This window comes from Vibrio cincinnatiensis (genome assembly GCF_022113815.1).
Lineage (GTDB): Bacteria > Pseudomonadota > Gammaproteobacteria > Enterobacterales > Vibrionaceae > Vibrio > Vibrio cincinnatiensis_A.
This window is the reverse complement of sequence record NZ_SGOM01000011.1, coordinates 1-57,671: the sequence shown is the minus strand read 5'-3', so window position 1 is coordinate 57,671 and position 57,671 is coordinate 1. Positions and strand designations below refer to the sequence as shown.

The following is a 57,671-nucleotide window of genomic DNA, read 5'->3' as shown; positions in this document are numbered from 1 at the left end:
ACGGCACAAATCCACCCAACCTCGGTGGTGGAAGATGGCGCGATTATTGGCGCTAAGGTAAAAATTGGCCCATTTTGCTATGTTGACAGTAAGGTGGAAATTGGCGAAGGAACGGAGCTGCTGTCTCATGTTGTGGTTAAAGGCCCAACTAAAATTGGTCAAGATAACCGTATCTTTCAGTTCGCTTCGATCGGTGAAGCATGTCAGGACTTGAAATATGCAGGTGAAGACACGCAATTAGTGATTGGTGATCGTAATACCATTCGTGAAAGTGTCACCATGCACCGTGGAACCATACAAGATCAGGGTATTACTACTGTGGGTAGTGATAACTTGTTTATGATCAATGCGCACGTTGCCCATGACTGTGTAGTGGGAGATCGCTGTATTTTTGCTAACAACGCCACACTCGCAGGACATGTTAAGGTGGGCAATCAAGCCATCATCGGGGGCATGTCGGCAATTCATCAGTTTTGCCAAGTCGGGGATCATTGCATGTTGGGGGGGGGGTCTATCGTTGTGCAAGACGTACCTCCTTATGTCATGGCACAAGGTAACCACTGCGCACCATTTGGCATTAATGTTGAAGGGTTGAAACGCCGAGGTTTTGAAAAAGCGGAGATCCATGCGATTCGCCGAGCGTATAAAGCGCTGTATCGTAGTGGGTTGACTTTGGAAGAAGCCAAGGTGGAAATTGGCAAAGAAATCGATGATTTCCCTGCGGTGAAGCTGTTTCTTCATTTCTTGGAAAACTCCACTCGTGGGATCATTCGCTAGTTTGTACTGACGAGTTTTTGCTAATCAGTTAGCTGAAAAGGTCGCCTCTATTCGGCGATCTTTTGTATTTTAAGGCACAGCAAATCTTGCAAGAGGAGTGAGGTGTGAAACAACAGCCATTACGTATCGGTATTGTCGCAGGTGAGCTCTCTGGGGATACCTTGGGGGAAGGCTTCATTAAAGCTATTAAAGCTCGTTATCCTGAGGCTGAGTTTGTTGGTATCGGTGGCCCCAAAATGATCGCACAGGGCTGTCAATCACTGTTTGACATGGAAGAATTAGCGGTGATGGGGCTAGTGGAAGTATTAGGTCGGTTACCTCGGCTATTGAAAGTTAAAGCTGAGTTGGTCCGTTTTTTTATCGACAATCCTCCCGACGTTTTCGTGGGTATTGATGCACCAGATTTTAATTTACGCCTTGAATTGGATTTAAAAAAATCAGGGATAAAAACAGTCCATTACGTGAGCCCTTCTGTGTGGGCTTGGCGGCAAAAGCGTATTTTTAATATTGAGGCTGCAACCCATTTAGTGTTGGCATTTCTTCCTTTTGAAAAAGCGTTTTACGATAAATTTAATGTGCCGTGTGAGTTTATCGGCCATACATTGGCAGATAGCCTCCCTATGCAGCCGGATAAGCAGGCCGCGCAACAATTATTAGGATTAAGCCAAGATAAACGCTGGTTGGCTGTGTTACCGGGCAGCCGTGGCGGTGAAATGAAGTTATTAGCAGAACCCTTCATTAGAACGTGCCAGCGTTTACAACAAGATGATCCTGAGCTTGGATTTGTTGTTGCTCTCGTTAATTCACATCGCCGTGAACAGTTTGAAGCTGTGTGGCAGAAAGTCGCTCCTGAACTGAACTTTGTTTTAGTGGATGATACGGCTCGAAATGTCATTACTGCCGCTGATGTTGTCCTACTTGCTTCTGGAACCGTTGCATTAGAATGCATGCTGCTCAAGCGCCCGATGGTCGTGGGTTATAAAGTTAATGCCATTACGGCATTTCTAGCCAGACGCTTATTAAAAACACCTTATGTCTCATTGCCAAATATTTTAGCCGGAGAAGAACTGGTTAAAGAGTTATTACAAGAAGAGTGTACGGTTGATAACTTATACCAAGCCGTTCATCGATTATTAACTAGTGACAATCAAGCGTTAATTGATAAGTTTACCGAGATGCATCACTGGATTCGAAAAGGAGCGGATGAACAGGCTGCTCAGGCGGTGCTTTCACTGATAGGTAAATAAAAAATTATGACAGAGAAAAAAGATAAGGTGCTGGAGTCTTTTGAGATACCAGCCGGATATTCCTTGATTGCCGGAGTGGATGAAGTTGGACGTGGGCCTTTGGTTGGGGATGTCGTGACCGCGGCAGTTATCCTTGACCCGAATCAACCTATCGCGGGCTTAACGGACTCTAAAAAACTCTCAGAGAAAAAGCGTTTAGCTCTGTTCCCAGAAATCCAGCAAAAAGCGCTGGCTTGGTCTATCGGACGGTGTTCGGCACAAGAAATTGATCAACTGAACATTTTCCAAGCCACCATGCTTGCCATGCAAAGAGCGGTAGCGGGGTTAGCTATTCAGCCTGATTTGGTTTTGATTGATGGTAATAAAACCCCCACATTACCTATGAATGCTCAAGCTGTGGTCAAAGGCGATTTGCGTGTTGCACAAATCAGTGCGGCATCAATTCTTGCTAAAGTGGTGCGTGACCAAGAAATGGAAATGCTCGATAAAATTTATCCCCAATTTGGTTTTGCACAACACAAAGGCTATCCCACCAAAGCACATTTTGCTGCCATTGAACAATATGGGGTGATAGATCAACATCGCCGCAGCTTTGCACCCGTGAAACGGGCATTAGGCTTACAGTAACCCTAATGCCGTCTATGATGGTTTAACGTCGATCCGCTTTAACGTAGAATAGCGCCATTGCACGACCTAACCCTAGCATCTAGGATTCAATTGAATGTCTGACCCAAAGTTTATCCACTTACGTATTCATAGTGATTTTTCCATGATGGATGGTTTATCCAAGGTTCCACCTTTGGTTAAACAAGTGGCAGCAATGGGAATGCCAGCCATGGCACTGACTGATTTCACTAACCTCTGTGGTTTAGTCAAATATTACGGTACAGCGCACAGTTGTGGCGTAAAGCCGATAGTCGGAGCGGACTTTACCTTACGCTCCGACGAGTTTGGTGATGAGCTAACCAAACTCACTATTCTTGCTAAAGATAATCTTGGCTATAAAAATTTAACCCTGCTTATATCAGAAGCTTATCTTCGGGGGCATATTCAGCATCAGCCCGTTATTGATAAAGCGTGGTTAGTGAAATATGGTCAAGGGCTTATCATCCTTTCAGGCGGGAAAAACGGAGAAATAGGCCGAGCTTTATTGAAAGGTAACCAAGCTTTAGTGGATAAATGCGTTGAATTTTATCAGACGCATTTTGCCGATAACTTTTATTTAGAGCTGATCCGAACGGGGCGTTCTGATGAAGAAAGTTATCTTCATTTCGCTTTAGAATTAGCCGAACAAACTCAGTTGCCCGTTGTGGCCACCAATGAAGTGGTTTTTTTAAAGCCAGAACAATTTGATGCCCATGAAATTCGTGTTGCGATACATGATGGCTATACCCTTGAAGATCCTCGACGGCCTAAAAACTACAGCCCACAGCAATACTTGCGAACAGAGCAAGAGATGTGTGAGCTATTTAGTGATATTCCTGAAGCCCTAGACAATACCGTAGAAATTGCCAAGCGCTGCAATGTTACTGTGCGTTTGGGGGAATATTTTCTGCCGAATTTCCCAACCGATGGCTTACCTATTGAAGAGTTTTTGGTTAAAAAGTCCAAAGAAGGGTTAGAAGATCGTCTTGAATTTCTCTTTCCCGATCCTATGGAACGAGCGAAACGACGGCCTGAATACGATGAACGGCTGGATATTGAACTTCAGGTTATCAACCAGATGGGGTTTCCTGGCTATTTCTTGATCGTCATGGAGTTTATTCAGTGGTCGAAGGATAACGATATTCCAGTTGGTCCGGGGCGAGGATCGGGTGCTGGCTCGTTAGTGGCTTATGCATTAAAAATCACTGATCTTGATCCATTAGAATATGATCTGCTTTTTGAACGTTTCTTAAACCCCGAACGTGTTTCGATGCCCGACTTTGACGTTGACTTCTGTATGGATAAACGAGATCGAGTCATTGACCATGTGGCAGATATGTATGGCCGTGATGCGGTTTCTCAGATCATTACATTCGGTACGATGGCGGCAAAAGCGGTGATTCGGGATGTTGGTCGAGTACTGGGCCATCCTTTTGGTTTTGTTGATCGTATCTCTAAGCTGGTGCCACCGGATCCGGGAATGACACTGGAAAAAGCCTTTAAAGCTGAGCCCGCACTGCAAGAGCTCTATGATGCGGATGAAGAGGTTAAAGAGCTGATTGATATGTGCCGCATTTTAGAGGGATGTACCCGAAATGCAGGTAAACATGCGGGTGGGGTCGTCATTTCTCCTACCTCCATTACTGATTTTGCTCCGCTCTACTGTGATGCTGAAGGGCTACATCCGGTTACTCAATTTGATAAAAATGACGTGGAGTATGCTGGGCTCGTCAAGTTTGATTTTTTGGGGCTACGAACCTTAACCATTATTGATTGGGCTTTAGGGTTGATTAATCCTCGTCGTGAGAAAAAAGGTGAGCCACCCGTTCGAATAGAAGCAATTCCGCTGGCGGATCCTGCTTCTTTTCGTATCTTACAAAACTCCGAAACCACGGCTGTGTTCCAGCTTGAATCTCGTGGGATGAAAGATCTGATTAAACGTCTGCAACCTGACTGTTTTGAAGATATCATCGCATTGGTGGCGCTTTTCCGCCCAGGACCTCTACAGTCGGGGATGGTGGATAACTTTATTGACCGTAAACATGGTCGAGAAGCCATTTCCTACCCAGATGAGAAGTGGCAACACGAGTCATTAAAAGAGATATTAGAGCCAACTTACGGCATCATTCTCTATCAAGAACAAGTGATGCAGATTGCTCAGGTGTTGGCAGGTTATACTCTGGGTGGTGCAGATATGCTTCGCCGAGCCATGGGTAAGAAAAAGCCAGAAGAAATGGCCAAGCAACGCGCCGTATTTAAAGAAGGTGCGGAAAAAAATGGCGTTGATGGCGAACTGGCAATGAAAATCTTTGACTTGGTAGAGAAATTTGCCGGGTATGGATTTAACAAATCGCACTCAGCGGCTTATGCTTTAGTTTCCTATCAGACCTTATGGCTAAAAACGCACTATCCGGCTGAATTCATGGCTGCGGTCATGACTGCAGATATGGATAATACCGAAAAAGTGGTGGGTCTGGTGGATGAATGCCATCGAATGGGGTTAAAAGTGCTTCCTCCAGATATTAACTCAGGGCTATACCGTTTTAATGTGGATGATTCTGGGGCGATAGTTTATGGCATCGGTGCCATAAAAGGTGTGGGTGAAGGTCCGATTGAAGCCATTTTAGAATCACGGAATCAAGACGGATATTTTAAAGACTTATTTGATTTTTGTGCGCGAATTGATTTAAAAAAGGTCAATAAGCGAGTCATTGAAAAGTTGATTTTAGCGGGCGCTTTGGATCATTTAGGGCCGCACCGCGCCGCCTTAATGGCTTCAGTGGATGATGCAGTGAAAGCCGCTAGCCAGCATCATCAAGCAGAAGCCTTTGGCCAAGCCGATATGTTTGGTGTATTAACGGATGCACCGGAAGAAGTCGAAAGGAAATATATCCAAGTGCCGCCTTGGCCAGAGAAAGTCTGGCTGGAGGGAGAAAGGGAAACCCTTGGTCTATACTTAACCGGTCACCCTATTAATCAATGCCTTAAAGAACTGAATAAGTACACAAGCTGCCGATTAAATGATGCGACGCCAACGCGACGCGATCAATCGTTGACAGTTGCAGGCCTTGTGATTGCAGCGCGGGTGATGACGACCAAACGCGGTAGTCGGATAGGGCTTATGACTTTAGATGACCGTTCTGGACGAATGGAGGTCATGCTCTACTCTGATGCATTAGATCGGTATGCAGAATTGCTAGAAAAAGATAAAATTCTGGTGGTTTCTGGACAGGTCAGCTTTGATGACTTCAATGGTGGCCTTAAAATGTCGGCGCGCGAAGTCATGGACTTGGGGAGCGCGCGTGAAAAATATGCCCGTGGCTTATCGATTGTGATTGAACAATCTCAAATCGATGAGCGATTTTTTGAGCGCTTTAGTCAAATCTTAGAGCCTCACCGAGCAGGTACGGTGCCGGTCAAGGTATACTACCAGCGGCCAGATGCTAGGGTGTGTTTGACGTTAGGTACAGAGTGGCGAGTAACGCCCAGCGATGCATTACTAGATGAATTACAACAGTTGCTTGGCAAAGACCAAGTAGAACTCGAATTTAACTAAAATTCAGCTGCGCAATTGACGAGCTGAGTAAAAAAGGATCGGTAGATGAGCCTAAATTTTCTAGATTTTGAAAAACCTATTGTAGAACTTGAAGCAAAAATTCAGGCACTACGTGATGTCTCTCGTCACGGTGGCAGTTCGTCCGTAGATCTTGAAAAAGAGATTGAACAGCTAGAAAAGAAAAGCTTGGAGCTGAAAAAGAAAATTTTTAGTGATCTTGGTGCATGGCAAGTGGCGCAGATGGCCCGTCACCCACAGCGTCCTTATACTCTGGATTACATTAATAATATGTTTACCGAGTTTGATGAACTAGCCGGAGATCGCGCCTATGCGGATGATAAAGCAATAGTCGGTGGTATTGCCCGCTTAGATGATCGCCCTGTTATGGTTATTGGTCATCAAAAAGGTCGTGAAACGAGAGAAAAAGTGAGACGCAATTTCGGTATGCCTAAACCTGAAGGCTACCGTAAAGCATTGCGTTTAATGCAAATGGCTGAACGTTTTAATATGCCTATCATCACTTTTATTGATACGGCAGGGGCTTATCCTGGTGTGGGTGCTGAAGAGCGTGGACAATCAGAAGCCATCGCCAAAAACCTAAAAGTGATGTCGGGCTTAACCGTTCCCGTGATCTGTAATGTGGTTGGTGAAGGTGGTTCTGGTGGTGCGCTAGCGATTGGGGTGGGGGATTACGTCAATATGCTGCAATATTCAACTTATGCGGTTATCTCTCCTGAAGGGTGTGCCTCTATCTTATGGCGTGATGCGGATAAAGCTCCACAAGCGGCTGAAGCGATGGGGCTAGTGGCTCCTCGTCTAAAAGAGCTTTCTTTGATTGATGAAGTCATTGAAGAACCACTGGGTGGGGCTCATCGTGATCACGTCCAAATGGCAAAAAATCTTAAAGCAATGTTATTACGTCAGCTTTCTGAATTAGAAGCCTTAGATCAAGAATCGTTGTTGGAGCGCCGCTATCAGCGTTTGATGAATTATGGTTATTGCTAACTGAGCACATGATAAAAAGGGGCTGGAGATAATCCAGCCCCTTTTGGTTTTTAGGCCCAAGCGGTACACTGGCCTTTATTTATCAAATCAGCTCAAAAATTATCATGGATTTGTACAATCACTTCTGCCAGCAGTTGCGTGAAAAAGCGGTTCAGTCTCCGGTTTTAGCCTTAAGTGGAGGGGTGGACTCTCGTGTATTATTGCATTTACTTGCCCAATATCATCAGCATTACTCAGTACCCGTCCGAGCGGTACATGTTCATCATGGTTTGAGTGTGAATGCCAATCACTGGGTAGAACAGTGTCAATACTGGTGTGATGAATATCAAATCCCTTTGTCGGTTGAATATGTCTCTCTTGACACACAATGTGGCGAGAGCATTGAACAATTAGCCCGAGACGCGCGTTATACGGTGCTTTCTAAACATATTCAAACACAAGAGACCTTACTGCTGGGGCATCATGCCGACGATCAATTAGAAACCTTTCTACTTGCGTTAAGGCGAGGAAGTGGTCCCAAAGGGTTATCCGCGATGGCGGCTTGGGGGGCTTTTGGTCACGGGCACTTGTTGCGTCCACTTTTACATGTACCACGGTCAGTGATTGAATCTTTTGCTAGCCAGCAGCAGCTACAATGGGTGAATGATGAAAGTAATCAGGATGTGCGTTATGAACGTAATTTTTTGCGCCATCGAGTGACCCCCATTCTTTGCGAACGTTGGCCGACGATTCACCAAGCCGTGCAACGTAGTGCCGAGCTGTGTGCAGAGCAAGAAGCGGTCATTCATGAGTTACTTGCAAACTTGCTTGCATCTGCAATAAGCGAACAAGGGGGATTATCCATTTCCCAGCTACAACCGTGCAGTGAAGTGGTCAGGCGGCAATTAATTCGTCAATGGTTAGCTCAGCAAGGGGTTGTGATGCCTAGTCGGCTCCATACAGAGATGATTTGGCAGCAAGTGGCACTGGCTGAATTATCTGCAAATCCAAAACTTCAATTGAAAGAGTATCAAATACGCCGATTTGATGGAGAGCTTTTCTGTGTCATGTCAATGGGCGATCTTATTGACTGGCAGCAATCGATTCAACTTAATATGCCGCTTATTTTACCGGATCAACTTGGTATATTAACCCTATCAGACTCTCAGCATGGTCATATTGCGTTACCAAAAGAGCGGGATATGCTTTGGGTCTCCTTTAATCCTGAAGGATTATCAGCTTGTCCGGTTGGACGTGCCGGATCTCGAAAATTAAAAAAGCTATTTCAAGAATATCGGATTCCGAGTTGGCAGCGTCGTCGATTACCTATTTTAATGTATAAAGAAAGAGTCGTTGCGATAGCCAGTCTATTTGTGGATCGTGATTTTTCTGGTCAAGATTGTGAACTCATCTGGGATAAATAAGCTTTTCTCATACGACGATGGTTATGATAGATTGGTGTCGTGAATGTAATGGGTAAGGTTGAAGGATGAATAAGATACTAATGGGGTTATGGGTAATTAGCAGTTTATTTACCGGACACGTATTTGCGGCTGGTGACGCAGCGGCAGGAAAGGCGAAGTCTGCCATTTGTGCAACCTGTCATGGTGCCGATGGAATGGCCGTTATTCCTGGCTATCCCAATCTGAAAGGACAAAATGAACAATATTTCATCAGCTCCGTCAATGCATACAAAAACAAGCAGCGCACTGGTGGATTGGCGGTTGTCATGCAAGCACAATCAATGATGCTGAGTGATCAAGATATCGCCGATCTTGCCGCTTACTATTCCAGCTTAAAATAGTGGTTGAACAGCCATTTGGCCCGAGTATCACTTGGGCTTTTTATTGATTGTTTATCACGGCTGACCGATAATACGGGCAATCATCTGCTCGGTTCAGAAAACTTTGATTCGACCAGCAACGAAACCAGTAACAAAAAACGTTTAAGGGATGAACATGAAAAAGATCGAGGCCATTATTAAACCATTTAAACTCGATGATGTCCGTGAAGCGCTGGCTGAAGTGGGAATTACCGGTATGACGGTTTCTGAAGTCAAAGGATTTGGTCGGCAAAAGGGTCATACGGAACTGTACCGTGGCGCGGAATATATGGTGGATTTCTTACCAAAAGTGAAACTGGAAATTGTCGTGACCGAAGAGGTGGCTGACCAATGTGTGGATACGATTATTGAAACCGCACAAACGGGAAAAATTGGCGACGGAAAAATCTTTATTAGTGAGATTGAACGGGTTGTTCGAATTCGAACTGGTGAGGAAGATGAAGACGCGATCTAATGATTGATTTAAGAAGATAAGGCGGCCAGCTAGTCCCTTATCTTCTCGTTGCTATTGTCGCTGGCTTCTCTGATGAAAAAACACTACTTACTCTTATTTCCTCTCCTTGTCATTATCGCTGTTATCTCAGCGTTTCATGTAATTTTTAGTGTACCGACTCAGCCTCAACTATTAACCGTCGGACAAGATATCCATGGACGAGACTTGGTCTGTTACCAAGATCCACATACTTCTGCGCTTGATAAGAATGGCCAATTGAATGTTCTGGTCTGGAATATTTACAAACAAAATCGGCATAATTGGGCTAGCGAGTTAACGCGTTATAGTCAGCAAGCGCAATTGCTGTTATTGCAAGAAGCGAACATGACTGAGGCTCTGAGAGCATGGATTGCAAAGCAAGTGTGGGATGGGGCTTATGTGGATGCTTTTCGTCTCTTTGGGGAGTCTTCCGGTGTGCTGAATTTAGCACATGTAATGCCTAGCCTTGCTTGTGCATATACTCAGTTGGAGCCGCTACTTAGATTACCTAAATCTGGGATTTATGCTCGTTACCCATTAAGTAATGGGCAACAGCTAGCCGTTATCAATCTACATGCCGTTAATTTTACTTATGGGGCAAAGGCATATCGAGAACAACTTGAAGCCTTACTCAATGCTTTACGGCAACATCACGGGCCTATTATTGTCGCGGGAGATTTTAATAGTTGGAGTCAACAACGATTGGCTGTACTAAAATCGGCGTTGTTGGCAATATCATTGCAAGAGGTGGTTTTCTCAGAAGATCATAGAGTGACATTTATTAATGGATTACCACTTGATCATGTTTTTTATAAAGGGCTGGAGTTAGAAACAGCAAAAGCGCCCGAGTCGAGCGCTTCTGATCATAATCCGTTGTTGGTAACGTTTCGCTTACAGGCTCAATAAAGGGTTAAACACTGACTTTTGTGACATCGACATACAGTTTGATCTGCTGGCCCGGTTTTAAATATTTCTGGTTGGACAGATCATTCCACTTTACGATGTCATTCGTTTTCACTTTAAAGCGTGAAGCGATATCGCTCAATGTATCCCCATTACGGACTTGGTAAAAAACGGTACGAATAATGGCACCATCGGTGCTTTTTTTCCAAATGACCAATTCTTGGCCGATACGTAATGTATCTCTTGGCCCCATTCCATTCCATTTTGCCAAGGATTGGTAAGAGACATTGTGAGCTTTGGCAATCGTCCATAAACTTTCACCTCTTTTCACCGTGTGCTTAAGCTTATATTGTCCACGTGCTAATGATTGGGTCTTTTTTAACCGGTTGTTTGCACTGAGTGTATAAGCTTTATCGTCGGTAACCGAGGTGGGAATCATCAAATATTGCCCCACTCGTATAGTGTGACCGGTGAGGTTATTGGCCGTTTGGATAACCTGAGTTGTGGTGTGGTGCTGCTCCGCAATAACGCTGAGGCTATCGCCACTTTTGACTTGGTAGCGAACTAATTTCATTCCTTTGCCGCGGTTGATCTCTACTTGCTGAGTAAAGGATTCTACTCGTTCTATGGGAATTAAAAATTGGTGAGGCCCTTCAGGTGCTGTTGCCCACTGATTATAGGCAGGGTTATAACTTTGTAATTCCTTAACCGTAATACCTGCATAGTTGGCTGCGATGGCTAAATCTAGTTGTTCTTTCGGATCAACTAAAGCCAAGACCGGTTGATTGACGATCATCGGGATACTAATACCATAACGTTCTTGATTGGCAATGATATCGGCGAGGGCTAATAATTTTGGAACATAACCGCTGGTTTCTTTTGGAAGATCCAGTGAGAAGAAATCCGTATCCTTACCTAATCGAGTATTTTTACGAATCGCACTCGATACGCGTCCCCCTCCACTGTTGTAAGCGGCAATCGCTAAATACCAGTCACCATCAAAACGGGTATTGAGGCGAGTTAAATAATCTAAAGCTGCATCTGTTGCAGCGACGACGTCACGTCGGCCGTCATACCAAAAATTCTGTTCTAGGCCGAACATTTTCCCTGTAGCAGGGACAAATTGCCATAATCCGGCAGCACTGCCATGAGAATAGGCAAATGGGTCAAAAGCGCTTTCGACGATAGGCAATAGAGTCAGTTCTAAAGGTAGATTCCGTTGTTCGATTTTTTCGGTAATTAAATAGAGAAAAGGTTCTGCTCGTTTGGCTACTGTCGCTAAATGGTGGGGATGTTTGAGATACCAAGTGCGATAGTAATCCACACTTGGATCATCGGCGATAGGTAAGCTGAGCTGCATCGCAATACGTTGCCACACATCTTCTTGCTCTTGAGGTGTCAGAACTTTAGGTGATACCACCAAGGGTTTGTCCTCCACAGGGGGAGATGACATTGCCTCGGTGATTACCTTAGTACTTGGTGCTGAGGCCGGATGAGATTCAGTACTAAGGTTATGATCAGGCTGGGTAACCTGGCATCCGGCTAATAGCAGAGCTATTAGCCAGCAAAATTCTACTCGCATGTAAAACAGCCTTTTTATCAATTGGCTGCTGATAATACTTGTCGTATGAATCTGATGACAAGCAGCAATTTATTAAAATTCGTTTTTCCACTCACGTAATGCGGTAAAAATAGCTAATGGATCACTTTGCGGTGTACGAGTGGCCACCGATTTCATCACACTGGGGGCATCGGTTCGTAGGAAGGGATTGATCCATTTTTCTCGTCGTAAGGTGGTCGGTAAGGTTGCTTGTCCTTGTGCTCTCAGTCGGATCACCTCATCTCGATAAATTTGTAACTGTTCATTATCCGGTTCAACGGCCATGGCAAAAGCGACATTGCTTGCCGTGTATTCATGGGCGCAATAAACCTCAGTTTCTCCCGGCAGTGCTTGTAATTTACTGAGTGAGGTAAACATTTGCTCCATAGTCCCTTCAAATACCCGACCACAACCTGCGGAAAAAAGGACATCACCACAAAAGAGCTTGCTATCACCAATATATCCAATGTGGCCAAGAGTATGACCAGGAAGATCTAAAATCATAAACCGTTCATCAAACAATTCGATTTGATCACCGCCTTGAACGGGGTGAGTGACGGTTGGTATCGGTTCTTGGGCTGGGCCAACAACATCAACATTTGGATATTGATGAACCAGCTCTGCAACACCACCGATATGATCATGATGATGGTGGGTAATGAGAATGGCTTCTAGAGTGAGCTCATGTTGGGTGAGATAACTCAATACGGGAGCCGCATCACCGGGATCGACTACTGCACAACGACGATCGCTATTTTCAATCAGCCAGATGTAATTATCGTTAAATGCGGGTATGCTTTTGATGTGTAACATGAGTTGTCTCCGGTCACTTGGGTAAAGCGATTTAGCTATGAAACCAGCACGCAGTCAAATAAAAATAGAAAGCCCTCACTCTTGGTCGCAATTGAAAAACGGCCAATGGGTTTGTGAATCGATTCAAACCCGAATAGATGAGTGGTGCCCTAAACTTTTCGGTTACCACATGCTAAAACTGGGTGGCTTGAGCTGTGAATTATCGAGTGGCAATTGCAATATTCAACACCAAGTTCATCTCGATATCCAGAATCCTTTGCATAGTTTGATCGCGGATGCTTATGATTTACCCTTTCTTGAAAAAAGTATTGATGTCACGATTCTTGCCCACCAACTGGATTATTGTGACGATCCGCACCGTATTTTACGTGAAGTAGACCGAGTATTGATTGATGACGGTTACGTAATTATTACTGGCTTTAACCCCATTAGCTTGACTGGCTTTGCGAGTTTAATGCCTTGGCGCAAGCATAATCTCCCTTGGAGTGGGCGCATGTATACTCCCAACCGTATCAAAGACTGGCTGAGTGTACTGAATTACCAAGTGATTGAGTGCGATCAATATGCGCTCTTTCCTATGCAAAAGTACCGCACGTGGTGGACATGGTTAGAAAATGCGTTAGGTGCTTGGGCAAGCCCTGCCGGAAGCCTCTATTTTATCGTGGCGCGTAAGCGGACTTATCCTTTAAAACCGATTAAACCCCATTGGAATCTTAAACGGCGTTTTTCTCCCGTTGGGTTTAATTACCGTATTAAATCATCAGAATAGCCGTTGACGGAATCGAATCTGTTAAGGTTGGTAACCATGATCCTCTTCGGTAGGGTTCTCGGCGGCTGTTCGAGCCAGTTCATCACACATTTCATTTTCCCGATGACCAGCATGGCCTTTAACCCACCGCCATTCAACATGATGTCGGGCGGTTTCTTTATCTAATTTCTGCCAGAGATCGGCATTTTTTACCGGTTTTTTATCTGCGGTTTTCCAGCCTCGTTGTTTCCAATTATGAATCCATTGAGTAATACCTTGGCGGACATATTGACTATCTGTGGTTAAAATGACCTCGCAAGGTTCTTTTAGTATTTGTAGGGCAACGACAGCGGCCAGCATCTCCATTCGATTATTGGTGGTTAGTCGATAGCCTTTTGATAAGGTTTTTTCTACTTGTTTATAACGTAGAACAACGCCATAGCCACCCGGACCAGGATTGCCTAAACAAGAACCGTCAGTGAAAATTTCCACTTGTTTCTTCATGATTTGATACTATTGGGTTACGCACACAATTGGCATAGTCTGACATAGATATCCTTATGAATACTAGCAACAATTCTAACTACGATCGTATTGTGGTTCTCGATACCGAAACCACCGGTATGAACTTTGAAGGAGGCCCTCATTATGAAGGGCATCGAATTATTGAAATCGGTGCGGTGGAGATCATCAACCGCAAACTGACAGGGCGGCACTTTCATGTTTATTTAAAACCCGATCGAGAAATTCAGCCCCAAGCCATCGAAGTCCATGGGATTACCGATGAATTTCTGGTTGATAAGCCTGAATATAAAGACGTTCATCAGGAATTTCTGGACTTCATTAAAGGCGCTGAGTTGGTGGCTCATAACGCCCCCTTCGACGTGGGGTTTATGGACTATGAATTTGGTAAATTAGACGCCGCAATCGGTAAAACAGAGCAGTATTGTAAAATCACCGATACGCTGGCGATGGCGAAGAAAATCTTCCCAGGCAAACGTAACAACTTAGATATATTGTGTGAACGATATGGCATAGATAACTCTCATCGAACATTGCATGGCGCATTGCTCGATGCGGAGATCTTGGCTGATGTTTACCTGTTAATGACAGGGGGGCAGACCTCCTTACAGTTTTCAGCAGGCAATCAAAATGGTGAGCAAGGAAGCAATACCATTAAACGAGTGACGGGTGAACGTAAAAAACTCAAAGTTTTACGTGCATCGGCCGATGAACTACAGGCACACCAAGATCGTTTGGATGTGGTTGAAAAAAATGGTGTTTGCCTCTGGCGTCAGTAGGAGAAATTATGTGGCGGATAGGAATAGCGATATTAGGGTGGCTATTGAGTGTTAATGTGCTGGCAAGTAATGAGTCTGTGATGTCATTGCTGGATAATCGCTTTCGTGTCGATTCTACCATTTCACAAATTACGTTTGTTATTTATCGAGAAAAGAATTCTCAGTCCGTCGTATTAGTCAGGCCGGATGGCACAAAATATTATGCAGGGCGCCATCCGGATCATGTTCGTTGGTATGAAGAGCCATCGATGGATATTGTGTCGATTGAACATCCGATGCCTGGTCCTTGGCAGGCTGTAGGCAAGGTATCACCTAAAAATAATATACGGCTTATTTCTCACTTACAGATGGTGAGTGATGTTTTACCTTCTCGCCTATATCAAGGTGAGGAGATTAAATTTACGGCTCGCTTGCTCTCTGATGGTAAACCTTTGTTGCTCAGAGATTTTCTGGACAGAGTGAATTTAACGGTCACCTTTACAAAATACATTGAAAATGAGCAAGAGTTAGCTAAAGAAGCTCGTCCTTTATCGATTGAGGTGGGGGTTTTTGCTGATGATGGACGAGGGCTGGATGAAAAACCGGGAGATGGAGTTTTCACGGTTGCTCTACCTATCACATTAGAACCGGATAAATATCGGGTACGTATTACTTCAGGAAATGGTGTATTCCTGCGTGCTCAAGAGCAAGACGTCTTAGTCTATCCTTCGCCTATCACGACGACATTCATTCAATCTCGCTCGGAAAATCAGCCACATCAAGTGGTATTGAGTGGTGAAAGCGGCATGATTCAACCGGGGTCTTTGGCGGGGCAAGTGGAGCATAAAGGTGCGAATCAAGAGCCATTTTTAACGCAAGCTCAAGCTAATGAAAAAGCGCTGAATCTCACTTTCTCAATCCCTAACAGTGGTGAATTCGGTCATTATGCTTGGCATGGATTATTGTATGCCACCGATTTAGCGACACAAAGACCACTGGTTTTTCCAATTAAAGAGCACAGTTATAGTGTGGTGAGTGAAATCGATCTCGCTACGACGCGTCGTATGCAAGAGGCTGAGTTGGAGAATTTACGACGATTGCAGCAAGAGCAGTTAATTATCCAAATGCGTGAGGAATCAAGGAAAAAAGCCTTGATTTACATTGTGCTAGGAAATGTTGCTGTCATTCTTTTCGTTTTGATGGGGTGGTTTATTCGCCGTAAATTTAAAGCCAAAGCAGCGGCTACGCCAGAACTACAGCTTAATGTCCCGAAAAAGTAGCTTTCGTTTGAAAAGGGCTCTATGACAAAAAATAAAAAGGAGGCTTGGCCTCCTTTTTATTTTTGCTACCCAATTTGACAGAATATCGGCTTCAAAACCTTAGGCAACTTCCTCTAGCTTTGGACGTGGCTTTTTCGCCGCGAGTGCTTGTGGAGAAAAATCATCCACACTGATGGTGTATAGACGATGAACTTCTGCCTCCTCGAGTCGTTTCGCTTCCTGCTCGGTAATCATTTTCTTCTCAAGGCCAATTTTTGCTAACTCATCCAATCGAGTGAAAGGGTGACGCTGTCCTAGTGCCTGACACAGTTTAGTGAAAATAGGCTCTGCTTGTAGAATCACACTGAGCGCCTGTTCTATTTTGCCTGCTGGGTTGTGCTCTGTTGCGGCTAAATATTGGTAGCGTCCTAAGCGAGTTCGGGTCGCATTCGGTGTTTGAAGAATTTGGGCAACTTGGCTGTCGAGCTTATCGTTAGGCACTTTACGTACTCGGCCAAATGGCATGAGTAGAATTCGTAATAGTTGTCCAAGTACAGGGGTGGGGAAGTTAGCAAGGAATTCATCAATCGCCACCTCTGTCTGTTTTAAGCTGTCTTGCAGCCCCCAATGAACTAATGGTAAATCTTCCGCTGGGCAGCCGTCATTTTCAAAGCGTTTCAGTGTTGCTGAACTTAGGTAAAGTTGACTGAGAATATCGCCCAATCGTGCGGATAAACGTTCTTTTCGTTTAAGGGAGCCGCCCAGTACGGCCATAGAAATATCGGCCAGTAAGGCTAAGTTTGCACTGTAACGGTTAAGTTTTTGGTAGTAGCGTTTGGTGGCATCTTGAGTGGGAGAAAAAGAGCCATAACCATCGGTGAGACCAAGCCAAATGCTACGGACAAGATTACTCAAGGTAAAGCTAATATGGCCGGCCAAAGCTTGGTCAAACTGCGCCAGTGCCCCCGATTGCTCAGAGTGAGCTGCAGCCATTTCATCGAGGACATAAGGGTGACAGCGAATGGCACCTTGCCCGAAGATGATCATTGAGCGAGTGAGGATGTTGGCACCTTCTACGGTGATGGCAATCGGAGAACCTTGATAGCCTCTGGCTAGGAAGTTAGCAGGGCCTAAGCAGATACCTTTACCACCTACGATGTCCATTGCATCAATAATGGCGCGTTGTCCACGGTGGGTACAGTGATACTTAACAATGGCAGAGATAACCGATGGTTTTTCTCCTAAGTCAATCGCGGCGACTGTTAAATTGCTTGCTGCATCCATCACATAAGCATTACCCGCTAAACGGGCTAGTGGCTCTTCAATGCCTTCCATTTGCCCGATCGGTTGCTTAAATTGACGGCGAATACGAGCATAAGCCCCTGTAGCTAAAGCTGCGGTTTTAATACCGCCAGTCGAGTTCGATGGTAAAGTGATTCCTCTGCCAACTGAAAGGCACTCCACCAACATGCGCCAGCCTTGTCCGGCCATTTTAGGGCCGCCGATAATGAAATCTAAGGGAACAAAAAGATCGTGAGCTCGGGTTGGGCCATTTTGAAAAGGAACATTCAGCGGAAAGTGACGGTTACCGATTTCAACCCCTGCTAAATCGGTTGGAATTAAAGCACAAGTGATACCTATGTCGGGGGTATCACCTAATAAGCCGTCGGGATCTTGCAGTTTAAAGGCCAGCCCTAATACTGTGGCAACAGGGGCGAGGGTGATATAACGTTTGTTCCACGTTAGGCGCATTCCCAGCACTTCTTTTCCTTCCCATTTCCCTTTGCAGACAATCCCAAAATCAGGGATAGACCCGGCATCTGAACCCGCTTCTGGGCTAGTTAAGGCAAAACAAGGTATTTCTTTTCCTTCAGCTAAACGAGGTAAATAGTAATTTTGCTGCGCTTCAGTTCCATAATGCTGTAGTAATTCTCCCGGCCCCAATGAATTTGGTACTCCAACGGTGGATGAAAGAACACCTGAAACCCCAGTTAGTTTCTGTAATACCAAAGACTGGGCATAGGCTGAAAATTCTAAGCCACCGTATTTTTTCTTAATAATCATGGCAAAGAATTTATGCTCTTTAAGATATTGCCATACTTCTGGAGGTAAATCGGCCAACTCATGAGTGACTTGATAATCATTGACCATAGCGCAGACTTCATTTACAGGCCCATCTAAAAAAGCCTGTTCTTCTGCACTTAAGGTTGGTGCTTTTATTGTTTTTAGTTGTTGCCAATCGGGCTTACCTTTAAAGAGTTCAGCTTCCCACCAGACGGTGCCTGCATCCAAAGCCTCTTTTTCCGTTTGTGACATAGCGGGAAGCACTTTTTTAAACATCGTTAGTGCTTTACTACTGATAAGGTTTTGTCGTACTGATGGAACGATAAATACAACGATGGCGGCAAGGTATAAAGCCCAAGCAAAGAATCCGGCCTGCCCCGTTATTGATAGCGTTAACATCGTTAACGTCAAGAAAACTAAAGCGGTAAAAAGAGAGGTTCGATGGTATAAGCATGCGCTTAGCACCACAAAAAAAATCAATATTGAGAGCAAGATTTCCATAACTATTTTTCCTTATCCGGACAACTGGGTTCTCTGATGTAAAAGTGGTCTAACTAGTGTGATTGTAATCATTGTGCTAATAAAATGTAAAATGCAATATTGTTTAAAAAGTGTTCTGGATGAAAAGAAAACACAAAAATGTGCTGTATACGCCAATTTTATCGAGAAAAAATCAGGTTAATTGACCAATTTGTGGGGGGGATGCTATCGACAGAGAGAATCGTTTGGGTAAACTCAAGAGCGTGTAAGTTTTCTTTTGAGAAAGCTTTTCTGCCAGCAGAATAATTAAGAGACGAGACCTATGTACCAGGATTTGATTAAACGTGAACTGACGGAAGCGGCTGAAGTACTGAATGCATTTTTAGCAGATGAGCAGAATATTGCCAATATTGAGGCTGCGGCTAAAATGATTGCCGATTCTTTTAAACAAGGGGGCAAAGTTCTTTCTTGTGGGAATGGTGGTTCACATTGTGACGCCATGCATTTTGCAGAAGAGTTAACGGGGCGCTACCGTGAAAATCGTCCGGGTTATCCGGGAATTGCGATTTCTGATCCAAGCCATCTTTCTTGTGTCAGTAACGATTTTGGTTACGATTACGTTTTTTCGCGTTATGTTGAAGCTGTTGGTAGCCAAGGTGATGTCCTCTTTGGTCTTTCGACTTCAGGCAACTCAGGGAATATTTTAAAAGCGATTGAAGCCGCTCAGGCAAAAGGGATGAAAACCATTGCATTGACCGGCAAAGATGGTGGAAAAATGGCGGGGTTAGCGGATGTCGAGATTCGCGTTCCTCATTTTGGCTATGCCGACCGTATTCAAGAAGTACACATTAAAATCATCCACATTATTATCCAATTAATTGAAAAAGAGATGGCATAAACAGGGTGGGCTAACGGTTTGAGTTGGCCCACGGTGAGTGAGATGGTTTAAAGAAGGAGTTGTTTAAACCATGTGTGAATTACTCGGTATGAGTGCCAATGTGCCAACCGATATCTGTTTTAGTTTTACGGGGTTGATGCAGCGCGGCGGAAAAACAGGCCCTCACAGAGACGGTTGGGGGATTACCTTTTATGAAGGGCGTGGCTTTCGAACGTTTAAAGACCCTGCGCCGAGTTGTCAGTCACAAATTGCTCAACTCGTGCAAAATTATCCTATCAAAAGCTGTGCGGTGATCAGTCATATTCGTCAAGCGAATCGTGGTGGCGTGAGTTTAGAAAATACGCACCCCTTTACTCGTGAATTATGGGGGCGTTACTGGACCTTTGCCCATAATGGTCAACTCGTGGATTACCAACATCTCACGCAAGGTCGTCATCGTCCGGTCGGGGAAACGGACAGTGAAGCGGCTTTTTGTTGGTTACTGGATAAACTAGAGCAGCGTTATCCTGAGATTCCTCATAATATGCGGGATGTTTTTCACTATGTAAGCCAGCTTTGCGATGAGCTCCGTGATAAAGGTGTATTCAATATGCTGCTTTCCGATGGAGACTACGTGATGAGCTACTGCACGAATCATCTTTATTGGATTACTCGTCGTGCCCCATTTGGTCATGCTACGTTGATTGATGAGGATGTGGAAGTGAACTTTCAAGAAGAAACCACCCCTAATGATGTGGTGTCAGTGATTGCGACTCAGCCATTAACAGGCAATGAAACTTGGCAACGAATGAAGCCGGGAGAGTTTAATTTATTTTATTTAGGTGAACGAATTGCAACGAATGTTGAGCAATTGAAAGCGGTGGCTTTTGCTGCGCCGAAGCCGGGTAATCAAGCTCCTCAAGCTAAGCTTTAATCAATCAAATAAAAAAGGGTAGCAGAGCTACCCTTTTTCATTTGATTAATACTACGGCCTGTTATTGGTCGGCATAACCATGGATCCCCAGAGGTTCACCATCTAAAAAGGCTTTACCTTGCTTCATGGATAAACGCTCTTCCACAAACCACTGCACCACTAGCGGATAGATGCGATACTCTTGAGTTTGCACTCTCGCTGTCAGTGTCTCAACCGTATCTTCATCAAAAATGGGCACTTTTGCTTGAAGAATGACAGGGCCACCATCCAATTGTTCTGTCACAAAATGGACGCTTGTACCATGTTCTTCATCCCCAGCATGAATGGCTCTTTGATAGGTGTTAAGGCCAGGATACTTAGGTAATAGTGAAGGGTGAATATTAATCATGCGCCCTAAGTAGTGCCGAACAAAATCACTACTGAGAATACGCATATAGCCAGCAAGAACGATCAAATCCGGTTTGTATTCATCAATATGCAGCATTAATGCTTCATCAAAAGCATCACGAGTCTCATAAGCCTTAGGATCAACAAAGTGTGCCGCTGCTCCCGCTTTTTTGGCCCGTTCTAAAGCATACGCTGTTGCTTTGTTTGAAAAAACAGCCGTTACTTTGCCACCATGTCTACTTGTCTCACAAGCATCAATGATCGCTTGTAAATTGGAACCATTCCCTGAAACTAAAACAACAATACTTTTCATGAATTATTTAATCTCTACTTGCTCTTCATTGGCTTGTGCCGATGCTATTTCACCGATAACCCACGCATTTTCGCCTTCTTGTTGTAACAGCTCCACGGCGGCTTGTGCTTGATTTTTCGGTAGGGCAATAATCAGCCCGACACCACAGTTGAAGGTGCGATACATTTCGTGTGTCGTCACATTCCCTTTCTGTTGTAACCACGTGAAAATGGCTGGCCACTGCCAACTGTTGCCATCAATCACGGCTTTCGTTCCTTCTGGTAACACGCGAGGGATGTTTTCCCAGAAACCACCGCCAGTAATATGCGAAATGGCGTGAATATCGTGTTCAGCAATCAGTTTTAATCCTGATTTGATATAGATTTTGGTTGGCTCCAATAGATGTTCGCCAATGGTTTTACCTTCCAGCATTTCGTTTTTATCAGCACCGGACACTTCCAGAATCTTACGAACCAGAGAATAACCATTTGAGTGCGGACCGCTAGAACCGACAGCGATCAGAGCATCTCCCGCTGCCACTTTGCTACCGTCGATGATGTCTTCTTTTTCTACCACACCGACACAAAAACCCGCGACATCATAGTCTTCGCCTTCATACATTCCGGGCATTTCTGCGGTTTCGCCACCAATCAGAGCACAGCCTGCTTGAACGCAGCCGTCAGCAATACCAGAGACTACATCTGCTGCTGTCTCTACATCCAGTTTACCAGTGGCATAATAATCAAGGAAAAAGAGCGGTTCTGCACCTTGCACAATTAAGTCGTTTACGCACATGGCGACTAAATCAATTCCAATGGTGTCATGCTTTTTCATATCCAAAGCCAGTCGTAGTTTAGTTCCGACACCGTCGGTTCCTGATACGAGAACGGGCTGTTTATATTTAGTTGGGAGTTCACATAAGGCACCAAAGCCACCAATACCACCCATGACTTCAGGGCGACGAGTACGCTTTACTGCACCTTTAATTCGTTCAACAAGCGCATTGCCTGCATCGATATCTACGCCAGCATCTTTGTAGCTAAGAGAAGTGTTGTTACCGCTCACGGGGAAAGTCCTCGATATAGTTGGATATGAAAACGAGGCTATTCTACAGGGCTTAAAACAAAAAGGAAAACGTTTGCGTCAGATTTTTATCGAGATTTTAGGTCGGAAAATCGCAAGAAATGAGTGTATAATCGGAAAGTTTATTTAAATTATGCCGGAGATGGAAATGAAAGTTGTTGAAGTAAAACACCCTCTAGTAAAACATAAAATTGGCCTGATGCGAGAAGGTGATATCAGCACGAAACGTTTTCGTGAGTTAGCAACCGAAGTCGGTAGCTTGTTAACTTATGAAGCAACTGCTGACTTTGAAACAGAAAAAGTAACCATTGAAGGCTGGAACGGCCCCGTTGAAGTTGATCAAATTAAAGGTAAGAAGGTAACGGTCGTTCCCATTTTACGGGCTGGGTTGGGTATGATGGATGGGGTATTGGAACATATTCCAAGTGCTCGTATTAGTGTTGTGGGCGTTTATCGAGATGAAGAAACATTAGAACCCGTTCCTTACTTCAACAAACTGGCTTCCAATATTGAAGAGCGCATTGCGATGGTGGTCGACCCAATGCTGGCTACTGGGGGGTCGATGATTGCCACCATTGATCTACTTAAAGAGAAAGGATGTAACCAAATTAAAGTCTTGGTTTTAGTTTCTGCGCCTGAAGGTATTGAAGCGTTGGCAAAAGCACACCCAGATGTTGAGTTGTACACGGCTGCCATTGATGAAAAGTTGAATGATAAAGGCTATATCGTTCCTGGTTTAGGAGATGCCGGGGATAAGATCTTCGGGACGAAATAGTTCAGTTATTTTGTAAAGAAGAGGAGCCAATGGCTCCTCTTCTTTATTTCGGTTATTTACTTAGACGTAGCGTTCCGCTTTTTCTTGTTGTGTTTTTTGATGTGTTTTTATTGCTTGCTGTTGATGAATCATGATGTATACGCCCTTTTTTAGAATTAGGTGCATGGCGGTATTCATGTGCCTCTCGGCCTTTAAAGGTTCGATGCGTGACCGGTTTTGAGGCTCGACTATCGAATAATTTCGCATCGGTTGCTTTTTGGATAGTTTGGCCTTTACTGTCCGTACGGGATGCTTCTTCGGTACTAATTGACCCTTCACACATGGCTAAGATTTCGCTGACCTCAGCTTCCGTTAAATAACGCCATTGACCGTTAGGAATACCATCTAAGGTGATGTTCATGATCCTTACTCGGCGTAATTTAAACACTTCATAACCTAGTGCTTCACACATACGGCGAATTTGTCGGTTTAAGCCTTGAGTGAGAACAATGCGAAATGCATATTTTGTTTCTTGAGTTATTTTGCAAGGAAGCGTCACCGTATCAAGAATATTTACACCATTGGCCATCTGGCGAATAAATTCATCAGTGATCGGTTTATTTACCCGTACCACATACTCTTTTTCGTGATTATTCCCTGCGCGGAGAATTTTATTCACAATATCCCCATCATTAGTTAAAAAGATTAATCCATCTGAGGGTTTATCTAAGCGGCCGATAGGAAAAATACGTTTGCTATGGCCAATGAAATCAACAATGTTTCCAGGGACATCTCGTTCCGTCGTACAGGTAATCCCAGTAGGTTTATTTAATGCGATATAGATAGTTTTTTCTTTATAGCCAACCGGGGTGCCATCAATACAGACGGTATCTTGCTCTGTGACTTTACTGCCCATTTGGGGAATTTGACCATTAATGGTGACTCGGCCTTGTTCGATCAATTTATCGGCTTCTCGACGAGAGCAAAATCCTGTTTCACTGATGTATTTATTTAAACGTTTTTCATTGGTTGACATGGTTGCTCCTGACGTTTCTCAACGGAGTGGTAAATCAAAATGATAATGCTATCTGTATAATGCGAATATAGCGCGAGTATTTTACCAGCTATTGTGGGTTAACCAAGCCGTTTTTGGTGTCGTTCTCGGTTATCATTTTTTTGGTTACGGCTTTTCCGAAGTAAAAGGTAGAGGGCTCCCGTTCCTCCATGGAAACGTTGTGCGCTATGGACACATTGCACTTCATCAATTTGAGTTAACCAATGGGTGACAAAGCTTTTCATCATCGCAGGTGGGGTAGATCGTTCGCCCCGCCCATGTATGATTAATAGAGTTCGCATATCTAATTTCATGCAGTGAGTTAAGAAACGGGTGACTTCCTCTCGTGCTTGTTTGAGCGTTTTACGGTGTAAGTCAAGCCTAGCCTGAATCGGGTATTTGCCTAACCGTAATTTCTTATACACACCATCTTGTACGCCATCTTTCTTATATTCCACCACATCATCGGGCTTTAGCATCGGAGCAGAGTCGATCGAAAGATAATCGGGATCTTGTTCTGAAAGGGTGATGGCGGATTGACGTTTTGCTAATTGTGCATCAGTAACGGTGTGCCCTTTTTTGAGTTCAGCCACGTCATGGGTGAGCGGTTTAACATCTCCCATCATTTGCTGAAATAGAGCTAAATCATCATCGTGAGACATAGTGGTGCCTGAAAAGAGTCATTCGATAGCTCGATTATACCGATTCAGGTAAGAAGATGATCAGAGAAAGAATAAAAAACCGGAGTAGACAAGTTATCTACTCCGGTGCATAGCATGTCACTATTATAAATAGGTGCTAAGCGATCTAGTGAGGAGATTTGTCGTTCATGACTTTGTAGATGAAGAAAGCTGCATAGAACAGCATCAGACAAATTGCCTCGATAATCACTATCATTGTTGATAGTCCCATTGCATTACCAAATAGGAGATCGAGTCAAAAGTCCACGTTACCTCCAAAGTGTTCGAAGACAGGTTTACGTTAAGATGTGGCTAAAACTTCAACACTGATCTGGATCAATTGTATAGCTAAGGTTGCGGTTATGTTTCTTTCACTGTGCAATTAATCACATTTTTATGGTGTTTGTCTGTCTTTTGTTCGGACAAGAACGGAAAAAGAGAAAAGCAGAGAAAAGCACTTGCTTAACGAAACAGAATGGGTAACATACGCTCCGTTGTCGGTGAATAGCGCAGTTTAGTCGCGTATCTCCGGTTTTAGGAATAGCGGAGCAGAGGGCGACCCTCTCGTTAGATATTCTTAAACAAAACTTCGTCGGTGAATAGCGCAGTTTGGTAGCGTATCTCCGGTTTTAGGAATAGCGGAGCAGAGGGCGACCCTCTCGTTAGATATTCTTAAACAAAACTTCGTCGGTGAATAGCGCAGTTTGGTAGCGTATCTGGTTTGGGACCAGAGGGTCGGGGGTTCGAATCCCTCTTCACCGACCACTTATTCTAGAGCCCTAGCATTAATGCTGGGGCTTTGTACTTTCTAGAGTTTATTTAAAGAGAGTCGGGGGTTCGCCTGATATTTCAAATTCGGCTCTTCACTGATCATGATTGTAAGCCTCAGTTAAAAGTCTGGGGCTTTTTAGTATCCGTCTTTTATCGCGCGAAGGAGCAAGTGGCCGGTTGGCTTTGGCTTTGGCTTAATGGTTTAACCATAAATCCTTGTTCTTTTAGTAAATCCAGTACATTGTTTTTACCCACTAAATGAAGAGCACCAACCACCATGACATAATACCCATCCGATTTGGGGTAAAAAGTCTGAGAGCTGAGCTTTTTGGCCCATTCATGGTTACGTTGGGTTATAAAGGCTTTCTCCATACTTTCAGACATCCCGCTGTGATGCATCATGGCTTCTAACTTTTCTTTATCACCTTTCTGCCAGCTTTCAATTAAACATTCAGTCATGCTTTGATTGGTGTCCCATTCATCCAGTAATGTAACGAGCATCTCTTGACCACTGTTAGGCAAACTGGCTAATAAGTCGACCTGATATTGCAAGCTTTCGAGACTGATTAATGGCACACCCGCTTGTTTAGCTTTTCGAATTAAGTGGGCATCAACCCCTTTATAAGCTGAGTAGCCAAGTTGTTGAAATTGAAGAAATTGCAGCACGAGAGCACTACGCCACGGAGGCTGCTGTAATAAAGTATCGGCATCTTGGTTTAATTGCTTGGCTAAGAGCGCCAGTTGCTTTTGTTGTGGCTGTGTTAAGGTTTGCCCACTGGTTAGATAGATGGGCGGCGGCGTGATATCGGGTGAGGCTTGAGTGTCGGCTTCAATGATCAAACCATGGCTTTTCCCCAACGCATCATAAACTGGAGTCGGTAATGGATACATCGCTGGAGTGCCTACGTGGATAGAGCCTATCACCATTAGTACTAAGTTATCTTTTTGTGCTTGCCAATAAAGTGGTTCGGCTTGGCTTGAGAAGGGAAAGAGCAACAGTAACCCAAGCATAAATCGAGTCGTTTGCAAGAGAGTATCCTTATATCTATTTGAGCTAAAAACGTTACTTTAACGAAGTTTAAACGAATTTGACGATTGAATATGTTCGACACTAGTCACAAATTGGTTTTTATCTTTCTCTATATCGTTAAAGGGAAAATTTCTCAGAATGAATCAGATCACATTAATGATGAAGTCTGAATCTATTTGTGTGACTTTGATCGAGTAAATCTCGTCAAAATAGAAGTGTCGATTTTGACGTTGATTTTAATTTATTGATATAAAAGCTTTTTTGTTTATTTTAAAAGCTAAATTTTGAACTTGATCACCTCATGACTGGATTAATTTTACGGCTAGAAATAACTCGCGTTATGGTGAGTGTCATTAAGTGTAGCCAGTGGCTGACGTCGTCGTGAGATGTGAAGGGATGCATTACCGTTCCATCCGTTTTCAACCTAAAAGTAAGGTATTTCTTATGTTGAACAAGAGTGTGATTGCCGTTTCAGTGATAGCAACTTTAGCCGGTTGCTCGATGATGAATTCATCAAACCAGTCTGTAGTTAATTCACTCGCGGATAACCTAGATATTCATTATACCGTTTTAACCAACCATGGTGCTGATGAAGGGCTTGAATGCCAAGCATTGGGCGCAGAGTGGGCTTCTTGTAATAAAGTGAATATGACCTTGGTAAACCAAGGAAATACAATTGATTCAAAAGATTGGGCAATTTACTTCCATAGTATTCGTTTGATTTTGGATGTAGACAGCGATCAATTTAAAGTGACCCGTGTTACTGGAGATTTACATAAACTGGAACCCACCGAATCATTTACTGGATTTGCTGAGGGAGAAAGCATAACTCTTCCTTTGATTGGTGAATATTGGCAGTTATTTGAAACAGACTTTATGCCTCGTGCTTTTGTTACCGCACCGAATGCAGAACCTAAAGTTATTGCATCGCTCAATACTGAAGAGGTCGATAGCTTTGTGAGTGGGCTCGATGGAAATAATTTAAAACGTACCCCTAGCGATAATAATGTCTTTGCTAATGCACTGACCCGCTTTGAGAAAAATTCTGATGTGGCTTTGCAAGATGTCTCAAGCACATTGTTGCCAACGCCAATGACCGTGGAAAAAGGTAATGGAAGCTTAAATATTTCGGCGGGTTTCGCATTGCCGAAAGCAGTTTTTGATGAGGATCAACTGACTGCAATTCAAACACGGGCTTCTATTGTTGGTACCAGTGTTAGTGGTTCTGTTCCGGTTTCTATTACTGTAACACCAAAACCATTTAGCGGAGAGCTAGCGAAATCAGGAGCCTATCAGCTTCGTATTCATGATAAAGGCATTGTGATTCATGCGTTTGACCAAGCGGGAGCTTTTTACGCGGTACAATCAATTTTTGGATTGATCGATAGTCAGCAATCAGATGTATTGCCTCAATTGGTTATTAAAGATGCTCCTCGTTTTGCTTATCGCGGCATCATGGTTGACGTTGCCCGTAACTTCCATAGTAAATCGGCCATTTTAGCGACACTCGATCAAATGGCGGCTTATAAAATGAACAAGCTGCACCTACACCTTACTGATGACGAGGGGTGGAGAATTGAGATCCCTGGGTTACCTGAGTTAACGGATATTGGTAGCCAGCGCTGCTTTGACTTAACCGAAACAGAATGTGTTCTACCTCAGCTAGGCTCAGGCCCTGGTAGTGATAACTTTGGATCCGGTTATTTTAGTAAGGATGACTACATTGAAATTCTTCAATACGCCAAAGCTCGTCATATTGAAGTGATTCCTGAAGTGGATATGCCTGCTCACGCCCGTGCAGCGGTGGTCTCAATGGAAGCGCGTTACCAGCGCTTAATGCAGGAAGGGAAAGAAGCAGCGGCTAATGAATTTCGTTTGTTAGATCCACAAGACAGCTCAACGGTGACCACGGTGCAATTCTATGACCGTTTAAGTTTCATTAACCCTTGCCTTGATTCATCGACACGTTTTGTCGATAAAGTAGTCAGTGAAATTGCTGCCATGCACCAACAAGCGGGGATGCCATTAACCACATGGCATTTTGGTGGCGATGAAGCTAAGAACATTAAACTTGGGGCGGGTTTCCAAGATCTTAATGCTACCGATAAAGTGAGTTGGAAAGGTAATATTGATCTTTCAGAGCAAGATCAGCCTTTTGCTCAATCACCGCAGTGTCAAGCTATGATCTCTCGTGGTGAGGTCAGCGACTTTGATCATTTACCTAGTCACTTTGCAGAACAAGTTTCAAAGCTTGTGAGCAAACAAGGGATTCCTCACTTCCAAGCTTGGCAGGATGGGTTGAAATACAGCGATGATGCTGAGTCATTTGCGACTCAGACTACCCGAGTTAACTTCTGGGATGTCTTGTATTGGGGCGGAACGTCATCCGCTTATGAATGGGCAGAGAAAGGTTATGATGTGATCATTTCTAACCCTGACTATGTATATATGGATATGCCTTATGAAGCGGATCCTAAAGAGCGAGGTTATTATTGGGCAACACGTGCCACCGATACACGTAAGATGTTTGGTTTTGCACCAGAGAACTTGCCACAGAATGCTGAAACCTCACTGGATCGTGATGGCAATGGATTTAGTGGCAAAGGGGAAGTGAAAGCGAAGCCATTCTATGGTCTCTCTGCCCAGCTATGGTCTGAAACGGTACGTAGTGATGAGCAATATGAGTATATGGTATTCCCTAGAGTCTTGGCTGCTGCTGAGCGAGCTTGGCACCGAGCCAGTTGGGAGAATCGCTACCAAGTGGGCGTTGAATACTCACAGCAAACCACTCGTGTTAATCAAAAAGCGTTAACGGCGGACTGGAATCGTTTTGCCAACGTCGTTGGGCAACGTGAGCTAGCAAAATTGGAAAAAGCGGGCATTGATTATCGTCTCCCAGTTCCTGGTGCGACGATCAAGAACGGACATTTGGCCATGAACGTTCAGTTCCCCGGTGTGACGTTGCAATATTCATTAGATGGTGAGCAATGGCAGAACTTTGATGCGGCGAATGCTCCTAAAGTGAATGGTAAAGTGTGGATTCGCTCGCTATCTGCCAGTGGGCAACGAGCAAGCCGTGTTACGATGATTGAATAATCACTTGATACATTGAATTCATTTCACAATCGATTAAGCCTCTCACGTGTGAGAGGCTTTTTTTCATGATGAGCCGACTTTTAACCATTTAGAGAGTCGGTTGGTATTTATCAATGCTCACGAAAAGTCGCCACTTCTCCTTGGGCATTAAAGACATAGACTCGATAGCTATCTTTATGGTCACCATACTCCATACCGGGAGAGCCTAGTGGCATTCCCGGAACTGCTAAACCTTTTGCATCCTCTGGAGGGTTGGCTAAAAAATCTTGAATATCTTTGGCGGGAATATGCCCTTCAAATAAATATCCATTGATTTCAGCTGTGTGGCAAGAGGCTAACTTGGGAGCAATGCCTAACTGCTGCTTGATTTTTGCCATATCCTGATGAGGGACATCCGTTACTGTAAATCCATTTTGTTGCAAATGTTGGCTCCACTCACTGCAGCAACCACAAGTGGGAGATTTATGGTTAACCACTTGATAGGCTAATGCCTGGGTCGATAGCAGGCTAACTAGGCTTGCGGTCAATATTCGTAACATCATTTTGATACCTTTCCTTTAATCATGAAAACGGGTTTTGACTAAGCGTAGTCGATTAGCATTGCTCACCACGGTAATAGAGGAAAGTGCCATTGCCGCCCCAGCAACCACTGGGCTAAGTAAAAAACCGAATGTGGGATAAAGCACCCCAGCGGCAATCGGAATGCCAAGCGTATTGTAAATAAAGGCACCAAAGAGGTTTTGACGCATATTTTTCAACGTAGCTTTAGAGAGTTCAATGGCATTGACCACGGCCAGTGGTGATGAATTCAAGAGTGTCATTTGCGCACTTTCAATGGCGACATCACTGCCGCTACCCATGGCTATGCCAATGTCTGCTTGTGCTAGCGCTGGCGCATCATTGATGCCATCTCCCACCATTGCAACATGTCGCCCTTGCTGTTGCAGCGCTTGAATATGTTGCGCTTTTTGATCGGGTAACACCTGAGCGATGACTTGAGCAATGCCTAACTGTTTGGCTATCGCATCGGCAACACTTTGCTGGTCACCCGTTAACATAACGCTATGAATGCCCATTTCGTTGAGTGCTCGAACGGCTTTTACGGCGCTTTCTTTAATGGGATCGGCAATCGCAATTAACCCGATTAAGTGGTTATTGCGAGCAATGGCTACTGGTGTCCATGCCTGTTTAGCAAAGGTGTCGATTGTCTGTTGCGCGATGGTGAGATCAACCGTGAGAGTGTGCATATGCGGTAAAGAGCCAATAACTATCTCATCACCTTGATACTGCGCTTTTATCCCTTTACCACGTTGATTTTCAAATTGTTCAATTGCGATTGCACTCACTTGTTGCTGCTGGGCATAAGCACAAATCGCTTTGGCTAATGGATGTTCGGAGTGTTGCTCTAGCCCAAAAGCGAGGCTCAGTAAGGTGGATTCATCTCCTTCAAGGCAGACCACCTGTTGTACGCTCGGTTTACCTTGGGTCAATGTGCCCGTTTTATCAAAGACGACCGTATCAATGTTACTGGCTGATTGTAAAACGTTAGCATCACGAATCAAAATGCCCATTTCTGCGGCTTTACCCACACCAACGGTAACCGACAGCGGGGTGGCTAAGCCAAGCGCACAAGGGCAAGCAATAATCAGTACGGTGGTGGCAACCACTAGCATATAACTGGCTTTAGGGTCCGGGCCAAACCAAAACCACATGGCGGCAGAAAAGAGCGCAATGGCGACAACCACCGGCACAAAGACCGCGGAAATTTGGTCGGCTAATTTGGCAATGGCTGGTTTACTGCTTTGTGCTTGACGAACCATTTGAATAATACGAGCCAGCATGGTTTGCGAACCAATTCCGGTGGCTTGGATCAATAAGCTGCCGTCTTGGTTGATGGTGCCTGCGGATACCGAGTCTCCAACCTGCTTATGAACTGGTAGCGGTTCTCCGGTCAGCATCGCTTCATCTACGTAAGAGTCACCTTCTAACACTGTGCCATCAACTGGGGTTTTTTCTCCCGGTTTGACACGTAAATTCATCCCTTGGGTAATGTCTGCTACCGCAATGATCCGCTCACCCTCTTCTGTCACTTGAGTGGCTTGTTGTGGCTGTAAATTGATTAATGCTTGCAGTGATTGCGTGGTTCTGGCTTTTGCTTTGGCTTCAATATAGTGGCCTAGGGAGATAAGCCCAATAATCATGGCAGAAGCTTCAAAGTAAACATGACGCGCCGCCATCGGGAACCAATGAGGAAAGCTCACCACTAACATGGAGTAAAACCAAGCGGAACCGGTACCTAAGGCAACTAAAGTATCCATGGTGGCTCGGCGGTGAGTTAAGGCTTGCCAAGCATTGACATAAAAGCTACGTCCGGCACTGGCGAGCAGAGCGAGACAGGTAAGCCCAACGATACCCCAGCCAAGTTGGTCTTTGCTGCTTGCAATCATCATGCTGCCGCCGAAGACTCCCCAAGCCATCAGTGGACCACCCAGCAGTAAACCCAGAATAGCGCTGCGTTTATGCTCACGTTGCGAAGCAGCTAATTGCAACTGCTGTTTTTCTTGTTGTTGATTGGGATCGTCAATGGCTTCCGCCTGATAACCCGCTTGTTTCACTGCGGCTAACAGCTGCTTGGTAAGCGGGTGCTCACTCATAACTAATGCGCTTTGCTCAGCTAAATTCACTTGAGCTTTCTGGACACCGGAAACGGAAGTTAATGCCTTTTCCACGGAAGAGACACAACTGGCACAGGTCATTCCCTGAATCAGTAAGTGGGTATTTACCTTGCTGATGTCTGATTGACTCTCAATATGCGGTGTGGTGAGTGGTGATACCTGTTGTGCCGAGTTGGGGTTGGCTTCAACCTCGAGCTTATCCACGGGTTGCAAGCTTGCCTGATAGCCAACTTGCTGCACCTTATCGATAATCTCTGCGTCAGAGAGTGTTGTGACTAAGCTGAGAGTTGTTTTTGTGACATCCAATCGAGCAATACGCGGCTCTTGGTTCAGCGCTGTGGTGAGTTTATTGACGCACTTACCACAGTTAAGACCAGCTAAGAAAAAGTTCATAGGCTGGGCGGTTTGATAACCCAGCGATTCAATACTATCCATAACATTATCGAGTGGAACCTCTGTGTCCAATTCAATAAACGTTGGCGATAGCGAATGGATATGCACCGTAAAGTCACTCTCTAGTTGGCGCTCAAGCTTACGGGCGCAACCCATACAATTCAACCCAGATAACGGTAAAGCATAATGGTTCATGATGATCCCTCCGAGATATTGAGTTAAGGATAAACCTTGACCTAAAGGTAAGGTCAAGGGGGTTTCTTGAAGTTTCTTGGGTCTGTGCAATGGGAGTGATAGAATGACGCGCAAAATTTCGCTTATGCCAACATCCGGCTGAAGTTTCAGAAAAAGGTAATAAATAATGACGGTTAAAACTCGTTTTGCTCCTAGCCCAACTGGCTATCTACACGTAGGGGGAGCTCGTACAGCTCTTTATTCTTGGTTATATGCCAAAAGCCAAGGCGGGGAATTTGTGCTACGTATTGAAGATACCGACTTAGAGCGATCAACTCAGGCGGCGGTTGATGCCATTCTTGAGGGAATGACGTGGCTTGGTCTGGAGTGGGATGAAGGTCCTTACTACCAAACTAAGCGCTTTGATCGTTATAACGAAGTGGTTGACCAACTGTTAGCGGAAGATAAAGCCTATAAATGTTATGCCTCGAAAGAGCTGCTGGATGAAATTCGCGCAGAGCAAGAAGCCAATAAAGAGATGCCACGCTACGATGCCGATCATCCTAAAATTCAAGCCGTGAATGCTGCAGCGAAAGAGGGCGATCCTTGCGTTATTCGTTTCCGTAACCCGAAAGACGGCAGTGTGGTTTTTGATGACCAAATTCGTGGCCGAATTGAAATTCGTAATGATCAGTTAGATGACTTGATCATTCGCCGTACAGACGGTTCGCCGACCTATAACTTTTGTGTCGTGGTCGATGATGTCGATATGGGAATTACTCACGTTATTCGTGGTGAAGATCATATCAATAATACTCCTCGCCAGATCAATATCTATAAAGCGATGGGCGCAACCATTCCAACCTTTGCTCACTGTGCGATGATTTTAGGTGATGATGGCGCAAAACTCTCTAAGCGTCATGGTGCGGTTTCTGTGATGCAGTATCGTGATGAAGGGTATCTGCCTGAAGCCTTGATCAACTACTTAGTGCGTTTAGGCTGGGGTCATGGTGATCAAGAGATCTTTACTCGTGAAGAGATGATTAACCTCTTTAGCTTAAATGCGATTTCTAAATCGGCATCCGCCTTTAATACCGATAAGTTGTTATGGTTAAACAACCATTACATCAAAACCTCTGATCCTGAATATGTGGCAAAACACCTTGAGTGGCACTTTGCTCAGCAAGGGATTGATAAAAACCAAGGCCCAGCTATGGCAGACATCGTTCGCTTAGTGGGTGAGCGTTGCCATACCTTGGTTGAGCTGGCTGAACAGTCTCGCTATTTCTACCAAGACTTTAGTGAATTTGAAGCCAATGCAGCGAAAAAACATTTACGCGGCGTTGCTAAAGAGCCTCTTGCTTTAGCTTTAAATAAAATTGAAGCCTTAACGGAGTGGAGTGTTGAAATGCTCCATCAAGTGATTGCAGAGGTTTGTGAAGAGTTAGAGATTGGTATGGGCAAAATTGGGATGCCGCTGCGAGTTGCTGTCACCGGTGGTGGTCAATCCCCCTCTGTTGATGCTGTCATGCACTTGATCGGTAAAGAGCGAGTGATGAAACGTATTCAAATGGCATTGGATTTTATTGCAGAGCGTGAAGCGAACGCATAATCTCCTTTTTATTATTTAAACCGTAGCGCTTGCTACGGTTTTTTTGTACCTAACGAAATTAATTCATAACTTATTGAATGGATTACGTTATTCATCTTCGCCACCCTTATGGCAATTCTTATTTTTATATGGATAGGTCACAGGGTAATTGCTTTTACTCTTTCTTATTACGTTAAGGTGACAAAAAATTAACATGGCAACCTGTTTCTTTTGGATATATTTATTATAGTTATTAATGTGGTCCGTTGTATTACGGTGGGCTTGATGTTTTGCCTCGAGTGAAACGTCAAGGCTGAAATAATGATAATAAAGAGTCAAAAGGAAGGGTTATGAAAAAGTTAGTTGCAATGATCTCGGCATCTTTAATGGCCGCCTCATCATCAGCGATAGCCGATGTTTACCTTGGGGGTAAAATTGGGCAGACATGGTTTGATGATTCATGCCGCTCTGGAGAAGCATGTGACGATAGAGATACAACGCTAGGGGCTTACCTCGGCTATAACATGAATGATTGGTTAGCCGTTGAAGCAGGGTATGACATGCTAGGGAAATTTACTGGGGTTGGGCTTAATGATGAAAGGGTTAAAGCGATTACATTAGCGCCCAAATTTACTTTGCCAATCTCTCAACATGTTGGTCTTTATGCCAAGCTTGGTGGAGCGTATGTTGATTATGGTAGTGAAAATGATTATTCCTTCCTCGGTGCTGCGGGGGCGGAGTTTGCCGTTAGTTCGAATGTATCGCTACGCACCGAATATCAATTGTTAACGGATATTAATAATGATCAGGTAAGAGCAGAAGCGAATACCGTTTCATTAGGTGTGAGCTATCGTTTTGGCGGAAATACACAACCGGCCACAGAAAGTGAAAGCCGACCGGTTGAGGAAGTTGCGATGATCGAAGAAGAGCCGATTGTTGAAGCAGAACCGAAAATCGTGCATAAAACATTTGAGTTCCAGAAGTTAGACAGCAACAATTTTGCACTCAATAGCGCTAAACTTAATGAAGAGAGTAAAGAGCAACTTAATGATTTAGTTCTCTTTTTAAATGAATATCCTCAAGCAAATGTTGTGGTGACAGGACACACAGACTCATCTGGGTCGGCGGCGTATAACCAAACTCTATCAGAGAAACGAGCCAAAGCTGTTGCTGATGCTATCGTTGAACGTGGTATTGAGCCATCACGTGTTTCTTGGCAAGGAGAAGGTGAGAACAAGCCCGTTGCCTCTAATGCCACAGCTAATGGGCGAGAGCTTAACCGTCGAGTGGATATCGTTATACCTGAGTTTGAATACTCAGTTAAACAATAATAAGCCCAGTGCTGTATCGATAATGCAATAAAGCCCACCATAGTGGGCTTTGAGTGTATTCATTACCGTGATTACTACTGCATCTATTTTAAGTCAATGCTGTTTAAACGGCCCATATAGATAAGAATATCAAGGTACTCTTTGTGGGCATCCAGTAACGCTTTTTTCGTTTTAGTATAAGCAGCCAGCTTGCCGTGTCTTTTAATTGAGCAAACGACACTGTTAAAGGAGCAGTGGCCTCTTGTGTCATAACTACGCCAAGCGGCAATATAGCAAGCATCACGATAGTCTGGGTTTTCTTTGGTTGGGCGAGGCTTGTAAATGATTTTGGGTTCCAAGCTATGAGGCAGTCGAGTCATTAAATAGGGATCTTTAAGAATTTTTCTCCAAAACTTTCCCCACATTTCACGACCAAGCTCATTACGCAGCTTAATGGCTTTCTTTAAGCCTTTTTTTTCTCCGATACGAATATAACCGACTGACCGATGCAAAACGGTATCATCGGGCGTGTGAATATGAATTTTATAGGCGGTTTTCGCTTTTGAGATAAAGCGATGGCCAGTATTCGTTTCTAGGTTACTTTTTTTCATACCTATCGCTATAGATTATTTTGTTAATAACGGGGGTGGCAATAGTAATCGGGATAACTAGATTAGTCTAAAACAATAAAAGTATAGTACATCAGAAACGTGTCAGAATTGTATGATGATTGATTTGTTCACCTTATCTATCAAATGGAACCATGTTGGAAAGCAAGGGGATCAGTGTTAATAATAGTTAGATTCCATACTTGTACATGATTTTTAAATGTACATAGAATGGGGTGGCTAACCATTGAGTTTTAATTGGCTATTTTAGGGATAGATAATGGAAAATCGAGTTCGCCATATTCATCAACATTTTTGGAGAGGAAAGCATTTTCCACAACTGGTCATCCGTTCGACTCAACAGAGTTTCAACGCTTATAAAGCACATAGTCATGCGGAGTTTTCAATTGGGATGATCACAGCGGGTAGAACATGTTTAACCATCAAAAATGAAAATATAGTATTGTCTCAAGGAGAGGTTGTATTCATCGAACCAGAAGAGGTTCACGCCTGTAATCCTATTTCTGGGGAAGCGCGTAGCTATTATATGTTATACATCGATAATCGTTGGTGCCTTGAGCAATTATCTCGTATGTATGGTGTTTCTGTGGAAAAATTTACTTGTCATCATCGGGTCATGAAAGATCATGTTCTTTTTGAAAAAATAATGCGATATGTTGAATTATTCATTACCCACGATAGCCTCAAAAATGCCGAAAAACTGGAAGAAGAATTACAATCTTTACTGATGAGCCATTGCTCACCAGTATTTTCCACAAGGAGTGAGCATGGATTGGCTTGTGAAATTCAGCAACGGCTATTACAGGATCTTACTCAACCACCATTGCTTGAGGCTCTCGCTCAAGAATTGGGCTATTCACAAGAATCCGTTATTCGTACTTTTAAACGGCATTTTGGAATAACCCCGAAAGCTTTTTTAAATAACCGCCGAATTGAGCAAGCTAAATTATTGCTACGCTCAGGTATGAATATCGTTGATGTTGCTTATGAAGTGGGTTTTTCTGATCAAAGCCAACTGCATCGAGCGTTTGTTAACTATACGGCTTCAACACCGAAACAATATAAGCACACCGCGTCAATTTTAGACAATAACTAGAGTAAGAAAGGCTTTATAGTGCGAGAAAAACAGTGCTATAGGTTAATCATCCATGTCTTTTACTCTATTTTTCCCCATCGCTTTTCCCGCTCTTGCCCTCGCTCACTTTGTGGCGCTACTGAGTCCCGGGCAAGATTTTTTTCTGATCGTAGGGCATGCAATTAGGCATAAGCTTAAAGGCAGTGCTTATATTTGTCTGGGGATTGCTCTAGGGAATGCGCTTTACATTCTGATTGCGATTATTGGCTGGACTCATATTCGAGATAATCAGCAGGTTTTTTCTACAATAGAAGTGTGTGGTGCGTTCTATCTCATGTGGATTGGCTACCAGTTGCTCAAAAACCATGCTAAGCCCTCACTTGTCCACAATACGAAAGAGATGATGCCTTCACGTCTAAAACAGTTTGTGCTCGGTATCAATTCTGCGCTATTAAATCCTAAAAATGCTTTGTTTTATATGAGCTTGATGTCCGCCATTCTAGGAAATAATGTAACGTTACTACAGCAGGTAACGTGTGGTATTTGGATGGTCCTGGTGGTACTGCTGTGGGATTTTTTGATTGCGAGTGTGATTGCGCAGCCAAAGATCCAAAAATGTTTGGAAAAAAGTATTCCAACAATTGAAAAAATTGCCGGGGCCATACTTGTCATGTTTGGTGTTGGACTACTTTGGCAGTAACGGTTTAGGGGGGGGGGAACATGGGTTAACTCTATTAATGAGTTAACCCATGAGTAAAGTGGCGCTCCCGACAGGATTCGAACCTGTGACCTGCCCCTTAGGAGGGGGCCGCGCTATCCTGCTGTGCCACGGGAGCGAAGATTCGTATCTTACTGAATTATTGTCATGAGATCATGCTTTCTAACAGAGTTTATAACTGTTTGTGCATTACATCGCCAATTTGAATGCTAGAAGCCAGCTCTGGTTGATCGACCGACAGTTCGGCTTCTTTTTCGTAAACTCGGGTGACGGTTAAAGTGATATCACTTTGTGACACTTTATTACGTGGCAAGCCATTTTGATCGATAAAAGCACCAGTGTGCCAGAGTTGTAACTTATCACCTTCTTGAACACCGTGAATTCGTCCTAAATCCATACTGATGGTATTGCCGTATTTAGCGACTACTTCAGGTAGGGTAATTTTACACGAAAGATCGGCTTCTAAATCCAACATAATATTGCGGCTAACACGTAGCAACATTTGTCCGTAGGTGGATGCCCAAAAGCGAGCACTTCGGGTGTCAGTGTTACTGGTTTTTGCAAATGGCCAACTGGACACTTCTCTATAGTTATTTTTGGCAATTTCATGCCCGGTTTTGCCATCAAATACTTGTAGTTCTAAAGCAAACTGTCGGTTGATGACATCATCACGCAATAACTTTTGTTCAATGGTTGAGGTTAGATCCGTAATGGATCCCCCTATGATGTAGTGAGCACCAAGGTCTTGAGCGATCATTTTTATTCGTGTTGGGTTACGACGATCAATGTCATAGTCTGTGGTTCCAACGGAGACAAAACTGTGGGCTTCTTGAGCGATTTGTCTATCAAGAACATCGGCAAAATCGTCTCCCAACTGATAAATTTGTCCCATAACCGCTTGTTGTGGAGAGGCAAGATCAATATTCCCAATCAATACGGTTTTTTTATATTGGTTAATGTGGCAAGCCGTTGCCGATGGGTAGATGTCTATTCTGGCGACAATTTGCATCACATTACGGCGAACTTTACGACTTTCTACTGAGATATAGCGAATTTCATGATTATCAAATAAATATTCTTGGCGGTCCGTTTCCAGTAGTGGCATTAATGTGCTAATGCTACCAATGTCGGCTCCGGCAAAGTTTACCGCTTTATAGATGGCATCTTCGAGAGCATGCAGTCGTGCCACCTCCTCAGAGGAGACAACAGTGGCCGTTCCGGTAACTTCATACCAGGCTGCGTAACTGCTTGGTACCCAAAGGTACATAAAAAGTATTGAAATTAAAGAATAAACATTTTTTTTCATGGTAAGTTACCAGTTAGGTACAAAATTTGCTTTACAGATATTAGCCGATGTAGGTATGCGATTCTAAAGCGAAGGCTGATAAAGAAAAGCAAAGAGCGTTCCAGTTTTGTCAAAATCAATCAAAGGGACGTTAGCCTTAGTATATCTGGAGATGAAGAGAATGAAAAAATGGCTTACCTTAGTGCCTGCAGTTTTTTTAACTGCCTGTGCTTATGCCCCGATTTATAACGGTAAAGAGCCATACAATGGTTCACAATTTATGTTAATGGAGAGTCCTCGCCATACGTTGGATTTCTTTATCGACAGTTTGACAGAAGATCTCGTTCAGTCCAACACCAGTGTTACTGCTCGGACACCTATTGCTGTAACATCATTCGTTGATTTACAAAATATGGATACAACCAATTGGTTAGGTAATTCCGTCTCTGAAGGGCTAATTTACCAATTCCAACGGCGCGGCTTTAAAGTGGTGGATTTTAAAACCACAGGATCGATACAAGTGACACATCAAGGCGATTTTGCTTTTAGCCGAGACTGGAAAGATTTAGCACAAGAACAGGAGATACAATATGTGTTGACTGGGACAATGCTACGTCAAGAAGGGGGCGTATTGGTGAATGCTCGTGTGGTGGGTATGCAGTCACGCATCGTAGTTGCAACAGCACAAGGCTTCTTACCTGAAGACCGTATTGGACGTGATTTAGATACGTTAAATACAATTCGTACTCAAGATGGTGTCTTGATTCGTTCAGACCCAACGATTACTCGCCCTTACAATGTCATCTTACGACCTTAGGAGAGAATAATGAAAGCGGGATTCTTGTTTCTTTTGCTTACACTATTAATGTCTGGTTGTCAGCCTTTGCAATCAATGCGTAGTGATGACTGGTTAACTGCGGTGGGTTATGCCAGCATTAGTGAGCAAAGAGGGCGAGATGAGGAAGAAAAACAAGTTAGAGCGATGAGAGCCTCTAAAATCGATGCTTACCGTGAACTTGCCGAGCAAATTTATGGTATGCGCGTCACAGGACGAGCAGATCTGCAAGATCAGCGCCTTGGTACAGAGCTAACGTCTGGTGCTGTTGATGGCGTAATTCGAGGTGCAGAAGTCGTGCGCAGTTATAAAGTCGGAGATAGTTACGTGACAGAACTGCGACTAGATATACGAAAAATGGATCGATTGCGCGGTTATGGTGAAGTACAACAAGTACCCGAAAAGCGCCAACAAACGTTATTCTAACTTTTCCTTCTCTCCAGATATAAAACAAGCGGCCATTTGATTGCCGCTTGTTTTATTTTAAAGATTTGCTCTCTAACGAAATGGGGAATGCTAAGCTTTAAGGTTGGTCCCTAACGTTGAAATGGTATGAGTTTGCCCAGTTGCATTATAGGTCATGCCTATTTTTCCATGGCTTTGTTGCATCAAGTTATTGAGTTTATTAAAGCTAAGCTGGGCTCTAGCTAAAGCTTCTCCATTAACATTGTTGGATTGTTGGCAGTCATGAATAATAGAGCGAACTTGATTCATCAGGGTATGCAAGTGGTCATCTTCTGTTAGGCTCTTAACATCAGGATGACGAGAGATTCTATGGTCAGTTTGTTGTAACTGATTAACTAAGGTGATTTTTTGTTTGGCAATCGCCTCAATATCCGTAGAAATACGGCGAGTGATTGCCACTTTTTCTTGATCCAACAGCGCAGAGAGTTCTTCGGCACTTTTCAATTGGAATTCGACTAAGTCTTTTAATGCTGCCATTAGTCAATCACCTTTAGCAGGTGGTTTTTATCGGTTTAAAAACCACCTAGCTCTTGTTCAAACTTAATCATATTGTCTGCCAGTTTTTCAGAGTCGACTACATATGATCCGTTGGCTATTGCCTCTTTAATTGCTGCAACCTTTGCACTGTCAAAGCTTGGGGTTGCGGCCATTTCATTATGCATTTCACCAATCGCTTTGCTTTGGGTACTCAGTGAAACGGCATCTTGCTGAGGCGCCATACTTGTTCGCGCAGTATTCGCCGAACTTGAAGATGTTGAGTTTGTTTCTGAACGAGCAGGTGCACGACTTGTTGTCGTTAACGATTGACCTGAACGTATGTTATCAATACCTGCCATAAAAGAGCCTTTAAAATGATCAACTTATACCGTCAATATCGACGAATCGAGAGGAAACTTTAGTACTTTATTTCAACATCGGGCAAATAATTTACTAACTTACTCGTTAGCGTTAAACTAAAACCGGACCGTGACTTCACCCATGTCACTGACTTGTGCGTCTATTATACGGTTTGAGCGATCATTTTTCACTTTTATCTGTTCGCCTAAATTTCCGTCAGAGAGTGCGGTTCCTTTAGTTGTGATGTTCATCCCATTACTGATGGCTCTGATCAACACATTTTCATTGCGACAAACCACACAGATGTCATTGTGGTTAATCACATCACCAAGTTGTAGGTTTTTTTTTGTTTTTGCTCCAATAACCATATCTTGTGAGGAAAATCCTTGCCGTCTAAAGCGTAGCAGATCTACCATACTAATAGTAACATCATGTTCTGTTATCATTTGTCCACGAGAAAGAGCGTTAAGAGCGGTAACCATTGGAACTGTCATGGTCAGTTTTACGGGAACATACACTCGCCACGCATCGGTTGGACATTCGACAAGAACCGTAATGTTACTGGCAGAACCATTATAAGACGACGAAGAGGTGTATAATTCCTCAGGACAGTCAGTAGCAAGAATACGTTCATCTATGTTGGCAGCATTAACAACCAGTTCTCCACCTATCGGTTTATCTACCGTGTTGAGAACATGATCTTGAGCAGCTTGTTGAATCTGCTCGATCTGCTCTAAAGTGGCGGAGTACGCAGAAAGGCTAAAGAAAAACAATAAAAAGCCGATAGAGCTATAAAAAAAGTGGTAGAAAGCTCTACACTTAGTAGTGATATGTAAAAATAAACGGGTTTTCGAAAACATAGTTCGTTTCTCTGGTTTCTTTGTTGCCTGATTTAGACTATCACTTTTCCTTGTAAAAAGTTTGAGATGGAGATGAGCTTATGACGGGTATTCTTGATTCTGTGAATCAACGTACGCAACTTGTCGGTCAAAACCGAATGGAACTACTGACTTTCCGTCTTAACGGGCGTCAACGTTATGGTATTAACGTCTTTAAGGTTAAAGAGGTTCTCCAATGCCCTAAGCTTACTGCCATGCCTAACTTACACCGCTTGGTTAAGGGCGTCGCTCATATTCGAGGTCAAACGGTTTCAGTGATTGACCTCAGCCTAGCGGTAGGTGGCCGCCCGACGGTTGATGTTGATAAAAGCTTTGTCGTTATTGCTGAATTCAACCGAACCATCCAGGCTTTTTTAGTCAGCTCCGTCGAACGTATCGTGAATATGCACTGGGAGTCTGTCTTGCCGCCACCTGATGCGGCCGGAAAAGGTAGCTACCTGACTGCGGTGACAAATATTGATAATGAATTAGTCGAAATACTCGATGTTGAAAAAATTCTAGCAGAAATCGCGCCAGTTAATGAAACGATGGATGCGAGCATTGGGGAAGAGATCGCACAAGCTGAGCAAGAAAAACCTATTGTCCGTCGAATTTTGATTGCAGATGATTCAAGTGTGGCACGTAAGCAAGTACAAAGAGCGATTGAGTCGATTGGCTTTGAATGCATCTTGACTAAAGATGGTAAGGATGCATACGAAAAACTGCTAAGTATGGCTAAAGAAGGCAGTATTTATGAGCAGATTTGTTTAGTGATTTCTGATATTGAAATGCCTGAAATGGATGGCTATACATTAACTGCAGAAATTCGCCGTCATAATGATTTAAAAAACCTTTACGTAATTCTTCATTCATCTTTGAGTGGAGTCTTTAACCAAGCGATGGTCGAAAGAGTCGGAGCAAATAACTTTATTGCTAAATTCAATCCTGATGAACTTGGCAATGCGGTGAAAGCTGCACTAGTAGAATAAAGAGAACTGAATGACTGCTATTACTATCAGCGATCAAGAGTATCGTGATTTTTGTCGGTTTCTAGAATCCCAGTGCGGTATCGTACTGGGAGACAGTAAGCAATATTTGGTGAGAAGTCGCCTAAGCCCGCTGGTAACCAAATTTAAGTTAAGCTCTCTTTCTGATCTGCTGCGTGATGTTGTAACAGGGCGAAACCGAGAGTTACGCGTTGCAGCAGTAGATGCAATGACAACGAATGAAACGCTGTGGTTTCGTGATTCGTATCCTTTTACGGTATTAGCCGATCGCTTATTACCTGAAATGGCGAAGAATAAGCGGCCGATTAAAATATGGTCAGCTGCCAGCTCATCTGGCCAAGAACCGTATTCTATGGCGATGACGGTGCTGGAACAGCAGCAAAAACGCCCAGGTATGCTGCCAAGCGTTTCTATCACGGCTACGGATATTTCTAATAGTATGTTGGATATGTGCCGAGCGGGGATTTATGATAATTTAGCACTGGGACGAGGGTTATCTCCAGAGCGTCGCCGATCTTTCTTTGAGGAAGTGGGGGATGGGCGTATGCGCATTAAAGATAACGTTAAGCGTCTGGTTAATTTCCGCCCACAGAATTTGATGGAAAGTTATGCGCTACTGGGTAAATTTGACATCATCTTTTGCCGTAATGTGCTGATTTATTTCTCTCCGGATATGAAAGCTCGAGTGCTTAATCAGATGGCAAGCAGCTTAAATCCAGGTGGATATTTATTGCTTGGTGCATCGGAATCATTGACGGGCCTGACGGATAAATTTGATATGGTGCGTTGTAACCCTGGCATTATTTATAAACTTAAATAAGGAAAACCCGGACGAGTTCCGGGTTTTCCTTTTTCTGCCCCTTCCTTTCTCGATCATCTGGTCTAAATTTTGCCTTAAGATTTTCATTACAGAAACGCATATTTGGTTCTTATGGTCGATATGAGTATTCGTGAGGCGATAACTTCCAAAGTTGGTACGTTAATTGCTTTTATCTATTCAGTAACGGTCAGTTCTTAGCAAAGAGGCAAACATGGCTATTTCTTTTGATAAAGCACTCGGTATACACCAACACACTGTTGGCGTGCGTGAGCGTAATGCTGAGGTCATTTCGACCAACATTGCTCAAGCCAATACACCAGGCTTTAAAGCAAAAGGAATGGATTTTAAACGGGCATTGCAAGCGGCAAGTTCAGGGGCAAGCATTAGTCTTAGTCGTACTGATGGTCGGCATATTCCTGCCTCAAAGACGGTCGAAGGGGAAATGCTTTACCGCACTCCCACCCAACCGGATACCGGAGATGGCAATACAGTAGATGTTGATTTGGAGCGTAACCTGTTTATGCAAAACCAACTACGTCACCAAGCTTCTCTAGACTTCTTAGGAAGTAAGTTTAAGAACTTAACGAAAGCAATCACTGGAGGCAACTAGATGAGCTTATTTAATGTATTCAATGTAACCGGTTCTGCTATGAGTGCTGAATCTGTTCGTCTAAATACGACCTCAAGTAACTTGGCCAATGCAGACAGCATCAGTAGTTCAGCGAAAGAAACGTATAAAGCGCGCCACGCGGTATTTGGTGCTGAACTGAATAAGGCCCGTTATCACAGTGATCCTAATATTCCTGTAAAAGTATTAGGTATCGTGGAGAGTGATAAACCACTCACTGCGGAATTTAATCCAGACCATCCTTTGGCAAATGATGAAGGGTATATTTATAAACCGAATGTCAACGTCATGGAAGAAATGGCCAATATGATTTCTGCTTCTCGTTCATACCAAACGAATGTGCAAGTAGCAGATGCAAGTAAACAAATGCTGCTGCGTACGCTGCAGATGGGTCAATAAGGGTAGGAGGTAGCAGATGGCCGGAATCAATAATATTGGTCAAAGCGGATTGTCCTATGTCGACCAGCTAAAAGCGCTTCAAGAACAGAAAAAGCCGACTGAAACAACCGGAAAGCAAGATCTTAAACAAGAAGATTTCCTTTCCTTGCTGACCAAACAGTTGGCGCAACAGGACCCATTCAAACCCGTTAGTAACGACCAAATGATCGCTCAGATGGCTTCGTTTGCCACTGTTGATGGCATTGGCAAAATGAATGAGCAGTTTGAAAGTTTGAACTCATCGATGACTTCAAACCAAGCTTTACAAGCTTCTTCATTAGTGGGTCGAGATGTATTAGTGCCTGGTGCAGCTGGGATAAAAACAGATGGCGCAATGGCGGCAATGGTGAAACTCCCTCAATCGGTAGAGAACCTATTCATTCGAATTGAGAATGAAGCGGGTCAATTGGTTCGTACCTTTGATGCCGGCGCTAAACTCGGTGGTGATAACCGTGTTGAGTGGGACGGCAATGATGAAAACGGTAATCCTTTGCCGGATGGAAGATATAGAGTTAAAGCATCGGGTTTACTTGATGGAGAGAACACCGAATTTGGCGTATCAACGTATGCCAATGTAAACAGTGTTCTCCTTGGTAAAGGCGATGGTAACGTACTGCTCAATCTGGCTGGTTTTGAATCACCAGTGCGACTTGCTGAAGTACTAGAAGTTGGCAAAGCATAACCATGCTAGCTAGATAGGAGAATTTGTCATGTCATATATATCTCTTAGTGGTTTATCTGCCGCTCAGTTAGATCTTAATACCACCAGTAATAACATTGCGAACGCCAATACTTATGGCTTTAAAGAGTCTAGAGCTGAGTTTGGGGATGTTTATTCCACGTCCTTGTTTACAAACTCGAAGACAACGCCAGGGCAAGGTGTGCAAGCGAATAAAGTTGCTCAGCAGTTTCATGAAGGTTCTAGTATCTATACGAATAACCCAATGGATTTACGAATTGGCGGCACGGGTTTTTTTGCTGTAGCCAAAGATCGTTTGATTCCTCAACAAAACGAGTTAACGCGTAACGGGGCGTTCCATCTAGATAAAAACAACTACATGGTGACTTCTAACGATCAATTCTTATTAGGTTATGAAGTGAATCCCGATAATGGTGAAGTGCTCTCTTATGAGCCCAAACCTCTTAATATTCCGGCTCAGTTTGGGAAGCCTAAACAGACTTCTAACATTGAAATTTCGGCAAACTTACCCGCTAATGGGGAGTTAAAAGATCCGAATTTATTTGATTTTAGTGATCCTGATACTTATAACCGAACAACCTCATCGACTATCTATGACTCGATGGGGCAGCCGTATAAGTTAACGACCTATTATTTGAAAGATCAAAACGAAAATAATAAGTGGAATACCTACTACACGGTAACGGATAAAACCGGTGAGAAACCAATCAATATCGCAAATGGTGATGCAACTTCACCTTCAGGCCATGTAGGGCATACGCTACGTTTTAATAATGATGGTACGCTAGCGAGCTTAAATAATGGCCAGCCGATTGTTTCTGCCCCATTGGGTGAAGGGGATAATCCTATTGATTTGAATGGTGCGGATGGTAGTCAAACCCTATCGTTTGACTTAAATGGCGCAACACAATTTGCTGCACCTTTTGAGTTGACCAAGTTTGATCAGGATGGCGCAACGACGGGTTTCCTCACTAAAATTGATTTTGATGAATATGGTAGCGTATTAGCTACGTATTCTAATGGGCAAAATGTTACCTTAGGCCGTGTCGCTATGGTTCGCGTAGCAAATGAACAAGGGCTAGAGAAAAAAGGTGGCACTCAGTGGGATGCCACTCAGCAGTCAGGTGTGAAAATTTGGGGTGAGTCAAGTAAAGGGTCATTTGGTACGATCAGCAATGGCGTGCTGGAACAATCGAATATTGACATGACTCAAGAATTGGTTGATCTGATTTCTGCTCAACGTAACTTCCAAGCGAACTCACGTGCGCTAGAAGTTCATAGCCAGCTACAACAAAATATCCTACAAATTCGCTAATTGTTGTTTAACGCATTAGTGGATGAGAAGTTAAGCTCGAACTGGTCTGGTACTGGTTCGAGTTTACCTTTTAACCTACCTGTATTTTTACTTTCCTACCTCCTCGGTATTGCCGGATTGCCGCTTCTTTCTTTTATCTTGTCTTGTTTTTTATTAACTCATTGATTTTATAGTTGAATTTTTGTTGGCACGTCAATTGCTTATCTGTTAGTCATTGATGATTGTGGAGAACACTAAATGGATCGCGCACTGTTTCTGGCCATGAGTGGCGCCAAACAAAATATGCAGGCGATGCAGCTAAGAGCAAACAACCTTGCTAACGTGAGTACGACAGGGTTTCGTGCTGATTTAGAGCAAGCTCGCTCAATGCAGGCTTATGGTGAAGGGCTTCCTAGCCGAGTGTTCAGTATGACTGAGCGTCCGGGAAACCGCTTTGACCAAGGCAGTGTGATCACGACAGGCCGAGATCTTGATGTCACCATCCAAGGGGATGGTTGGATTTCTGTTTTGGATAAAACCGGTAAAGAAGGTTTAACTCGTAACGGTAACTTACGCATTGATGAGAATGGTTTATTACTTAATGGTAATGGTCATTTAGTGCTTGGCGAAGCGGGGGCTCCTATTACCTTACCCATTCCCTTGAATAAGGTTGAAATTGGTAATGATGGTACGATTTCTGTTCGCCCTCAAGGTGCTCCGGCTGATGCGATGGAAATTGTAGATCGTATAAAACTCGTTCGTCCAAACAATCAATCACTCTTTAAAGATATCAATGGGTTATTCCGGTCGAAAGAACCGACAACCGAATATGAAGCAGATGCTAACGTCAAAATTCTTACGGGTGCGCTTGAAGGCAGTAACGTTAATGCCGTCGGTGAAATGACCAGTTTGATTGATTTACAGCGTCAGTTTGAAATGCAAGTCAAAATGATGAGTACCGCAGAAGAGATGGATAAGTCATCTGACTCTCTGCTTCGTATGAGCTAAGTGAGAGGAATTCAATATGCAACCAGCATTATGGGTAAGTAAAACCGGTCTTGATGCACAGCAAACCAACATTGCGACTATCTCGAATAACTTAGCGAACGCCTCCACGGTAGGGTTCAAAAAGAGCCGTGCCGTTTTTGAAGATTTGTTCTATCAAAATATTAATCAACCGGGTGGTCAATCGTCACAAAACACCGAGCTACCGAGTGGTTTGATGCTAGGTGCAGGTTCAAAAGTGGTTGCGACGCAAAAAGTACATACTAATGGCAATGCACAAACCACGAATAATAGTTTAGATATGATGATTGAAGGCGATGGTTTTTTTCAAATCCTGATGCCTGATGGCAATATTGGCTATAGCCGTAACGGCCAGTTCACGCTGAATGCAGAAGGCGCGATTGTGACTTCAGGATCTGGTTACCTACTTCAGCCTGAAATTGTGGTTCCTGAAGATGCCATTTCCGTTACGGTCGGCAATGATGGTGAAGTTTCTGTTCGTTTACGCGGCCAGCAAGAAAACCAAGTTTTGGGTCAAATCACAACCGTTGATTTTATTAACCCTGGTGGTCTAGAGCCTGTTGGGCAAAACTTATATTTACCAACCGGAGCCAGTGGTGACCCACAAGAAGGGGTTCCTGGGTTGGATGGGCTGGGGAATATTCGCCAATCGATGTTAGAAAGCTCTAACGTGAATGTGACTGAAGAATTGGTCAATATGATTGAAGCTCAACGTGTTTATGAAATGAACTCAAAAGTGATTTCTGCCGTCGATAAAATGATGAGTTTTGTTAACCAACAACTGTAATGGCTGACTAAGAGAATATCATTATGAAACATCTATTCAGTTTACTTTTTATCGCCTTTCTTTCTGGATGCACGCTATTACAGCCACCGGTTGAGACGGCCGAAGTTATTCAAGGAACCACGGTTGTGGATGCGGTAGAAGGCGATAAAGCGTCTGACACCAGTTCTGGGCTTATGGATGCACTTCGTAATCGGGTGGATCCTGTTCAAGGGGATCCTGCGTGGGCTCCGATTTACCCTAAAGCAAAACCGGAGCACTATGCTGCTGAAACAGGTTCTCTTTTCAACCTGAACCGTGCTAGCAGCCTGTATGATGACACGAAACCACGAGGCATTGGTGACATCATTACAGTGAATTTGAATGAAAATACCAAAGCGGCAAAAAGTGCCGATGCAGATTTATCCAAAAACAATGATGCAACGATGGACCCATTAAATGTAGGGGGACAAGAGCTTAATATTGGTAACTATAACTTCTCCTATGCTTTAAAGAACAATAATAAATTTTCTGGCAGTGCAGAAGCGAATCAGAGTAACAGTATTAAAGGCTCTATTACGGTCGAAGTCATTGATGTTCTCGCCAATGGTAACTTAGTGATTCGTGGCGAAAAGTGGTTAATGCTGAATACGGGAGATGAATACATTCGCCTGAGCGGAACGATTCGTCCCGATGATATTGATGAGGAAAACACCATTGCTTCCAACCGGATTTCGAATGCTCGCATTCAGTATTCAGGAACGGGGAGTAACCAAGATATGCAAGAACCAGGATTCTTGGCACGATTTTTTAATGTCTCTTTGTAAAGGTTACTTCTTAGTCGATATTTTGACTGTGTAAAGCATGATAAAGCGATTAGTCAAACGCGGTATCTCATAGAGAGAAAGGGTTACTCACCATGAAAAAATTCACTGTGTTATTAATGATGCTGGTAGCGACCAGTGCCCATGCTGTTCGTATTAAGGATGTGGCTCAGGTTGCGGGTGTTCGTAGTAACCAATTGGTGGGATATGGCCTCGTTACTGGGTTACCCGGAACAGGAGAATCGACACCGTTTACGGATCAAAGTTTTAATGCCATGTTACAGAATTTCGGCATTCAATTGCCGCAGGGAACAAAACCAAAAACAAAGAACGTTGCCGCCGTTATTGTGACAGCAGAATTGCCACCGTTTTCGAAACAAGGGCAAACCATTGATGTGACCGTTTCTTCTATTGGTTCAGCGAAGAGCTTACGTGGTGGTACATTGACGCAAACTTTTCTGAAAGGGTTGGACGGTCAAGTTTATGCTGTCGCGCAAGGAAACTTAGTCGTGAGTGGCTTTAGTGCTACAGGCGCTGATGGTTCAAGCTTGGTAGGGAATAACCCAACTGTTGGGATCATCTCTAGTGGAGCAATGGTTGAACGAGAAATTCCTACCCCTTTCAGCCGGGGGGATTTTATTACCTTTAATTTATTCCAATCCGATTTTACTACTGCACAACGAATGGCGGATGCGGTGAACCAATTTCTTGGCCCAGAAATGGCTTCTGCCATTGATGCTACCTCTGTTCGTGTTCGCGCTCCTCGTGATGTTAGCCAGCGAGTGGCCTTTTTATCTGCCATTGAAAACCTCGAATTTGATCCCGCCGATATGGCTGCGAAAATTATTGTTAACTCTCGAACAGGAACCATCGTGGTTGGGCAGCATGTACGTTTAAAACCGGCTGCGGTCACTCATGGTGGAATGACCGTTGCGATCAAAGAAAATTGGAATGTCTCCCAACCCAACCCTTTAGCTGGCGGTAATACAGCCATTGTTCCTGATACCGAAATTGAAGTTAGCGAGAAACAAGGGAAAATGTTTAAATTGGAACCCGGGGTCACACTTGATGACTTGGTTCGTGCCGTCAACGAAGTGGGGGCTGCGCCTTCCGATCTGATGGCGATTTTACAAGCATTGAAAAATGCTGGGGCTATTCAAGGTCAACTGATCATTATCTAAGAGGCTGACTATGATTAATAACTCGAATGATATTGGCTTTATTCATGATCTTGCCAGCTTAGATAAACTGCGTCAAAAAGCCGTTAGTGGTGATGATGGCGCAGAAAAAGATGCGTTAACGGCGGCGGCAAGACAATTTGAATCCATCTTTACTTCCATGATGCTTAAGTCCATGCGTGAAGCGAACTCATCATTTAAATCTGAGCTTTTTAGCAGTCAGAATGAAGAGTTTTATAGGCAAATGCAAGATGAACAGATGATAAGTCAGCTTAGTGCATCAGGATCGCTTGGCCTAGCGGATATGATTGTCGCACAGCTTTCTGCTGCTGAAGGTGGAGCAAGCCCTGAGAGTGATGACCGTTTTCAAGATGCAATGCAGCGTGTACAGATGGCTAGAGAAGCTGCGGCTAACCGTCCATCAAGCAATGTCATCGAGAGTGAAGTACCATTGGCTCCTCGTGACCATGCCTTTGATTCACCTCAATCGTTTGTCTCTTCATTAAAACCTTATGCTGATAAAGTAGCGAAGACATTGGGCATTGATGGTTCATTGCTGTTGGCGCAAGCAGCCTTAGAGACGGGATGGGGACAGAAATTGGTTTCTAACGCTCGAGGCAGCAGTAACAACTTATTCAATATTAAGGCTGATCGAAGCTGGCAAGGCGAACGTGTCGCTACGCAAACACTCGAATACCACGATCAAACACCGGTAATGGAGAAAGCTGCATTTCGCTCTTATCCTACCTTTCAAGAGAGTTTTGCCGATTATGCTCACTTTTTGGCTAGCAACCCTCGCTATCAGACGGCATTGCAACATGGCGGTGATAATGAAGCCTTTATTCGAGGAATTCATCAAGCCGGTTATGCGACCGACCCTCAATATGCAGATAAAGTGCTGCGGGTTAAAGCCCAAATCGATCAAATGGATACCCTCTAATTCCCCCTCTTTCTATAGTGGGATGTTTCCTCATCTTGAGGTAAATATCCCACTGTCATAATTATTTTATCCTTTATTTTCCTTTAGTTAGCTTTGTTTTTATCTGGCACGTATATTGCATTTCATGTAGTAACAAGCCAGTTAATACTGGCATTTTACGGCTTTTTTGGGGGCAATATGGCGTCTGATCTTCTGAACATGGGTGCGCAAAGCGTATTAACCGCTCAGAGACAACTCAACACTACAGGTCATAACATTGCTAATGCGAATACCGAGGGATACAGTCGACAATCGGTGATTCAAGGCACGAATGCACCTCGCCAGTATGGTGGTCAAACCTATGGAATGGGCGTGCATGTGGAAAATGTTCGCCGCTCTTGGGATCAATTTGCCGTTAAAGAGTTAAATCTTGCCACCACGGATTATTCCTTCAAACATGATACAGAAGAAAACTTGGATATGTTGTCCAAGCTTCTGTCTTCCGTTGCATCAAAGAAAATACCTGAAAACTTAAATGAGTGGTTTGATTCTGTGAAATCCCTAGCCGATACCCCTAATGATGTGGGGGCTCGTAAAGTTGTGCTAGAGAAGGCTGGGTTAATTAGTCAAAATTTAAATGATTTCCATGAAACGGTACGTCGTCAATTTGATATCACGAATAAAGGGTTAGATGTTGGTATTGAGCGTATTAATCAGTTGGCATTAGAAATTCGTGATGTACAACGACTTATGATGAAAACGCCGGGGCCACATAATGACTTAATGGATCAACACGAAAAATTAGTGTCAGAGTTATCTCAATATACCAAAGTGACCGTTACGCCTCGGAAAAATGCAGAAGGGTTTAATATTCATATCGGTAGTGGTCATACACTAGTATCAGGTACAGAAGCTAGCCAACTAAAAATGATTGATGGTTACCCGGATGTGAAACAACGCCGCTTAGCCATTGTTGAGGGAAATACCCTTAAACCGATTTCAGAAAAAGAAATTGGTGGAAAATTGGCGGCTCAATTTGAAATGCGGGATGAACATATTCCTTATTTAATGGATGAAATTGGTCGACTTGCTGTTTCCTTTTCTCATGAAGTGAATCAACTACAAAACCAAGGGTTAGATTTACGCGGTAATGTCGGAGAAAACCTATTTACTGACATGAATTCAGACGCTATTGCTCGTTCTCGTGTGGTGACTTCCAGCAATTCTAATGCGGATATGGCGGTGTATATTGACGATCTGAGTCAATTGAAAGGGGGTGAATTTTCATTGTCGTATAACGGCAGTGGTTATGTTGCCACCTTACCAGATGGGCAGCAAACACCGCTAACGCTTAATCAAGGTAACCTTTATCTGAATGGATTGAAAATACAGGTAAATACTCCGCCGGATATTGGTGAACGAGTGATTATTCGTCCAACGCGTGATGGGGCGGCAGAGATAAAAATGGCAACGAATGATGCGACAAAAATTGCCGCACAAAGTTACCAAGCTTCAACGTCATTTGCACAGGGAAATGCCAAATTTACTATTGCCCAAGTGGGTGATGTTAAAGAATTTGAAGCTTATGTAGAACCAAGTTCTACAGGGGCCGGCAATGATATGGAAGTACGTATAGTCGATAAAAATGGTCAACTGTTAGCGACACAACCTTATCAATTTGCTGAGGGTGAACAAACGTTAAATGTGGTGATTCCGGCCCAAGTCCCAGGAGGAAAGGCGACGGAGTTTAATTTAACAAGGGGCGCGATTGTTAATGATAAGTTCACGGCCAACTTAAACCCTGCAGAAGGGGATAACGGCAACTTGCGTAAAATGCTTTATCTGCAAACTAGCAAGAAAATGAACGATCATGAGTCGACTATTATTAGCCTATATCACAATTTAAATACCGACTTTGGACTCAAAGTGTCAACCGCTTCCCGTTTGACGGATGTAGCTCGTCTCGAACAAGATGCCGCACAGTCAAGAATTGCGTCGGTATCTGGGGTCAACCTAGATGAAGAAGCGGCCAACATGATGAAGTTTCAACATGCTTATATGGCCTCGTCTCGCATCATGCAAGCGGCTAATGACACCTTCAATACGATTTTACAGTTAAGATAAGGGGAGAGATAAATGCTCAATCGTATTTCTAGCTTCCATAATTATCAATCGGTGCAAAATGATCTTCGTCGTCAAGAAAACAAGGTGCATCATAATCAAGCACAGTTAGCTTCAGGTAAAAAATTGCTTTCAGCAGGAGATAACCCGCTGGCTACGCATTACATTCAAAACGTAACACAGCAAGAAGAGCAATTACGTCAGTACCTAGATGCCATTGTATTGGTGCGTAACCGATTAGAGCATCAAGAAGTGATTATTTCTAACACAGAAGATTTTGCAGATAAAACGAAACGCATGGTCATGGAAATGATCAACGGTTCATTATCACCAGAAGATAGAGCGGCAAAAGCACGTGAAATTGAAGAAATCTCCAATAACTTTTTCAACTTAGCGAATGTGCAAGATGAATCCGGCAACTATATTTTTGCCGGAACGAAACCCAAGAATCAGCCATTTTTCCGTGATAACTCAGGAAATGTCAGCTATTACGGCGATGACTATCAGCGGAAAATGAAAATTTCCAGTAGCTTAGAGGTTCCGTTCAATACACCGGGGAGTCATATTTTTATGAATATTGATAACCCATTTGGTGACTTTGAACCAAATTATGATCTTCGTGATGGATCTGAGTTGTTACTTGAGCGTGCAACCAATACGAACCCTGATGATTCCGCCAGCTATAAAGTAACTTTTGTTGATATGCAAAATGGAAATTTTGCCTATCAGCTAGAACGAGATGGTGAAGTAGTTGCGGTTGATGACCTTAACCCTCGTGATGGCATCCAGTACCAAGGGGTCACCATTCAGCTCAAAGGGCAGATCACTGCCGGTGACTCAATTTCATTGACACCACGCAAAACATTCAGTGTCTTCGATAGCTTTAAACAAGCCATTGATCTATCAAAAGGCTCTGTTTCCGATGCTTCCAATACCGCTAAATTGCACCAAGTTACGGAAGAGTTTCATACGGCTTTCATTCATCTGAATAAAGCAAGAACGGAAGTGGGGGCTCGCCTGAGTACATTAGATATTCAGGAAGACCAACATGAAGATTTCAAGATTAGCTTGGCGAGTTCGAAAAGTCAGTTTGAAGACTTAGATTATTCTCAAGCGGTTATTGAGTTCAATGAAAACTCACGAGCGTTGCAAGCGTCACAGTTGGCTTTTGGTAAAACAAAAGATTTGACTCTATTTAACTACCTGTAACTTTTATTCATGCCATATGTGCTATGCCATATGTGCGAAAGAACAGCAGTGGTATAGGCCGTCAGGGGAGTACAAGATTAACCTCGCGGCCTATTCAAGAGAGTGATGGAACAACGAGAAAAAGCGGCAAAAGAGCGGCAACGGCGTAGGTAAATTCTGTTGTTATTGGTTTTTTTTAAGATTGATTAACAATGAAAAAATTAAAATAACAATAAAAAACAATGACTTAATGGTTTTATTTTGGGGTTGAAAAAGTTGGCACATAAATTGAATTATATAAACCAGAGTTGATACAACCCGTTCTTAAATATGCCTGAAGGCGTATTTGGCAAGTGATTTACGGTCAGTGCTTCCAAGAGAGTAAAGCTGACCGCTTCGCAAAGGCTTGCGAACTCGATAGGAGAGCAAAGTATGACCATTAACGTAAATACCAACGTATCGGCAATGACAGCCCAACGTTACCTAAACAAATCGAGCAATGAGTTAAATACCTCGATGGAGCGCCTTTCTTCTGGTAACCGTATTAATAGTGCCAAAGATGATGCTGCTGGTTTACAAATTTCAAACCGTTTAACCGCACAATCTCGTGGTCTTGATGTCGCTATGCGTAACGCTAATGATGGCATTTCGATTGCGCAGACGGCTGAAGGGGCGATGAATGAATCCACCAGTATCTTACAGCGTATGCGTGACTTGGCTCTGCAATCAGCTAACGGCACCAACTCTTTGTCAGAGCGTCAGGCACTGAATGAAGAAACGACAGCTCTACAAGATGAGTTGAACCGTATTGCGGAAACAACCTCATTTGGTGGACGTCGATTGCTGAATGGTTCATTTGGTGAAGCGTCATTCCAGATCGGTTCAAACTCGGGTGAGGCAATCATCATGGGCTTGACCAGTATCCGTGCTGATGATTTTCGTATGGGTGGTCAATCGTTTATTGCTGATAGTGGTAAAACGCAAGACTGGAGCGTGGATGCTAACAATAATGCGCTTAAGTTAGAGTTTACCAAGAAAGATGGTGAAGAGGTCAGTATCGATCTTGTGGCTAATATTGGTGATGATATCGAAGAAGTGGCGACTTACATCAACGGTCAAACCGATTTGCTTAAAGCATCTGTCGACGAAGAAGGTCGTTTACAAATTTTCATGGCTGAGCCTGATTTTGCTGATGTTACTTCTGCGGGGATCACGTTCAGTGGAAGTTTAGCCGATGATTTAGGTCTTGCCGCTGCAAGTGGTGTCGGACAGAAAAATACGGTTCAAGATATCGATATTACGACCGTGGGTGGGTCACAAAATGCGGTCGGCATTCTTGATGCTGCTCTTAAGTATATTGATTCACAACGTGCAGATTTAGGGGCGAAGCAAAACCGCTTGAATCACAGTATTAATAACTTGGCGAATATTCAAGAAAACGTTGAAGCCTCGAAGAGCCGTATTAAAGATACCGATTTTGCGAAAGAAACAACGCAATTGACGAAATCACAAATTCTGCAACAGGCTGGAACCTCGATTCTAGCTCAAGCAAAACAGTTGCCAAACTCTGCAATTTCATTATTGCAGTAGTCCCTTGGTTCTTCATTAATAAGCTCAGACGTGAGTATGTAATGAAGATGCCTTGGCAAGGTATGATTATTGGCGGTCAACAAGCTCTCTCAGATATACCTGCTTGTTAGCTTAAAATAATCATACACTCAGGCTAGCCTAAGTGTGTTCATTTCTCTTGATCTCCACATTGGTAATGGCTACCTACCATAGCCCCGGTTCTCTCAAAGGAAAAGGGGCTTTTTCTTTGCTATTTTGACTGCGAATTTCACCTCATCCTCCTCCCGGCTATTTCCCGTAAACCTTTAGCACTATTTTACTTTTTCTTCAGCGTTTGTGTTGAAAAGCTCAGTTTTTTCCTGTTTCAAAAATTTTTCATTAATAAAGCAGGATTTTACTAAAGAAATCTCTCCATGGGTCGCTAATAGAAGTAACTTTGAGAGAACTACGTGGTATTCCGAGACGTCGGAAACCGTTCGGGCAGTTCCGCTACGTCTAAAAATAAATAGGAGACACCACTATGGCGGTCAATGTAAATACCAACGTGTCAGCAATGACAGCACAACGTTACCTAAACAGCGCGACCAGCGCACAGCAAACTTCAATGGAACGTTTGTCTTCTGGATTTAAAATTAACAGTGCAAAAGATGATGCAGCCGGCCTACAAATTTCTAACCGTTTGAATGTTCAAAGCCGTGGTTT

The 57,671-nt window shown here is 43.6% G+C and carries 52 protein-coding genes, 2 tRNA genes and 2 pseudogenes (1 of these 56 running past the window's edge); 38 read left to right on the top strand and 18 right to left on the bottom strand.

Annotated features, from left to right (window positions below):
- The 9 genes from lpxA to EXA13_RS13530 all read left to right on the top strand — a co-directional run.
- A protein-coding gene (lpxA, locus tag EXA13_RS13570) for an acyl-ACP--UDP-N-acetylglucosamine O-acyltransferase (RefSeq protein ID WP_238133657.1) crosses the window boundary here: on the top strand, positions 1-777 show its 3' portion. Its footprint begins 12 nt before the window's first position; only the last 777 of its 789 coding nucleotides appear in the window; its start codon lies off the left edge, out of view; the stop codon is at positions 775-777.
- A 104-nt stretch (positions 778-881) separates the two neighbouring features.
- A complete protein-coding gene (lpxB, locus tag EXA13_RS13565) occupies positions 882-2,024 on the top strand; it encodes a lipid-A-disaccharide synthase (protein ID WP_238133656.1) in 1,143 nt (380 codons plus the stop codon).
- A gap of 6 nt (positions 2,025-2,030) precedes the next feature.
- The gene (rnhB, locus tag EXA13_RS13560; RefSeq protein WP_238133655.1) at positions 2,031-2,651 is read left to right on the top strand and encodes a ribonuclease HII; all 621 of its coding nucleotides are present in this window, start codon (positions 2,031-2,033) and stop codon (positions 2,649-2,651) included.
- Positions 2,652-2,745: 94 nt separating this feature from the next.
- Entirely contained in the window at positions 2,746-6,225 is a 3,480-nt protein-coding gene (gene dnaE / locus EXA13_RS13555; RefSeq protein ID WP_238133654.1) for a DNA polymerase III subunit alpha, read from the top strand.
- Positions 6,226-6,270: 45 nt separating this feature from the next.
- Positions 6,271-7,230: an acetyl-CoA carboxylase carboxyl transferase subunit alpha gene (gene accA / locus EXA13_RS13550; protein ID WP_238133653.1), complete on the top strand. Its 960-nt coding sequence runs from the start codon at positions 6,271-6,273 to the stop codon at positions 7,228-7,230.
- 101 nt (positions 7,231-7,331) lie between these two features.
- Positions 7,332-8,633, top strand: a complete 1,302-nt coding sequence (gene tilS / locus EXA13_RS13545) for a tRNA lysidine(34) synthetase TilS (RefSeq protein ID WP_238133699.1) — start codon at positions 7,332-7,334, stop codon at positions 8,631-8,633.
- Between the two features lie 65 nt (positions 8,634-8,698).
- Positions 8,699-9,013: a c-type cytochrome gene (locus EXA13_RS13540; protein WP_238133652.1), complete on the top strand. Its 315-nt coding sequence runs from the start codon at positions 8,699-8,701 to the stop codon at positions 9,011-9,013.
- Positions 9,014-9,167: 154 nt separating this feature from the next.
- Positions 9,168-9,506 (top strand): nitrogen regulatory protein P-II, encoded by a 339-nt coding sequence (glnB, locus tag EXA13_RS13535; protein ID WP_238133651.1) that lies wholly within the window; start codon positions 9,168-9,170, stop codon positions 9,504-9,506.
- A gap of 72 nt (positions 9,507-9,578) precedes the next feature.
- A complete protein-coding gene (locus EXA13_RS13530) occupies positions 9,579-10,430 on the top strand; it encodes an endonuclease/exonuclease/phosphatase family protein (RefSeq protein ID WP_238133650.1) in 852 nt (283 codons plus the stop codon).
- A 4-nt stretch (positions 10,431-10,434) separates the two neighbouring features.
- On the opposite strand, the gene EXA13_RS13525 is transcribed toward EXA13_RS13530, so the two are convergent.
- Together EXA13_RS13525 and gloB are read right to left on the bottom strand one after the other, a co-directional pair.
- Positions 10,435-12,009, bottom strand: coding sequence for a LysM peptidoglycan-binding domain-containing protein (locus EXA13_RS13525; protein WP_238133649.1), 1,575 nt, complete (start codon positions 12,007-12,009; stop codon positions 10,435-10,437).
- A gap of 72 nt (positions 12,010-12,081) precedes the next feature.
- A complete protein-coding gene (gene gloB, locus EXA13_RS13520) occupies positions 12,082-12,840 on the bottom strand; it encodes a hydroxyacylglutathione hydrolase (RefSeq protein WP_238133648.1) in 759 nt (252 codons plus the stop codon).
- A 37-nt stretch (positions 12,841-12,877) separates the two neighbouring features.
- Between gloB and EXA13_RS13515 the strand changes: the two genes are divergently transcribed.
- The gene (locus EXA13_RS13515; protein ID WP_238133647.1) at positions 12,878-13,609 is read left to right on the top strand and encodes a class I SAM-dependent methyltransferase; all 732 of its coding nucleotides are present in this window, start codon (positions 12,878-12,880) and stop codon (positions 13,607-13,609) included.
- Between the two features lie 21 nt (positions 13,610-13,630).
- Here the strand turns inward: EXA13_RS13515 and rnhA are convergent, their stop codons facing one another.
- Entirely contained in the window at positions 13,631-14,092 is a 462-nt protein-coding gene (gene rnhA, locus EXA13_RS13510; RefSeq protein WP_238133646.1) for a ribonuclease HI, read from the bottom strand.
- A 56-nt stretch (positions 14,093-14,148) separates the two neighbouring features.
- Between rnhA and dnaQ the strand changes: the two genes are divergently transcribed.
- Both dnaQ and EXA13_RS13500 read left to right on the top strand, forming a co-directional pair.
- Positions 14,149-14,889: a DNA polymerase III subunit epsilon gene (gene dnaQ, locus EXA13_RS13505; protein WP_238133645.1), complete on the top strand. Its 741-nt coding sequence runs from the start codon at positions 14,149-14,151 to the stop codon at positions 14,887-14,889.
- 8 nt (positions 14,890-14,897) lie between these two features.
- The gene (locus tag EXA13_RS13500) at positions 14,898-16,148 is read left to right on the top strand and encodes a TIGR03503 family protein (protein WP_238133644.1); all 1,251 of its coding nucleotides are present in this window, start codon (positions 14,898-14,900) and stop codon (positions 16,146-16,148) included.
- Positions 16,149-16,247: 99 nt separating this feature from the next.
- Here EXA13_RS13500 and fadE read toward each other — a convergent pair whose 3' ends face one another.
- Positions 16,248-18,692, bottom strand: a complete 2,445-nt coding sequence (gene fadE, locus EXA13_RS13495) for an acyl-CoA dehydrogenase FadE (RefSeq protein ID WP_238133643.1) — start codon at positions 18,690-18,692, stop codon at positions 16,248-16,250.
- A 301-nt stretch (positions 18,693-18,993) separates the two neighbouring features.
- On the opposite strand from fadE, the gene lpcA reads away from it, so the two are divergent.
- The gene (lpcA, locus tag EXA13_RS13490; RefSeq protein WP_238129728.1) at positions 18,994-19,569 is read left to right on the top strand and encodes a D-sedoheptulose 7-phosphate isomerase; all 576 of its coding nucleotides are present in this window, start codon (positions 18,994-18,996) and stop codon (positions 19,567-19,569) included.
- 70 nt (positions 19,570-19,639) lie between these two features.
- Positions 19,640-20,482, top strand: coding sequence for a class II glutamine amidotransferase (locus tag EXA13_RS13485; RefSeq protein ID WP_238133642.1), 843 nt, complete (start codon positions 19,640-19,642; stop codon positions 20,480-20,482).
- Positions 20,483-20,543: 61 nt separating this feature from the next.
- Here the strand turns inward: EXA13_RS13485 and purN are convergent, their stop codons facing one another.
- Together purN and purM are read right to left on the bottom strand one after the other, a co-directional pair.
- A complete protein-coding gene (gene purN / locus EXA13_RS13480; RefSeq protein ID WP_238133641.1) occupies positions 20,544-21,182 on the bottom strand; it encodes a phosphoribosylglycinamide formyltransferase in 639 nt (212 codons plus the stop codon).
- Positions 21,183-21,185: 3 nt separating this feature from the next.
- Positions 21,186-22,226 carry a phosphoribosylformylglycinamidine cyclo-ligase gene (gene purM / locus EXA13_RS13475; RefSeq protein WP_238133640.1) on the bottom strand — a complete coding sequence of 347 codons (1,041 nt, stop codon included), beginning with the start codon at positions 22,224-22,226 and terminating at the stop codon, positions 21,186-21,188.
- A 166-nt stretch (positions 22,227-22,392) separates the two neighbouring features.
- On the opposite strand from purM, the gene upp reads away from it, so the two are divergent.
- Positions 22,393-23,019: a uracil phosphoribosyltransferase gene (gene upp / locus EXA13_RS13470; RefSeq protein WP_238133639.1), complete on the top strand. Its 627-nt coding sequence runs from the start codon at positions 22,393-22,395 to the stop codon at positions 23,017-23,019.
- Between the two features lie 52 nt (positions 23,020-23,071).
- On the opposite strand, the gene rluF is transcribed toward upp, so the two are convergent.
- From rluF to EXA13_RS13455, 3 genes and pseudogenes are all read right to left on the bottom strand, one after another.
- Positions 23,072-24,034 (bottom strand): 23S rRNA pseudouridine(2604) synthase RluF, encoded by a 963-nt coding sequence (gene rluF, locus EXA13_RS13465; RefSeq protein WP_238133638.1) that lies wholly within the window; start codon positions 24,032-24,034, stop codon positions 23,072-23,074.
- A 98-nt stretch (positions 24,035-24,132) separates the two neighbouring features.
- Positions 24,133-24,714, bottom strand: coding sequence for a DNA endonuclease SmrA (gene smrA / locus EXA13_RS13460; RefSeq protein WP_238133637.1), 582 nt, complete (start codon positions 24,712-24,714; stop codon positions 24,133-24,135).
- A gap of 145 nt (positions 24,715-24,859) precedes the next feature.
- Positions 24,860-24,988 (bottom strand): annotated as a pseudogene (locus EXA13_RS13455) (DUF3149 domain-containing protein); the annotation flags it as partial.
- A 432-nt stretch (positions 24,989-25,420) separates the two neighbouring features.
- On the opposite strand from EXA13_RS13455, the gene EXA13_RS13450 reads away from it, so the two are divergent.
- Positions 25,421-25,497, top strand: a tRNA-Pro gene (locus EXA13_RS13450).
- A gap of 156 nt (positions 25,498-25,653) precedes the next feature.
- On the opposite strand, the gene EXA13_RS13445 is transcribed toward EXA13_RS13450, so the two are convergent.
- Positions 25,654-26,532, bottom strand: coding sequence for a TraB/GumN family protein (locus tag EXA13_RS13445; RefSeq protein ID WP_238133635.1), 879 nt, complete (start codon positions 26,530-26,532; stop codon positions 25,654-25,656).
- A gap of 445 nt (positions 26,533-26,977) precedes the next feature.
- Between EXA13_RS13445 and EXA13_RS13440 the strand changes: the two genes are divergently transcribed.
- Positions 26,978-29,629 (top strand): beta-N-acetylhexosaminidase, encoded by a 2,652-nt coding sequence (locus EXA13_RS13440; protein ID WP_238133634.1) that lies wholly within the window; start codon positions 26,978-26,980, stop codon positions 29,627-29,629.
- Positions 29,630-29,739: 110 nt separating this feature from the next.
- Here the strand turns inward: EXA13_RS13440 and EXA13_RS13435 are convergent, their stop codons facing one another.
- Positions 29,740-30,171, bottom strand: coding sequence for a DUF411 domain-containing protein (locus EXA13_RS13435; protein ID WP_238133633.1), 432 nt, complete (start codon positions 30,169-30,171; stop codon positions 29,740-29,742).
- A 15-nt stretch (positions 30,172-30,186) separates the two neighbouring features.
- On the bottom strand, positions 30,187-32,892 hold the full coding sequence (locus EXA13_RS13430) for a copper-translocating P-type ATPase (RefSeq protein ID WP_238133632.1): 2,706 nt from the start codon (positions 32,890-32,892) through the stop codon (positions 30,187-30,189).
- 166 nt (positions 32,893-33,058) lie between these two features.
- On the opposite strand from EXA13_RS13430, the gene gltX reads away from it, so the two are divergent.
- Both gltX and EXA13_RS13420 read left to right on the top strand, forming a co-directional pair.
- Positions 33,059-34,483 carry a glutamate--tRNA ligase gene (gene gltX / locus EXA13_RS13425; RefSeq protein ID WP_238133631.1) on the top strand — a complete coding sequence of 475 codons (1,425 nt, stop codon included), beginning with the start codon at positions 33,059-33,061 and terminating at the stop codon, positions 34,481-34,483.
- A gap of 329 nt (positions 34,484-34,812) precedes the next feature.
- Positions 34,813-35,793, top strand: a complete 981-nt coding sequence (locus tag EXA13_RS13420) for an outer membrane beta-barrel protein (protein ID WP_238133630.1) — start codon at positions 34,813-34,815, stop codon at positions 35,791-35,793.
- A gap of 83 nt (positions 35,794-35,876) precedes the next feature.
- Here the strand turns inward: EXA13_RS13420 and EXA13_RS13415 are convergent, their stop codons facing one another.
- A complete protein-coding gene (locus EXA13_RS13415) occupies positions 35,877-36,383 on the bottom strand; it encodes a Fe3+-citrate ABC transporter substrate-binding protein (protein ID WP_238133629.1) in 507 nt (168 codons plus the stop codon).
- 277 nt (positions 36,384-36,660) lie between these two features.
- Between EXA13_RS13415 and EXA13_RS13410 the strand changes: the two genes are divergently transcribed.
- Both EXA13_RS13410 and EXA13_RS13405 read left to right on the top strand, forming a co-directional pair.
- Positions 36,661-37,497 carry an AraC family transcriptional regulator gene (locus EXA13_RS13410; RefSeq protein WP_238133628.1) on the top strand — a complete coding sequence of 279 codons (837 nt, stop codon included), beginning with the start codon at positions 36,661-36,663 and terminating at the stop codon, positions 37,495-37,497.
- A 52-nt stretch (positions 37,498-37,549) separates the two neighbouring features.
- Positions 37,550-38,176, top strand: a complete 627-nt coding sequence (locus EXA13_RS13405) for a LysE family translocator (protein ID WP_238133627.1) — start codon at positions 37,550-37,552, stop codon at positions 38,174-38,176.
- A gap of 59 nt (positions 38,177-38,235) precedes the next feature.
- Here the strand turns inward: EXA13_RS13405 and EXA13_RS13400 are convergent.
- Both EXA13_RS13400 and EXA13_RS13395 read right to left on the bottom strand, forming a co-directional pair.
- A tRNA-Arg gene (locus EXA13_RS13400) sits at positions 38,236-38,312 on the bottom strand.
- Between the two features lie 54 nt (positions 38,313-38,366).
- The gene (locus tag EXA13_RS13395) at positions 38,367-39,500 is read right to left on the bottom strand and encodes a flagellar assembly protein FlgT (protein WP_238133626.1); all 1,134 of its coding nucleotides are present in this window, start codon (positions 39,498-39,500) and stop codon (positions 38,367-38,369) included.
- Positions 39,501-39,660: 160 nt separating this feature from the next.
- Here EXA13_RS13395 and EXA13_RS13390 point away from each other — a divergent pair, with 160 nt between their 5' ends.
- A complete protein-coding gene (locus tag EXA13_RS13390; protein ID WP_238133625.1) occupies positions 39,661-40,296 on the top strand; it encodes a FlgO family outer membrane protein in 636 nt (211 codons plus the stop codon).
- A 9-nt stretch (positions 40,297-40,305) separates the two neighbouring features.
- Positions 40,306-40,740 carry a flagellar assembly lipoprotein FlgP gene (gene flgP, locus EXA13_RS13385; RefSeq protein WP_238133624.1) on the top strand — a complete coding sequence of 145 codons (435 nt, stop codon included), beginning with the start codon at positions 40,306-40,308 and terminating at the stop codon, positions 40,738-40,740.
- Between the two features lie 90 nt (positions 40,741-40,830).
- Here flgP and EXA13_RS13380 read toward each other — a convergent pair whose 3' ends face one another.
- From EXA13_RS13380 to flgA, 3 genes are all read right to left on the bottom strand, one after another.
- The gene (locus tag EXA13_RS13380) at positions 40,831-41,256 is read right to left on the bottom strand and encodes a flagella synthesis protein FlgN (protein ID WP_238133623.1); all 426 of its coding nucleotides are present in this window, start codon (positions 41,254-41,256) and stop codon (positions 40,831-40,833) included.
- A gap of 35 nt (positions 41,257-41,291) precedes the next feature.
- Positions 41,292-41,615: a flagellar biosynthesis anti-sigma factor FlgM gene (flgM, locus tag EXA13_RS13375; protein WP_238133622.1), complete on the bottom strand. Its 324-nt coding sequence runs from the start codon at positions 41,613-41,615 to the stop codon at positions 41,292-41,294.
- Between the two features lie 117 nt (positions 41,616-41,732).
- A complete protein-coding gene (gene flgA / locus EXA13_RS13370) occupies positions 41,733-42,476 on the bottom strand; it encodes a flagellar basal body P-ring formation chaperone FlgA (RefSeq protein ID WP_238133621.1) in 744 nt (247 codons plus the stop codon).
- Between the two features lie 80 nt (positions 42,477-42,556).
- Between flgA and EXA13_RS13365 the strand changes: the two genes are divergently transcribed.
- The 15 genes and pseudogenes from EXA13_RS13365 to EXA13_RS13295 all read left to right on the top strand — a co-directional run.
- Positions 42,557-43,483 (top strand): chemotaxis protein CheV, encoded by a 927-nt coding sequence (locus EXA13_RS13365; protein WP_238133620.1) that lies wholly within the window; start codon positions 42,557-42,559, stop codon positions 43,481-43,483.
- Positions 43,484-43,493: 10 nt separating this feature from the next.
- Entirely contained in the window at positions 43,494-44,321 is an 828-nt protein-coding gene (locus EXA13_RS13360; RefSeq protein ID WP_238133619.1) for a protein-glutamate O-methyltransferase, read from the top strand.
- 211 nt (positions 44,322-44,532) lie between these two features.
- The gene (flgB, locus tag EXA13_RS13355; protein WP_238133618.1) at positions 44,533-44,931 is read left to right on the top strand and encodes a flagellar basal body rod protein FlgB; all 399 of its coding nucleotides are present in this window, start codon (positions 44,533-44,535) and stop codon (positions 44,929-44,931) included.
- Complete coding sequence (flgC, locus tag EXA13_RS13350; RefSeq protein ID WP_238133617.1) at positions 44,932-45,348, top strand: flagellar basal body rod protein FlgC; 417 nt, start codon at positions 44,932-44,934, stop codon at positions 45,346-45,348.
- Positions 45,349-45,364: 16 nt separating this feature from the next.
- Positions 45,365-46,069 carry a flagellar hook assembly protein FlgD gene (locus tag EXA13_RS13345; protein WP_238133616.1) on the top strand — a complete coding sequence of 235 codons (705 nt, stop codon included), beginning with the start codon at positions 45,365-45,367 and terminating at the stop codon, positions 46,067-46,069.
- 28 nt (positions 46,070-46,097) lie between these two features.
- Positions 46,098-47,402: a flagellar hook protein FlgE gene (gene flgE / locus EXA13_RS13340; RefSeq protein ID WP_238133615.1), complete on the top strand. Its 1,305-nt coding sequence runs from the start codon at positions 46,098-46,100 to the stop codon at positions 47,400-47,402.
- A gap of 237 nt (positions 47,403-47,639) precedes the next feature.
- Positions 47,640-48,389, top strand: coding sequence for a flagellar basal-body rod protein FlgF (gene flgF, locus EXA13_RS13335; protein ID WP_238133614.1), 750 nt, complete (start codon positions 47,640-47,642; stop codon positions 48,387-48,389).
- 16 nt (positions 48,390-48,405) lie between these two features.
- Positions 48,406-49,194, top strand: coding sequence for a flagellar basal-body rod protein FlgG (gene flgG, locus EXA13_RS13330; protein WP_238133613.1), 789 nt, complete (start codon positions 48,406-48,408; stop codon positions 49,192-49,194).
- Positions 49,195-49,217: 23 nt separating this feature from the next.
- Positions 49,218-49,997 (top strand): flagellar basal body L-ring protein FlgH, encoded by a 780-nt coding sequence (gene flgH / locus EXA13_RS13325; protein WP_238133612.1) that lies wholly within the window; start codon positions 49,218-49,220, stop codon positions 49,995-49,997.
- A gap of 92 nt (positions 49,998-50,089) precedes the next feature.
- Entirely contained in the window at positions 50,090-51,175 is a 1,086-nt protein-coding gene (locus EXA13_RS13320; RefSeq protein ID WP_238133611.1) for a flagellar basal body P-ring protein FlgI, read from the top strand.
- 10 nt (positions 51,176-51,185) lie between these two features.
- Positions 51,186-52,112 carry a flagellar assembly peptidoglycan hydrolase FlgJ gene (flgJ, locus tag EXA13_RS13315; protein ID WP_238133610.1) on the top strand — a complete coding sequence of 309 codons (927 nt, stop codon included), beginning with the start codon at positions 51,186-51,188 and terminating at the stop codon, positions 52,110-52,112.
- Between the two features lie 177 nt (positions 52,113-52,289).
- Complete coding sequence (flgK, locus tag EXA13_RS13310) at positions 52,290-54,215, top strand: flagellar hook-associated protein FlgK (RefSeq protein ID WP_238133609.1); 1,926 nt, start codon at positions 52,290-52,292, stop codon at positions 54,213-54,215.
- A 12-nt stretch (positions 54,216-54,227) separates the two neighbouring features.
- The gene (gene flgL / locus EXA13_RS13305) at positions 54,228-55,421 is read left to right on the top strand and encodes a flagellar hook-associated protein FlgL (protein ID WP_238133608.1); all 1,194 of its coding nucleotides are present in this window, start codon (positions 54,228-54,230) and stop codon (positions 55,419-55,421) included.
- A 411-nt stretch (positions 55,422-55,832) separates the two neighbouring features.
- On the top strand, positions 55,833-56,990 hold the full coding sequence (locus tag EXA13_RS13300) for a flagellin (protein WP_238133607.1): 1,158 nt from the start codon (positions 55,833-55,835) through the stop codon (positions 56,988-56,990).
- Positions 56,991-57,489: 499 nt separating this feature from the next.
- Positions 57,490-57,671, top strand: a pseudogene (locus tag EXA13_RS13295) (flagellin); the annotation flags it as partial.

Coding starts and splice junctions, on each gene's coding strand:
- flgJ (WP_238133610.1), top strand. CDS start 51,186: ATGATTAATAACTCGAATGATATTGGCTTTATTCATGATCTTGCCAGC.
- flgH (WP_238133612.1), top strand. CDS start 49,218: ATGAAACATCTATTCAGTTTACTTTTTATCGCCTTTCTTTCTGGATGC.
- flgL (WP_238133608.1), top strand. CDS start 54,228: ATGCTCAATCGTATTTCTAGCTTCCATAATTATCAATCGGTGCAAAAT.
- EXA13_RS13525 (WP_238133649.1), bottom strand. CDS start 12,009: ATGCGAGTAGAATTTTGCTGGCTAATAGCTCTGCTATTAGCCGGATGC.
- purN (WP_238133641.1), bottom strand. CDS start 21,182: ATGAAAAGTATTGTTGTTTTAGTTTCAGGGAATGGTTCCAATTTACAA.
- fadE (WP_238133643.1), bottom strand. CDS start 18,692: ATGGAAATCTTGCTCTCAATATTGATTTTTTTTGTGGTGCTAAGCGCA.
- EXA13_RS13435 (WP_238133633.1), bottom strand. CDS start 30,171: ATGATGTTACGAATATTGACCGCAAGCCTAGTTAGCCTGCTATCGACC.
- EXA13_RS13530 (WP_238133650.1), top strand. CDS start 9,579: ATGAAAAAACACTACTTACTCTTATTTCCTCTCCTTGTCATTATCGCT.
- EXA13_RS13415 (WP_238133629.1), bottom strand. CDS start 36,383: ATGAAAAAAAGTAACCTAGAAACGAATACTGGCCATCGCTTTATCTCA.
- flgB (WP_238133618.1), top strand. CDS start 44,533: ATGGCTATTTCTTTTGATAAAGCACTCGGTATACACCAACACACTGTT.
- dnaE (WP_238133654.1), top strand. CDS start 2,746: ATGTCTGACCCAAAGTTTATCCACTTACGTATTCATAGTGATTTTTCC.
- flgE (WP_238133615.1), top strand. CDS start 46,098: ATGTCATATATATCTCTTAGTGGTTTATCTGCCGCTCAGTTAGATCTT.
- EXA13_RS13485 (WP_238133642.1), top strand. CDS start 19,640: ATGTGTGAATTACTCGGTATGAGTGCCAATGTGCCAACCGATATCTGT.
- EXA13_RS13430 (WP_238133632.1), bottom strand. CDS start 32,892: ATGAACCATTATGCTTTACCGTTATCTGGGTTGAATTGTATGGGTTGC.
- EXA13_RS13365 (WP_238133620.1), top strand. CDS start 42,557: ATGACGGGTATTCTTGATTCTGTGAATCAACGTACGCAACTTGTCGGT.
- EXA13_RS13345 (WP_238133616.1), top strand. CDS start 45,365: ATGGCCGGAATCAATAATATTGGTCAAAGCGGATTGTCCTATGTCGAC.
- flgC (WP_238133617.1), top strand. CDS start 44,932: ATGAGCTTATTTAATGTATTCAATGTAACCGGTTCTGCTATGAGTGCT.
- EXA13_RS13300 (WP_238133607.1), top strand. CDS start 55,833: ATGACCATTAACGTAAATACCAACGTATCGGCAATGACAGCCCAACGT.
- EXA13_RS13515 (WP_238133647.1), top strand. CDS start 12,878: ATGAAACCAGCACGCAGTCAAATAAAAATAGAAAGCCCTCACTCTTGG.
- flgF (WP_238133614.1), top strand. CDS start 47,640: ATGGATCGCGCACTGTTTCTGGCCATGAGTGGCGCCAAACAAAATATG.
- EXA13_RS13440 (WP_238133634.1), top strand. CDS start 26,978: ATGTTGAACAAGAGTGTGATTGCCGTTTCAGTGATAGCAACTTTAGCC.
- flgG (WP_238133613.1), top strand. CDS start 48,406: ATGCAACCAGCATTATGGGTAAGTAAAACCGGTCTTGATGCACAGCAA.
- gloB (WP_238133648.1), bottom strand. CDS start 12,840: ATGTTACACATCAAAAGCATACCCGCATTTAACGATAATTACATCTGG.
- glnB (WP_238133651.1), top strand. CDS start 9,168: ATGAAAAAGATCGAGGCCATTATTAAACCATTTAAACTCGATGATGTC.
- rnhA (WP_238133646.1), bottom strand. CDS start 14,092: ATGAAGAAACAAGTGGAAATTTTCACTGACGGTTCTTGTTTAGGCAAT.
- EXA13_RS13380 (WP_238133623.1), bottom strand. CDS start 41,256: ATGGCAGCATTAAAAGACTTAGTCGAATTCCAATTGAAAAGTGCCGAA.
- smrA (WP_238133637.1), bottom strand. CDS start 24,714: ATGTCTCACGATGATGATTTAGCTCTATTTCAGCAAATGATGGGAGAT.
- accA (WP_238133653.1), top strand. CDS start 6,271: ATGAGCCTAAATTTTCTAGATTTTGAAAAACCTATTGTAGAACTTGAA.
- EXA13_RS13405 (WP_238133627.1), top strand. CDS start 37,550: ATGTCTTTTACTCTATTTTTCCCCATCGCTTTTCCCGCTCTTGCCCTC.
- gltX (WP_238133631.1), top strand. CDS start 33,059: ATGACGGTTAAAACTCGTTTTGCTCCTAGCCCAACTGGCTATCTACAC.
- flgA (WP_238133621.1), bottom strand. CDS start 42,476: ATGTTTTCGAAAACCCGTTTATTTTTACATATCACTACTAAGTGTAGA.
- EXA13_RS13420 (WP_238133630.1), top strand. CDS start 34,813: ATGAAAAAGTTAGTTGCAATGATCTCGGCATCTTTAATGGCCGCCTCA.
- EXA13_RS13500 (WP_238133644.1), top strand. CDS start 14,898: ATGTGGCGGATAGGAATAGCGATATTAGGGTGGCTATTGAGTGTTAAT.
- flgK (WP_238133609.1), top strand. CDS start 52,290: ATGGCGTCTGATCTTCTGAACATGGGTGCGCAAAGCGTATTAACCGCT.
- EXA13_RS13390 (WP_238133625.1), top strand. CDS start 39,661: ATGAAAAAATGGCTTACCTTAGTGCCTGCAGTTTTTTTAACTGCCTGT.
- flgM (WP_238133622.1), bottom strand. CDS start 41,615: ATGGCAGGTATTGATAACATACGTTCAGGTCAATCGTTAACGACAACA.
- flgP (WP_238133624.1), top strand. CDS start 40,306: ATGAAAGCGGGATTCTTGTTTCTTTTGCTTACACTATTAATGTCTGGT.
- EXA13_RS13410 (WP_238133628.1), top strand. CDS start 36,661: ATGGAAAATCGAGTTCGCCATATTCATCAACATTTTTGGAGAGGAAAG.
- EXA13_RS13320 (WP_238133611.1), top strand. CDS start 50,090: ATGAAAAAATTCACTGTGTTATTAATGATGCTGGTAGCGACCAGTGCC.
- lpcA (WP_238129728.1), top strand. CDS start 18,994: ATGTACCAGGATTTGATTAAACGTGAACTGACGGAAGCGGCTGAAGTA.
- EXA13_RS13540 (WP_238133652.1), top strand. CDS start 8,699: ATGAATAAGATACTAATGGGGTTATGGGTAATTAGCAGTTTATTTACC.
- rluF (WP_238133638.1), bottom strand. CDS start 24,034: ATGTCAACCAATGAAAAACGTTTAAATAAATACATCAGTGAAACAGGA.
- EXA13_RS13395 (WP_238133626.1), bottom strand. CDS start 39,500: ATGAAAAAAAATGTTTATTCTTTAATTTCAATACTTTTTATGTACCTT.
- rnhB (WP_238133655.1), top strand. CDS start 2,031: ATGACAGAGAAAAAAGATAAGGTGCTGGAGTCTTTTGAGATACCAGCC.
- dnaQ (WP_238133645.1), top strand. CDS start 14,149: ATGAATACTAGCAACAATTCTAACTACGATCGTATTGTGGTTCTCGAT.
- upp (WP_238133639.1), top strand. CDS start 22,393: ATGAAAGTTGTTGAAGTAAAACACCCTCTAGTAAAACATAAAATTGGC.
- EXA13_RS13360 (WP_238133619.1), top strand. CDS start 43,494: ATGACTGCTATTACTATCAGCGATCAAGAGTATCGTGATTTTTGTCGG.